The organism is Bacillus cereus group sp. Bce041 (assembly GCF_052646455.1).
This window is the reverse complement of the sequence record NZ_JBQXON010000002.1, coordinates 630,560-688,230: the sequence shown is the minus strand read 5'-3', so window position 1 is coordinate 688,230 and position 57,671 is coordinate 630,560. Positions and strand designations below refer to the sequence as shown.

Genomic DNA, 57,671 nt, shown 5'->3' with positions numbered 1-57,671 from the left:
TAAAACAGGGTATTCTAATCAGAAATATGATGAGTTAATCCTAAAAGCTAAAACAGATACAAAAGATTTACAAGCTCGCTGGGACAACCTTCTAGAAGTAGAGAAGATGTTAATTAAAGAGGATGCAGTTATCACTCCAATCTTCCAAAAAGGTTCAGCGTATGTAGTAAAAGGTGCCGTAAAAGATATTATCCCAATTAACTATGGTGGTAAATTAACTTACAAATGGGCATCTGTTGAACAAAAATAATCTTTTTTTCCATCGTTTACAAGGGTATATGCCTATGATGGGCATATGCTCTTATTTTAAAAAAATAAAAGTAAGAATATTTTAAACTATCTTATTGCTTTTGAGAAAAACGGGGAGGTGCTTGATATGGGACGTTATGTATTAAAACGTTTCGTGTACATGGCTTTGACATTATTTTTAATTACTACACTGACTTTCTTTTTGATGAAATTACTTCCGGGTTCTCCGCTTAAAAACCAGGAGAAGCTATCACCGGCACAAAAAGAAATCATTCTTGAAAAATACGGATTGAATGATCCGGTACCAGTTCAATACGCACGTTACTTAGGTAACCTAGCAAAAGGTGATTTAGGGGTATCATTCCAATATGATAACCGCCCAGTAACAGACATGATTGTGGATCGTATTGGACCATCAGCCCAATTAGGTTTACAAGCGATTATATTAGGAACATTTATCGGTTTAATTTTAGGTATTGTTGCCGCACTTCGTAATAATACGTGGGTAGATTATAGTGCAACAGTTATTTCGGTACTCGGAATGTCGGTACCATCATTCGTATTCGCCGCATTACTGCAATATTTCGTAGGGGTAAAACTTGGCTGGTTCCCAGTAGCATTCTGGAAAGGACCAGAGTTTACTGTAATGCCTACAATTGCATTATCGATGGGAGTTATCGCAACAATCGCACGTTTCTCTCGTGCAGAATTAATTGAAGTTATGCAAGCCGATTACATTTTAACAGCGAAAGCGAAAGGAATTAGCCAAGGCGTTATTATTGTCAAACATGCACTTCGTAACGCGTTAATTCCAGTTGTAACAATTTTAGGACCAATGGTTGCGGCATTAATTACAGGAACACTTGTTATCGAGCAAATTTATGCTGTACCAGGACTTGGGGAACAATTCGTTAAATCGATTACTTTAAATGACTATACAGTTATTATGGGAACTACGATTTTCTATAGTGCAATCTTCATTTTAGTTATTTTCATTGTCGATATTTTATACGGAATTATTGATCCTCGTATTCGTTTAGCGGGAGGGAAAAAATGATGAAAGATGTACAAAAATTATCTCCAGATTTATTTCAACAAGCCAATCAAAATAATGTTGATAATGAAGTCATTGCCCGTCCAAGTCTAACGTTTTGGCAAGATGTAAGAAGACGTTTATTCCAACATAAAGGTGCGATGCTTGGCCTTGTATTATTAGTTATCATTGCACTATTAGCGATTTTTGGACCGATGGTAAGTAAACACTCGTATAAAGAGCAAGATTTAGGTCGAGCGAAATTACCACCAAAAATTCCAGTTATTGAAAATGTTCATTGGTTACCATTTGACGGTACAGATCAATATGGTGTTGACCAATATGAAAAACGTGATATTAAAGAGTACTTCTGGTTTGGTACAGATGATCTTGGCCGTGACTTATGGACAAGAACATGGGAAGGTACACGCGTATCATTATATATCGCTCTTTTAGCAGCAGCAATTGACTTAGTAATTGGGGTTGCATACGGAGGTATTTCAGCATTCTACGGCGGTAGAGTAGATAACATTATGCAACGTATTATGGAGATTATTAACGGTATTCCATACTTAATCATCGTTATTTTAATGGTAATCATTATGGGATCTGGTATTTGGTCAATTACACTCGCGATGGCGATTACAGGTTGGATAGGGATGTCGCGTATTGTTCGTGGACAAATCTTAAAGTTAAAAAACCAAGAATATGTATTAGCATCTCGTACATTAGGTGCAACAAATACACAATTAATTGTGAAACATTTAATTCCAAACGTAATGGGACCTATTATCGTAATGACAATGTTTACAATTCCATCAGCGGTGTTTGGTGAAGCGTTCTTAAGTTTCATCGGTTTAGGAATTCAGCCGCCATTTGCGTCACTAGGTTCTCTTGTAAATGATGGTTATAAATCTATTCAAACGTATCCGCATATGATGTTCATCCCTGCGGTTGTCATCAGTATATTAATTTTAGCGTTTAACTTAATGGCAGACGGATTACGCGACGCGTTAGATCCAAAAATGCGTAAGTAAAAGAGGGGAGAGGCAAAGATGAAAACATTGTTAGAGGTAAAAGATTTACAAGTCTCCTTTGATACACATGCAGGTGAAGTACAAGCTGTACGCGGCGTTACTTTTGATTTGAAAAAAGGAGAAACATTGGCGATTGTAGGAGAATCTGGTTCAGGGAAATCAGTTACTTCTAAAGCGTTAATGGGATTAATTCCGAATCCTCCTGGACGCATTAAAAATGGTGAAATCGTATTTGAAGGTCGTGACTTAACGAAATTAACAGAAAAAGAAATGCAGCAAGTACGCGGTAAAGATATCGCGATGATTTTCCAAGATCCAATGACATCATTAAACCCAACGATGACAATTGGAAATCAAATTATGGAAGGTCTAATTAAACACCAAGGGATGAGTAAAGCAGATGCACGTAAAGTTGCTTTAGAATTAATTGACCTTGTAGGTATTCCAAATCCAGAAGCTCGTTTAAAACAATATCCTCACCAATTCTCAGGTGGTATGAGACAGCGTGTAGTTATTGCGATGGCGTTAGCTTGTAACCCGAAATTATTAATTGCCGATGAGCCGACAACAGCGCTAGACGTTACGATTCAGGCGCAAATTTTAGAACTTATGAAAGACATTCAGCAAAAAACAGAAGCAGCAATCATTTTCATTACGCATGACTTAGGTGTAGTAGCAAACGTTGCGGACCGAGTGGCAGTTATGTACGCTGGTAAAGTTGTTGAAATTGGAACTGTAGATGAAATTTTCTACAATCCGAAACATCCATATACTTGGGGTTTAATCGCATCTATGCCAAGTTTAGATGGTTCAGAAGAAGAGTTATATGCAATCCCTGGAACGCCTCCAGATTTATTGAAGCCGCCAAAGGGAGATGCTTTTGCACCACGTAACCCGCAGGCACTGAAAATTGATTTTGAAATGGACCCACCTTTATTTAAAGTAAGTGATACGCACTATGCGGCAACTTGGTTACTTCACGAGCAAGCTCCAGAAGTAAAACCGCCAGCAGTCGTTGAAAAACGCATTCTTCAAATGAAAGCAGGTGAACAACATGACTAAACAACGTGAGAAATTAATTGAAGTAAAAAATGTAAAGCAGCACTTCGACGTGAGTGGTGGTGTTGTCAAAGCGGTTAATGATATTTCATTTGATATTTACCGCGGAGAAACATTTGGTCTTGTAGGAGAATCAGGTTGTGGTAAATCGACAACTGGAAGAACGATTATTCGTTTATATGATGCAACTGCTGGTGAAGTATTGTTCGATGGTGAAAACGTACATGGTAAGAAATCACGCGCAGAACTGAAGAAATTCAACCGTAAAATGCAAATGATTTTCCAAGATCCATACGCATCATTAAATCCTCGTATGACAGTAGGGGATATTATCGCAGAAGGTATTGATATTCACGGATTAGCGAAAAGTAAAAAAGAGCGCATGGACCGTGTTCATGAACTATTAAACACAGTTGGTTTAAATAAAGAGCACGCAAACCGTTTCCCACACGAATTCTCAGGTGGACAACGTCAGCGTATCGGTATCGCTCGAGCGCTTGCTGTAGACCCAGAATTTATCATTGCCGATGAGCCGATCTCAGCACTTGACGTATCGATTCAGGCGCAAGTTGTAAACTTACTGAAAAAGTTACAAAAAGAAAAAGGTTTAACATACTTATTCATCGCCCATGATTTATCAATGGTAAAATACATTAGTGATCGTATTGGTGTAATGTACCGTGGCCAAATCGTTGAGTTAACAACAAGTGATGAATTATATGCGAATCCAATTCATCCATATACGAAATCACTATTATCAGCGATTCCACTTCCAGATCCAGATTATGAGCGCAATCGTAAACGTATCGTATATGATCCATCACAGCATAATTATGGTAGTGAGGCACCAACAATGCGTGAAATTCGCCCAGGACATTTCGTACTATGTTCGGAAGCGGAGTACAAGAAATATAAAGAGATTTATCAATAAGAAAAAGAGCCATTCTTCTGTTATGGAAGGATGGCTCTTTTTCTACTATATAAAAGAATTGTATACATTTGTCGGTCAGTCGATATATTTAAAGAATCGCCGATATAAATCTCATGTATCATTAGTGATATCCATATGCAAAATTACTGAACTTGAACAGAAACATTCTCCTCTTGTTCTTCAGGTTTAACAAGTGCATAACGCTCCCATGCTCTACTTTTCCAGCGGAAGAACATAATAATGGCACGTGTCCATTCGTCGATGGCGATTGCTAGCCAAATACCAACGAGCCCCATATCTAAATGAAAGGCGAAAAAGTAACCTAGTGGTAAACTCATTAACACCATAGAGAATGCACCGATTAAAACAGGATATTTTGCATCACCAGCTGCACGAAGCGAATTAATGATGACGATGTTCATCGTACGTCCCGTTTCAAGTAGTACACTTAGTAAAAGAACACTTGCGCCTAACCCGATAATGTACGGATTATCTGTAAACAGTCCCATTAATTGTGTACGGAATGTAATAACGAGAGCGACCATACATAAAGTTACACCAATCGCCCATTTTACACTTTTCCACAAGCGTTCGTATGCTTCATCTTTTTCGCCACCACCAACGAGGCGGCCAATAATAATGGCTGTTCCCATACCAATTGCAATAGCGAATAAATAAGTGAACATAGAAATGTTCGTAGCGTATTGTCTAGCCGCTAACGATTCCGTTCCTAAATATGTTGCATAGTATAAGAAGACAATTTGACAAGCTTGATACATAACTTGCTCAAAAGCAGATGGAATCCCGATTTTTAAAATTTTCCCGATATATTCTTTTGATAAGGTGAAATAATATTGTAATTTTACACGATATTCCATAACGCGGTATAGTAACCAGAAGAAAACAATAAGCGCTATAAGTCGGCTGACAGCAGAAGAAATGGCAGCCCCTTGTACACCGAGCTCAGGGAAACCAAATTTCCCGAAAATGAGTACATAGTTTCCAGCGATATGAATCATATTCATTCCGAGTGAAATAAACATCGCTTGCTTTGTGAAACCGTGTACACGGATAATTGCGGCTAATGAGTTAATAATAGCTTGTAGGAAGATGGCTCCACCGACGATAGATAAGTAGTTTTGCGCATACGTTAGTACATCGCCTTGTAAGTTCATTGCGAGCATCATATGTTTCGAAAATAAAAGAAAACCAGCGCTTATAACGAGCCCAACTATTAAATTTAATGTGACGGCTAATGCTGATATTTTAGATGCTTCCATAAAGCGTTTGGAACCGAGGTATTGAGAAACGACGATAGCTGCGCCGTTCCCGATGACTTCTAGTACCAAAATAGCGATATGGAGGTATTGATTCGCTGCACCAACCCCAGATACAGCATCGTCTGATAATGCACTTAACATGAAAGTATCAGCGATTCCCATTAACATAAAAAGAAAAACTTCTAGAAAAATAGGCCATGTTAATAAGAATAAACTTAATTTCTCAGTAGGCCCGTTTTTTGCCTGAATTGCTGCCATGTCCGTCCCCTCTTTACCGATATCTATTTTTAGCAAAATGTATCGTAACATACTTTCTTAACCTTTGCACTCATTTTAGCCTACATATTTTTATTATGAAGAGAGTGCTATTTTATGATAAAAACAAAAGGATAATTATACATAAAGTATTATGAGATATAAAATTTGTTTTTCTCTGATAATTTAGAAAAATATAAAAAATATTATTTTTAACACTTTAGTAAGAATAATCAGCAATATGAAACGTTTACAAAGATTTATTTTTTAACAGGAAATTTTAATGAAATAGAAATATAAATATACAAAAAATATATTTGTGTGTATAATATGAATTATTAGAACATATATATATTTCTTTCTGTTTGAAAATGAAAGGGCTAACATTTTTATGGAGGGTGGAAGTATGAAAAAAAAGATGCCAGTTTTTGTAGTATCAACAGTAGCAATGAGCATGATGTTAGGGGCATGTAGCTACCAAAAAGATGAACCGCAAGCGAACGCAAAAGGGGATAGCGGGAAAAGCGGTGCGAAGCAAGTTATTAACTTAATTGAAACGCAAGAAATTCCAACGATGGATCCAGCGTTATCAGCTGATGCAGTTTCTTCAAGAGTAATGGGTAATACGATGGAAGGCTTATACAGTTTAGGAAAAGATGATAAGCTAGTTCCTGGTGTAGCGAAGGAATTCCAAAAATCAGAAGATGGTAAAAAATATACATTTAAATTACGTGAAGACGCAAAATGGTCAAATGGTGATCCTGTGACGGCAAAAGATTTCGTATACGCATGGCAAAGAGCGATTAACCCAGATACAGCTGCGAAATCAGCGTACATTATGTATGATATAAAAAATGCAGAGAAAATTAATAAAAAAGAGATGAGTCCGGATCAATTAGGGGTAAAGGCGATTGATGATTATACATTAGAAGTGGAATTAGATAATTCAATTCCATACCTTGTAGATTTAATGGTATATCCAATCTTCTATCCTGTGAATGAAAAGTTTGTGAAAGAGCAAGGTACGAAGTTTGGTTTGGAAGCGAATACAACGCTTTATAACGGACCATTTACATTAAGTGATTGGCAACATGAACGTAGCTTTAAAATGACAAAGAGCGCGTCATATTGGGACAATAAAGAAGTGAAGATTGAAGAAGTAAACTTTAATATTGTAAAAGATACATCTACGCCAATTAACTTATATGAAACAAATGCAATTGATCGAGCGTCGTTATTAGCGGAGTTTATTGATAAATATAAAGGAAAACCAGATTTCCAAACAGTAGAAGATACATCTGTATTCTTCCTTCGTTTAAATCAAAAAGATCCAGCTTTAGCAAATAAAAATATTCGTAAAGCAATTTCACTTGCTTTTGACCGTAAGCCATTCGTGGATACATTATTAAATAACGGTTCTAAGCCAGCAACAGGATTAATTCCTGATAACTTCATTAAAGGACCAGATAAAAAAGATTTCCGTGCTGTAAACGGGGATATTGTAAAACCAAACGTGAAAGAAGCGAAGAAATATTGGGAAGCTGGTAAAAAAGAACTTGGTAAAAATGAAATCGAATTAGAATTATTAAATGAAGATGTAGAGTTATCAAAGAAAACTGGTGAATATTTAAAAGGTGAATTAGAAAAGAATTTACCAGGTTTAACAGTAAAAATTAAACAACAACCATTCGCACAAAAACTAAAATTAGAAGATGCGGGCGATTATGTCATGTCATTCTCTGGATGGAGTGCGGACTTCCCAGATCCAATTACATATCTTGATATGTTTGTAACAGATGGGTCACAAAATAAGATGAAGTACTCTAATCCAAAATACGATGAAATCATTATGAAGGCGAAAAAAGATGGAAGCGATGTAAATGCTCGTTGGAAGAACTTATTAGAAGCAGAAAAAATGTTACTTGATGATGCTGCGATCGTTCCAGTATATCAACGTGGTAGAGCATATTTACAAAGAGATTCAATTAAAAATATGTATAACCATAAATATGGCGGCGATTTAAGCTTTAAATGGGCGTCAGTAGAGAAATAAGAAAAAAAGCAGGTGATCGCCTGCTTTTTTTAATACGTTCGTTTCTTATAAATGCCTTTTCCGCCAACTTGGTTCCAGCCAGATTGTACATCCAAACTTTTGTTAACAAACTTCATTTTTTCTTTTCCACCAAAGAGCTTTTCGCCGATGCTATTTGTAATGACACCAATCAATGCTGTTATTCCGATGATGAGGGCAGCAACCGTAATAAAATCAATAAAAAAAGCAATCATTTGAAAACTCCCCCCTTTGCCTGTCTGTATGTTTATTGTATGAGATAAAAAATGAAAAAGAAAGAAATGTCAGAAAAATATTTAATTTACTTTAGAAATCGTGTAGACAGGAGGGAGGATATTTGTTAAAATAAGAACAAATGTTCCTTTTTATTCTCGTTTGTATAGTCTTACATTTCTTAATTGATTTATCAAGAAAAAGTAAGAAAACGTTCTCTTTTTCATAGGGAAGATTATAGATAAATAACTATATATTATATGAAAAATCTATGAGAAGTGAGTAGTAAAAGGATTAAAAGTTATTGTTAAAGTACAGCTGAAGTGAGCGTAATCATGTTACATAGCAGTGAAATACACGGAAGAGTTTTCTCAACTAGCAGGAAATTTACTGTATATTTCTTGCAAAATCTATTGTATAATGATTATAGAAGTTACTTATTAAAAGTAATTGTTGTTTATTATAAGTTGTTGCTTACATGAAATGCGATTTTTGTACTTTTCAATAAGACAAGTTATCGCGAAAAATTGCTGAAGTTAGAAATTAAAACTGTATTTAGTACAGAATTTGTACTCTTTAAGGAGAGTGAGCTTTGTATGGTAACATTATATAGTTCTCCAAGCTGTACGTCTTGTAGAAAGGCGAAATTATGGCTAGAGGAAAATCATATTCCCTATACAGAACGTAATATCTTCTCAGATCCATTAACGATTGAGGAAATTAAAGAGATTTTACGTATGACAGAAAGCGGAACGGATGAGATTATTTCTACTCGTTCGAAAGTTTTCCAAGAATTGAATGTAAACTTAGAGTCTTTACCACTTCAAGATTTATATAAGATGATTCGTGACTATCCAGGGATTTTACGTCGTCCAATTATGATTGACGAGAAACGCCTTCAAGTTGGTTACAACGAAGACGAAATTCGTCGTTTCTTACCACGTACAGTAAGAACGTTCCAATTACGTGAAGCACAACGTCTTGTAAATTAATTATAATAATATGAAAACCTTCTACCTATTATATAGTAGAAGGTTTTTTTTAATGTTTCACATTGCGTAATCGAACTTGTTGTACGATAAAGCCGATGCATAAAATAGTGAAAATGAACAAATAAGGAATGCTTGTAGTGAAACTTGGATTGTTATGAAAAAAGGTTGCAAGTCTGTCTTCATGTGTAACCATTTTTCCTGCAGTATAGGCAAGAATCGCTGCACCGCAATAAATGAGGAATGGAAATCGTTCCATAAGTATTAAAATAAGTTTGCTGCCCCAAATAATAATCGGGATAGAAATGAGTAAGCCGATTATGACGAGTAAAAATCTCCCGTGAGCTGCACCTGCAATGGCAATAACATTATCAAACCCCATAACGAGATCCGCGAAAACAATTGTCCGCACAGCTTGAAATAAAGTTGTTTTTCCTTGAATAGAAGAAAGATCGTTGCTATTATCGGTTAATAAATTGACTGCAATTAATGTAAGTAAAACCCCGCCAATCAATTGTAGAAATGGAATGTCGAGTAAATAGACAGCTAGTATAGTAAGGATGATTCTTAGTACAATCGCTAAAAGAGTACCGATCAAAATAGCTTTATTTCGTTTCGATTCAGGTAAATTTCGGCTAGCTAGTGCGATGACGATTGCATTGTCACCACCTAATACAACATCGATACCGACAATCATTAGTACGGATGTTAAAAACTCTAAGTCCATTCGTCTGCCTCCATTTATGATGTTTTAATAAGCGAACTATATGTATGTGATGAAGAAAGTTGTTGTTAAATAATCTCTTCTAATAGAAGTTTCACTTTATTACAGTGTACGGGGGAATGTGGAAATGTATGTCCAAATTTTTTGTAAGTAAGAAATCGCTATAATAATATATTTATGTAGTTTATCGAGTAAAGATAGGCATATAACTATTTTTGTAAAATAAATCGATTTTATTTCCATTCTGGAGAATCTTATCATAAAATGAGAGTACAAGAATCTATTGATTTGTCATATGAGTGGGGAATCCCTTCATAACAATTCTAAGCAGGAAGGGAGAGTTGTATTTTGGATATTGAAAGAATTAATGATCATACGATGAAATTTTTTATTACGTACATTGATATAGAGGATAGAGGATTTAATCGTGAAGAAATTTGGTATGATCGCGAACGAAGTGAAGAGCTCTTTTGGGAGATGATGGACGAAGCTCGTGATCATGACGATTTCTTTATTGATGGACCGTTATGGATTCAAGTGCAAGCAGTCGATAAAGGGATTGAAGTACTTGTCACGAAAGCAGAGCTTTCAAAGGACGGACAAAAGCTGGAACTACCGATAGGGGTAGACAAAATTATAGATATTCCTCTAGATGAAGGCATCGAATCATTATTCCAACAAGAATTAGTCGAAGAGGTAGAAGAACAAACAGGAACAAACTTTAATGAAGATGGTACGTTTGGCTTTTTAATTAAATTTAATGATTTTGAAGATGTCATTTCATTAAGTCATCGTCTTATCTTTGAAGATATAAAAGATGAGCTGTATTCATTTGAGGACCGCTATTATGTATATGTGGAATTCGATGAAGTGCTACATGATGAAGAAGAAATCGATCGTATTTTAAGTATTATTTTAGAATATGGAGAAGAATCAACTTTAACAATTCATCGTGTAAGTGAGTATGGAAAACAAATTGTGAAAGAGCATGCGCTTGAAACGATTCGCAATAATTTTCCTGCTAAAACGTAGGCCGATTTCTGTAGTATGAAATCGGCTTTTTATATGAAGAATAGGAAAGCTTTCTTAGTTAGGAGGTAAGAGATGAAAAATACGTTAAAGCTGATTTTCTTTATACTGCTATTGTTCGCATTATTTGTTTCGTTACGTATGTTTATTGATGTAGCATTTTATTCAGATGTGATTGGGATAAAAGATGTTTCGATTTTAGGTATTATTAGTATTTTATTTACAGTATCTGCGTTTTTAATTGGTTGCGTTATTTTCTTAGAAAATCGACATCCATCTAAAACACTTACATGGTTAATTGTTTTAGGAATTTTTCCGGTATTTGGTTTCTTTGCTTATTTATTATTTGGACAAAATTTTCGAAGAAAAAGAATGTTCCAAAAGAAGGCGTTACTTGATGAACAGGCGTTTTTACAATATAAAGGGCATGAAGATTACGAAGAACGAATTTTACGCAATCATAAGCATCAAGAACTGTTATTTCGTTTAGCGGATCGATTAGGAGCTTTAAATATTTCATTTCAAACTGAAACGAGGACATTAACAAATGGAGATGAAACGTTTCGGGCTATTTTAAATGGGTTAAAACGAGCGAAACATCACATTCATATGGAATATTACATTGTGCGTGATGATAAATTAGGAACAGAAATTAAAGATATTTTAATACAAAAATCGAAAGAAGGCGTTGTTGTTCGCTTTTTATATGATGCGGTTGGAAGTTTTAAGTTATCGAAATCGTATATTGAAGAATTAAACGATGCAGGTGTAGAAATGATTCCATTCTTTCCTGTGCGCTTTCCGATTTTAAACGATAAGATTAATTATCGAAATCATAGGAAAATTGTTGTGATTGATGGGAACGAAGGGTTTGTAGGCGGATTAAATATCGGTGATGAGTATTTAGGGAAAAATAAATATTTTGGCTTTTGGCGAGATACGCATTTGTATTTACGTGGTGAAGCGGTTCAAAGTTTACAACTTATTTTCCTTCAAGACTGGTTTTATATGACTGGAGAGGCTGTGCTAGCCCCTGAATATTTACAAGCAAAAGCAGTTGAGGGTGATCATTGGGGAGGAGTGCAGCTAGTTGCAGGTGGCCCCGATAATAAGTGGGAAACGATTAAGCATTTATATTTCGCAATGATCGCTTCTGCTCGGAAATCTATTTGGATTGCAACGCCGTATTTTATTCCGGATGATGATATTTTATCCGCATTAAAGGTTGCTGCACTTGCTGGTATTGATGTTCGTTTATTAATGCCCAGTAAACCGGATAAGCGTACTGTCTTTTACGCATCGAGATCGTACTTCCCAGAGCTTTTAGATGCAGGAGTAAAGATATATGAATACGAAAAAGGTTTTCTTCATAGTAAAATTGTCATCGTTGATTCTGATTTAGCTTCAATTGGGACAGCTAATATGGATATGAGAAGTTTTCATTTGAATTTTGAAGTAAATGCCTTTTTATATGATACAGATAGCATTCGAAAACTTGTTCAAGACTTTAAAGATGATTTAGAAGAATCAAGTGAAATTCATGGTGATCATTTTCATAAAAGACGTCTTCATAGACGAATTGTTGAATCAACGTACCGATTATTATCACCTTTATTATAAAAAGAGATGTCCGAAATTGGGACATCTCTTTTTTAAAAGGAATTTGTAACAAATTGTAGAATATAAGGAGCTGAAAGGGTGTGATTACGATATTTATCGCTAAAAGAGAAAACGGTGAAAAAATTCATTTACTCTATAATTGTAATGAAGAGCTTTTGCGCCGTATGCGTCAACAAGAACGATTCTTTTGTGTAGCTTGCGGAAAGGAAGTGCAAATGAAATTAGGGAAACAAAAAAGTTGGCATTTTGCTCATAAAAAAGTGGATTCATGTCTTGCCTTTTATGAAGCGGAATCAAAGTATCATATGCATGGTAAAGAATTGTTATATAGATGGTTCAAACGTCAAAACTTTCAGGTGGATATAGAGTACTACCTCCCAGAAATTAAGCAACGACCAGATGTTTTTGTAGAGAGGGCGGGTAGAAAAATTGCAATTGAATACCAATGTGCAAACCTCGCTATAGAGCAGCTGTACAAAAGAACATATTCGTATTGGCAAGCTGGTATACAGGTCATTTGGATCGTTGGTGGAAATCAATTGAAAAAGCAATCTGCATATTGGATGAAATTTTCCTCACTTATGGCTTTCTCCTTACAATCTTATCCTCAGCCACTTCTTATTTTCTTCTGTCCGAAACAAAAATCATTTATGAAATGTGCATTTGTCACTCCCTTTTCTACAAATGTTTTTTTCTCACATACTATATATTTACCAACTGATGCGACTACTTTTGAAATGCTTTTTTCTCCTGTTCCTTTCGGGAAAGAAAGATTGGGTGAAGAGTGGAAGAAGAGAAAGAAAAACTTTCGCCAAAATGCCTTACCGATTTGGAATTATAATTATAAGTCATTATTACGCCTCTTATATCAATTTAAATGTACCCCAGCGAGCTTTCCTTCTGAAATTGGTGTTCCACTCCCTTCTGCATTTGCTTTTCAAACAAACCCATTTATATGGCAAGCTTTTCTATATATGAAGTGTATAGGAGAGCTTGCAGTGGGAGAGTGTATTTCTCTTCAATACGTGTGTAGTTATGTAAAAAGGTATACGAAAAGGCGGATACTTCCGTACTTTTCGCAGCACATATGGAAAATGGCAGTTACTGAATATATGACATTTTTATGCTATATAGGTGTTTTACGTAAAGAGGGAACTTATACGTACCGAAAAATAAGGGATGCCGTGATGTTAAAAACAGAGGAGGAAATTATGAAACATGATGAGATTTGCTTAATACATGCGCTATCTTTATTTGAGGCAAATTTTAACATGAGAGGAGGAAAAGCGGATATAATAAAGAATGATTGTGAAGGAATTACATAAGAAAAAAACGAATTGTACTTAAGTAGAGATATTTAAAGGAGGGCTTAAAGAATGTCTGAACAAAACAAAGCGAAAGCATTACCAGATCGCAACGAGATTGAAGAAGCAAGTACGTGGCGATTAGAAGATATTTTCCAAACGGATGCAGAATGGGAAAAAGAATTCCAAGCTATTAAAGAGCTATTACCGAAGTTAACTGAATTTAAAGGGAAACTTGGTGACTCTGCGGACAATTTACTTGAGGCATTGCAATATGAAGATGAAATATCAATGCGATTAGGTAAGTTATATACATATGCTCATATGCGTTACGATCAAGATACAACAAACTCTGTATATCAAGCATTAAATGATCGTGCAACAAATTTATATTCACAAGTATCTAGTAGCACAGCGTATATTGTGCCTGAAATTTTATCGATTTCAGAAGATACACTGCAAACATTCTTGAAGGAAAATAGAGATTTAAGTGTATATGAACATGCATTAGAAGAAATTACACGTCAACGCCCGCACGTATTATCAGAAGCTGAGGAAGCTTTATTAGCGGAAGCATCTGAAGTAATGAGTTCATCAAGCAATACATTCGGTATGTTGAATAACGCGGATTTAAAATTCCCATCTATTAAAGGGGAAGACGGAGAAGAAATAGAAATTACACATGGCCGTTACATTCAGTTTTTAGAAAGTGATGATCCTCGTGTTCGCAAAGATGCATTTAAAGCTGTATATGAAACGTACGGAAAATTTAAAAACACATTCGCAAGTACGTTAAGCGGAGCAGTAAAACGTAATAATTTCAATGCGCGTGTTCGTAAATATGATTCTGCTCGCCAAGCTGCACTGAGCAATAATAATATTCCGGAAGCAGTATACGATCAACTCGTTGAAACAGTAAATGACAACTTACATTTATTACACCGTTACATCGATATTCGTAAGCGTGCACTAGGACTTGATGAGCTTCATATGTATGATTTATATACACCACTTGTACCAGAAGTGAAAATGAATGTGAAATACGAAGAAGCGCAAGACCTTTTATTAAAATCTTTAAACGTACTTGGTGATGAATATGTTGATATTTTGAAAGAGGCATATGAAAATCGCTGGGTAGATGTGTATGAGAATAAAGGAAAACGAAGCGGGGCATATTCATCTGGTGCATATGGAACAAATCCGTATATTTTAATGAACTGGCATGATAATGTAAATAATTTATTTACACTTGCTCATGAGTTTGGTCATTCGGTGCATAGTTACTATACAAGAAAAACACAACCGCACGTATATGGTGATTATTCCATCTTCGTAGCAGAAGTGGCATCTACTTGTAATGAAGCGCTTCTAAATGATTATTTATTAAAAACGACAGAAGATAAGAAAGAGCGTCTATATTTATTAAATCATTATTTAGAAGGGTTCCGTGGTACTGTATTCCGTCAAACGATGTTTGCAGAGTTTGAACATATTATTCATAAGAAAGTACAAGAAGGACATGCTGTTACGCCAGACATGTTAACGGAAATTTACTATGATTTAAATAAGAAATATTTCGGTGACGCTTTAGTAATCGACGAAGAGATTGGTTTAGAATGGTCTCGTATCCCACACTTCTACTACAACTATTACGTATATCAATACGCAACAGGATTTAGTGCAGCGACAGCTCTATCTAAACAGATTTTAGAAGAAGGACAACCAGCAGTAGAACGTTATATTAATGAGTTCTTAAAAGCAGGAAGCTCTGATTATCCAATTGAAGTGCTGAAAAAAGCAGGAGTAGATATGGCATCTCCTGAACCAGTAAAAGAGGCGCTACAAGTATTTGAAGAGAAATTAAATGAATTAGAAGCATTATTATTTGAAGAAAAGTAATGAAAAAAGACGAGGGATTGTATCCTCGTCTTTTTGTTGAATAGATTCAATGTCGATATTTGTCGAAAAGAAAGGTGAATTTCTTTGTTTTTCTAACTGAAAGGATAGTTTTACGACTGATTTTTAAAATTAAAACCCTTTGAATCGTTTTTTATAATTGAAATAAGAGAGAGTGATAACGATGATTCCGAATAAAAGAGGTAAGGCAATAATTTTAGGAAAAGCTTGTAGTAGAGAGAGGATGTACAAGAAAAAAGAAACGATGACAGTTAGAAAGAGAAGAGCAATATAAGATTTTTTCATAAATAAACCCCCTAAATGACCTTTTTTATAGCTTATTCAAAAATGAAAACGTTTAGAATGTGACAAAAGTGTGAAATTCGACAAAAGGGGTTGTCATCTGACGTCGAATCTTGTAATATAATAAGCGTGAACGAATTCACATACAAACATATACCCCTTTGTTTGAACGTGAAAATTTCTCCCATCCCCTTTAATATTTTTATAAGCCGTAAAGAAAAAGACCTGGTGTTTACACCAGGTCTTTTTCTTTTGCTATCCATTTCCAATAACGTTCGCATTTTACTTCTATCATTTGTACTTTTCGTTTCAGTTGTAATTTTTTTAGTTCGCGTTCAATTTCTTGTTGCGGACAATCATAAATAAATGCTACTTCTTTTGAAGATATAAATTGTGTTGCTTCTAGTAACACTTCTAAAGGTGGTAATGGTTCTGGCTCAATTTCACATTTTACAAGTTCTTTCAATAATTGTACGTATACATCGTAGGAATAATTTCCAGCGATTTTAATACCTTCTTCATCTGAGTTCGCATGAAAAAAGACGAGGGAAGGTATTTCTGTAATATGCATTTCATTCGTGAATTTCAAGTCACATTGGAAAGCTTTTTTTGCACTAGCAGAATGTAGATCTTTTTTAAATTCTTCTACATCAATATTGCTATCTTTCGCACATGCAAGTAATAGTTCGCAGTCAGGGTTTGATACATTTTCAAGGAAAATGTATTCTTGGAGTTTTCGCAAAAACTTCGAACCTGCTTTTCGGCCTTGCAACTCCGCTGCCTTAATTGCCATCGAAACTAAATATGGTGTTGACGATGCTTCTTGCATATGTACCTTTCCATCACATGAAAAACCTTGTAAACTGGTTGTCTTTTCCCACACAAATCGAATATTAGCAGGTTTATTCCATTTGTGTGAGGAAGCGTTCGTTCCATCCACTTTTCCTGTTACGATATGACGAATAGAGAAGTATTTCCCGTATTCAAGCCATAGTTTAATAATAAAAGGCTCAATTTCCCAGCAATCTTTACAAAGTGGATCAATAAATAAATATGCTTCTACAGACTTATGCTCGCATGCGGAAGGAGATGGCATATTTATATGCTTTGCTTCCTGCTTATCCATTACACTTCACCTGTTTCGTTTGGAGTATTAACCATATGCTGAGCGGTTAATGCTAAACGTTCAAAAACAAACTCTCTTATATGACCATGAACTCCAGTATCATCCATTGCTTGCTCCATACATGATAGCCAAGCCTCTGCTCGTTTTGGAGTAATCTCAAACGGAAGATGGCGTGCCCTTAACATAGGATGACCATGTTCTTCAGTGTACAAATTAGGACCACCTAAATATTGTGTTAAAAATTGCTTCTGCTTCCTAGCGGTTTCTGTTAAATCTTCCGGGAAGATGGGAGATAAGTCAGGCTGTTTACTGACATAGGAATAAAATGTATCTACTAATATTGCAATGCATTGTTCACCGCCAATTGCTTCAAATGGTGTCATCGGTTGCTTGCTCATCCTTTATAAACTCCTTTTTCCATGAAATGTATATCTATTGTAGCAATGGAATGTTCGAGAGGGCAAATAAACAGCTTTCTCAAAGATTCTTTGCTTATTCTACGGGTGTAAACTTTTTTAGTGAGATGTATCCACTAGTGAAACATATTCACTAGTGGAATTTTCACTTTAGCGTGCTTTTTTTTGTTTGGCAAGGAAAAAGCGTTTTACTTTGTTATTTGTATGGCGAACAGGTATGTTATGTTGCGTTAATAAATGAATAAATGCAGCTTTTCCTGTTTCTTCATCTTGCACTTCAAATTCAATTTCATAATCATCGTGATTGTAATAGAAACTATGATCAAAGACAAGCGTTCCGCCTTTAAATAATATTTCTGCTCTTTCTGTTGTTAAACTACCCATATATGTTAAAGCAGAAACAGGAATTTGTAATTTGTGTAATTGATCTACTACTGCTCCTTGAATGATTGTGTTTGTTTCCATCATCATTTTTGCTTCGTCTTCTGTTACGACTTGATGCGTTTCTAATAAACCGATTTCTGCAGGTTGTTTCAACGTTAACGTATAAGTTTCTCCTTTATGACGAATACGAAGTGCAGAGCCAGCTTCTTTTAACGAGAAGTCAGGTGTTTCAAAGTAGTGATTCACTTGTTTTGTAAATGCTTCAATAGAAAACGATTTACATAATGTATCGAATTCTTCTTTTGTAACGATATTTTTGAATTCAATTTCAATTTCTTGTGTCATTGTATAATCTCCTTTTGAAAAATAATTCTTTACACATTATCGCTTTTTCATAAATTTGGTTCAATGTTTTATTTGTTTGCGTCCATGTTATGATACAATAATACTGTTAAGTAAGACAGGAAGTTGAGATGGAGGAGTTAGAGCATGCAAAATAAAATCCAAGTTAAGAGCGTAGAAAAGAGAGAGAATGCTCTTATTTTTTGTGCGGAAAATAGTGAAATAGAGGTAAAGGAGTTAAGTGCGCGTAATCACGTACTTGTAGACTCAGACAATTTATCATTTTTATATATCTTAGAAAATGAATCATCTTTCATTTATGTAAGTATTCCGCACACATGCTGGGAAGCAATGCATGAAGCGATGAATAACGATGTGGTTATGTTCGTTCGCGTGAATGACATTGAAATGGAATTAGAAGGATTAAAAGAAGAAGTAGAATATTTAGTTGAAAATATTGAAGGTAATGCAAATTACGGAGAAGAATTAGTAACTGCTGTAGAAAAAGTATTTCTATAAGCAAATGGATTGATTTTGGTGGTGGTTGAAATGAATCGAAATTGGGAAGAATTTTTAGCACCTTACCACCAAGCGGTGGCAGAGCTAAAAGTGAAACTAAAAGGAATGCGTACTCAATTTGCAATGTTAACAGAGCATTCTCCAATTGAGTTTGTAACAGGAAGGGTAAAGTCGGTTGCAAGTATTATTGATAAAGCGGAGAAGAGAAATGTACCGCTAGACCGATTGAGAGAAGATATGCAGGATATTGCTGGGCTTAGAATGATGTGTCAATTTGTTGATGAGATTAAGCCTGTTGTAGAATATCTTCGAAAACGAAATGACTTTGAAATCGTGGAAGAACGTGATTATGTCACGCAAAAGAAAGATAGCGGTTATCGTTCTTATCATGTTGTCATTAGTTATCCTGTTCAAACGATTCAAGGTGAACAAAAAGTATTGGTAGAAATCCAAATACGCACGCTAGCAATGAACTTTTGGGCAACAATTGAGCATTCTTTAAATTATAAATATAGTGGACGTTTTCCTGAAGATATTAAAATACGATTGCAACGTGCAGCTGAAGCGGCGTTTTTATTAGATGAAGAAATGTCTTCTATTCGTCTTGAAATTCAAGAAGCGCAAAAGGCTTTTTCAAGAAAGCAAGAAACGAAAGATTCCGAATCATAAACTAAAGGGTGTTGGGCGATGAAATTTACAATTATGTCAAAGGGAGATCAATCATCAGATACACTGGCAAGCACGATGAAAGAGTACTTGCTAGATTTTGGATTTATAATGGATGAAAAGGAACCCGATATTGTAATTTCTGTTGGGGGAGATGGAACGCTTTTATATGCGTTTCATCGTTATTATAATCGATTGGATGAAACAGCATTTGTTGGTGTACATACAGGACATCTAGGTTTCTATGCAGATTGGTTACCAACAGAAGTAGAGAAATTAGTAATTGCGATTGCGAAAACACCATTCCAAGTGGTGGAATATCCGCTTTTAGAAGTTATTATTCGCTATGTGAATGGAAGTAAAGAGTCACAGTATTTAGCGATGAATGAGGCGACTGTAAAAAGTGCAGAAGGTACATTAGTAACAGAAGTAGAAATACGCGGAGAATATTTTGAAACATTCCGCGGAGATGGCCTTTGTATCTCTACTCCTTCAGGAAGTACCGCGTATAATAAAGCGCTTGGCGGAGCAATTATTCACCCATCTATTGAAGCGATTCAAATTGCAGAAATGGCGTCCATTAACAATCGTGTATTTCGTACTGTAGGATCGCCACTCGTATTGCCGAAGCATCATACATGTGTGTTAAAGCCAGCTGCAGGAATGAACTTACAAATTACAGTGGATCATTTAACGATGGTTCATCAAGATGTGAAATCAATCCAGTATCGCGTCGCAAACGAGAAAGTACGATTTGTTCGTTTCCGCCCATTCCCGTTCTGGAAACGAGTTCGTGACTCGTTTGTTGCAGATAAATAGAAAGGGTTATATATTTGAACAGATTTACATTGAAATGGGATATAGGGCCGGCTGAAGAGGGAACTTTAGTTAGGGAATTTTTGAAAACGAAAGGTATTTCTAAAGCCGCTTTAACGGATATAAAGTTTCATGGCGGAGCAATTGAAGTAAATGGTCAACATGCGAGTGTTCGTCATCAGTTGCGTGCTGGTGAAGAATTACGTGTCTTTTTTCCAGTGGAGGAAAGAAGTGAAGGGATGATGGCAGAAGATATTCCTTTATGCATTATATATGAAGATGACGCGGTTCTTATCATTAATAAAGAGGCGAATATGTCAACGATTCCGTCTAGAGAACATCCGGCAGGAAGTGTTGCCAATGCGCTGTTATCTCATTATGATAAGCAGCATCTTGCAAGTACAGTGCACATCGTAACACGTTTAGATCGTGATACTTCGGGGCTTATGCTTATTGCAAAAAATCGTTTCGTGCATCATCTTTTATCGAAGCAGCATCAACAAAAAGCTGTGAAACGAACGTATGAAGCAATTGTTCACGGAAAGATTGTAGAACGAGAAGGAATGATTGATGCACCAATTGGTCGAAAATCTGATAGCATTATTGAGCGAATGGTTTGTGAGGATGGACAAAGGGCAGTTACTCATTTTAAAGTAATTGATAGTACATATCATAAGACACATGTAGCGCTTGAGCTTGAGACAGGAAGAACGCATCAAATTCGTGTGCATATGGCTTATATAGGACATCCATTACTTGGTGATAGCTTATATGGAGGGAGAAGGGATGAAATGAAACGGCAAGCACTTCATAGTAAATCTTTGACGTTTTATCATCCTATTTTAGAGAAAGAGATGTCTTTCACTATAAAGCTTCCAAGCGATATGCAAGAAGTGTTGCGGCATACTTAAAAAGGGAACAAAATTCTTATATTATAAAGAATTTTGTTCCCTTTTTTCTTAGCGGAATAATATTAAAATTTGGTTTTCACCCGTACGCTTTATAACGAAAAATCCATTTTCGGCTTTTGTAGCAATGCCATTGTCATTTGGAAGACAAAATCCATGTGCTTCGCAAGTGCCGTCATCACGTACTAACATTTGTCCAATTAATCCGACAGGAAGCCACTCGGCGCGATCTTTTCTTGCTACATATTTGCGAGTTGGATCCCATTCTGTATTTAAAAGAGGTTGTATTTCTTCGGTTTCCGTCCATACATATTCGCGTTTTCCAAAGTTATCTGTTTTATAACGTTTTTCCCAACTTAAAGCCCCGCTATTTCCTATAAGGGCAGGGGTTGCGCTAGATATTCCTAAAATGAACGAGTCGTGTGAAGTAGCTATCCGAATTTTTTCTTCGCTACTAAATGTAACGAAATAACCGACATCAATAGGTTTATGATCTTCGGTTTCAAACATTTGTGCAAAATCCGTTCCACTTGCATTGTAAGACGCACCCTCAATGTACATTTCTCCATTATGGGCAAGCCATTTAGCCCCGATATTATGGTCGGTGTCGCTTACACCATTTGCAATAAACCAAGAATAAGCTTCTTCTGCAGTGCCGAAGCGCCCCATAATATGGCTACCTGCAAAATGAGCTGTTGATGTATGATGACCTTCCGCATGAGAAGAGGATCCGTTAGCGATAGTTGCGGTTCCTTCTGCGTGTGCTGCTTCGCCTAAAGCAATCGTCTGTTTACCCTCTGCATGAGAATAAGCTCCGCCTGCTGTCGTTTCACTTCCCTCACTATGCGAACTATGTCCAGTTGCTTTTGAGTTTGATCCCTCTGCATGAGAGAAAGAACCTTTTGCGTGTGTTAATAAGCCTTCCGCATGTGCTGCCATGCCCTCCGCATGAGAGTGAAGCCCTTCCGCATATGCATATCGGCCGCCCCTTTTAACTTTTGTATTTTCAGGTGTAGGTGTCTCAATTATGAGTGGTTTTTCAGTTTGTATATCATTCGATGAAGCCAATGCCTCTTTTATTTTTTTTACTTTGTTTATAATAGCAGCTGGAATTTCTGGTTTCACTTTTTTATTTATTGCTACAGAAATATTTTCTTCCGTCTTTTCTTCTGTTTGATTAGAATGTATTACCTGTTCATCTTGATTTGAGAGCTGTTTATTTTTTTGTTGCATCTTTATTTTTCTGCGATCGATTATGCGGCTCATCACAGCATTTTCTAAAGAGACATATGTTGGTTTTACTTTGCTTTTTTTTGATGACTCTTGTTCTTCCAGTTCTTCTATCGCTGCAGCCCGAATACTACACCAGTTGTTAATTCCGTACATGGGCAGATATAAAGGGGGAAATTTTCTTTTTTGTTTAGAAGATTTTTTCTTCATTCTGTCACCTCCTGCGACATTATATGTAGTGTAATTAAAAAAAGATGCACTTTATTGCATCTTTTTTTAATTACTTTACCTAGTTTTATATGAGATCTGCCTAAATAATACGGTAATCTTTCGCTAAGTAAGGTAGTTATGAAATTGGACGGAATTTCTCAGCGACAAAAGGTAAAGAAGAAGGAACAGAGATAGTCTCCATTTCAGGATAACGTAATCCGGTTAATTTGCCACCAAATACAGCACCAGTATCAATATTGACTGTCTGATTGACGAATCGAGGTTCTGCTACTGGTGTATGTCCATATACAATCCAAGCTTGCCCCTTGTACTCTTGCGCCCAATCGCGACGGACAGGTGAGCCATCGGCATGCTTTTCTCCTGTAATATCGCCATATAATACAAAGGTTTGTACTTTTTTATCTCGTCTTCCTATGTAATCTTGCCGAATCCCAGCGTGACATACGATTACTCTTTTTTCATCTAGTATGTGGTAGAGCGGTGATTGTTCATAAAGAGTGATAAACTTTTCTTTTATAATGTTTTGCTTATGAGAAGGGAGTGCCTCATATTCAGCAACAGTTGTTTCAAGTCCGTGAGCGACTGTTACATTACGCCCAAGGAAAAATCGATATAGTTTATTACAGTGATTTCCAGGAGCGTAATAAGCTTCTTTTTTATGTATGACAAGTTCCCATACAATTTCAATCATACGTAATGAATGAGGACCACGGTCTGTAATATCGCCAACGAATGCAAGTTTACGTTGGTCAGGGTGAACCGGTAGACCGCTACTCCAGTTATATCCTAGCTGCTCTGTTAAATTTTGAAACTCTTGGAAGCATCCATGAATATCTCCTATAATGTCATATTTCATATTTAAACCTCCATCGTATTTTTCATTAGTATATCTAAAAAAGGATAGAGATAAAAATATAGCGTTTTTGTGTTGTTCATTTAAACATAAAGATTTTCGTTCTTGAGCGAACATTTAAAATGAATCCAATCGCAATCATGTATGTAAGCAGTGAACTTCCTCCGTAACTCATAAGAGGTAATGTTATCCCTGTAATGGGAAGTAATCCGATTGTCATCCCGATATTTTGGAATACTTGGAAAGTAAACATTCCGATTGTACCAGCGCAAATGTAACTACCGAAAGGGTCATTACTTTCTAAAGCAATATGAATCATTCGAAAAATGAGTAAGAAAAAAAGAGAAATAATGACACTTGCGCCTAGAAAGCCAAATTGTTCAGCGACATTAGTGAAAATAAAATCTGTATGTGGTTCTGGAAAATATACTTGTCCATTTTCCCACCCTTTTCCTTGCATTTCTCCGGATCCAGTCGCTAAGAATGCTTGTCTTAATTGATAGCCTTGTGCATCATATTTGTAAGGTGCTAACCATCCGTAGAAGCGATTTAATTGATACTCTTTTAAAATGTGTGCTTTAAAGAAATCTGTGTGAGTAAAAAAAATATATATTAATGTAGATCCAGCAACGAAAGTACCTGAAACTAATCCAAAAATAAAACGCCATCGTATGCCAGAAACTAGTATCATTGCTGCAAGCATCGCTGAAATGACCATTGTGTTTCCTAAATCTGGTTCTTTTGCAATAAGTAGTAGTGGTGGCAAGCTTGTCGCAAATATTTTTCCAAGTAGTAAAAAATCGTCATGTATCGTTTGGGAAAAATATTTCTCATTATGATTTGCTATAATTCGTCCAATGACGATAATTAAAAACAATTTCATAATTTCAGAAGGCTGAAAATTTCCGATGCCTGGGAGCCTGTACCAAGCGGTAGCGCCTTTAATTGTAACGGCACCTGGTACTTGAAGTTCTAGTCCAATAAGTAGTACCATTGCAAAGCTGTACAAATACCAAGCAATTTTTTGATAACGATCGAAGTCGATAATCATAATAACACCAATGGCTATAAATCCAATGAAATACCATTGGATTTGCTTTAGTACAAAATTGACGTTTTGTAAAAATGGCGGTAAAGAGGCTTGCGCACTTGCAATAGCACAACAACTAACAATCCCAATGGCAAATAAAATAAATAGTAATACGTAGTCTATTTGATATTGAGAATTTGGATCTTTCAATGTAGGTATTCCTTTCTACTGCTCTTTATAGTAATGGATTTTATCCCGCATTAATGGGCAGTAAGACCCCCACCTCAAAATTCAGCGAAAGCGAAGAAGTTAGGTGGGGGATCAACTGCCCGTAAAAGCCCGATTGGTGAGAGCTGATTAAAGTTTCACTTTATAGTATGAGAAAGAATGTATGAACTATACGAATGATTCACATATAGTCCATACACTTTTAATTTTGCAGAGTAGTTTAATTGTTTAGCTCTTTAATAATTATATCCAAACAATGAGAGAGACGTACATGTGCGTCAGGAAAAATATCTAGTTGATGAAGATAGTATTTTAAGGAACTTTTACACCATTGGTAAGCACTAAGTAGAGCTGCTCTATAGTCCGTAGTATTTTGTAAAAAGCCATATTCTTTTGCTGTTATAACAAGGTGTGTGAAATCTTCACAACCTTGAAGGAGCTTATTGTGTATTTGTTGTCCAGCATGGTAGCGAAATTGACTTAAAGGCTCAGAAATGTATATTGCATTTCCTTTAGAAAGTAAAGAAATCCATGAGGCCATATCAACACTACAAGAATATTGTCGCTCTTTAAGGGTGCCAAAAGGTTCAGTGAGCAATTCCTTTCGGAACAAAGTAGTTGTAGGCTCACCGATAATGTTGTGTCCGCCCTTTAACATCCAATTACCTAAAAATATCCCGTTTAATGGGGTGTCTTCACTATATAACCTTTGTGTTGGATGGGAATCACCTATTAGATTTCCATGATCATCAATGCGTACTCGATAAGAAGTAACAAGAGCAAGATTTTTATTGGGATCTTGCTCAAAATAGGTCATCATTTTTTGTATTTTATGCTTATAAAACACGTCATCGTCCATTAAAAAATTTATATACTCACCATTTGATTTTTCTATGAGCATAAGGTCATTGTGAAATTGTCCTAGAGTAGGGGTATTTCGAATGTATGTTATATTTTTATAATTTGGTAAGTATTGTTCGCGTATTAAAGTTGCTGTTTCATCATTTGTACTATCATCTCCGATGATGATTTCAATATTTGAATAAGTTTGTGCCAATGCACTTTCTAGAGCAATTTTGAAATAATGAGGCCGATTATAAGTAGGAATAAGGATGGAAACGAGAGGTGGATTTTTTTCATTCATCATACATAACTTCCTTTCAGAAGCTTTTTTTTGTAAGAACAATATCTTGGTAACTTGTATATTCATGTCTGCCGCACCATAAACCGTAATGCGGCTTATTGATTATTTCTAGGCCGTACTTATTCAATAGATTGCAAATATCTGTCTCAGGATAAGCAACTGCGAAATTCGGAATATCTTTATTTACAACGTAGCAATTTTCGATTCGATGATAAAAACCTAATGTACTTTGTCCTGCATTTAAATAATAGGACGATTCAGGGTTTATAAGAAAGAATGTAATGAAACATCTCCCGTCTTTTTTTAATACACGTACAATTTCAGATACGTAATGTTCTAATTCTTTTGGGAGAAGATGTGTAAATACAGAAGTTAAAAAGATAAAATCGAATGTTCCGTCTTCATAGGGAAAACGATATTGAGAGGCATCTTCTTTTCCTTCCGGATTATAGAATTGATTGTATATGTCAACATGTTCAAAGTGAAAATTATTACGCATAGTTGAAATGTTATTTTGACACCAAGTAATTCCATATTTAAACAAATCAAATCCATAATACGCTCCATCATCATTTAAGTAATTCATTAATGGTACAGCCATTCGGCCGACACCGCAGCCTACATCTAATACTTTTTCATTTGATTTTAAAGCACCAATTTGAATAAAATGCTTTAGGAACTCTTTTCCAACCTTTTTGAAGTCGCCACCTACATATTGGACGAGTTCAGGAGGGGGGAGTAAAGTCATTTCTTTGTTAAGTTCACTCATGAGTATACCCCTTTCTTGTATGAGAAGATGCAGTAAATCTATTAATAAAATTTTCAATTTGTAGTGAGAGAATACAGGAAAACAATTGTTATATGTAAGGAGATTCCGAAAAAGAATACTTAATTGGATTAGAAGTGAGAGAAGAATGAGTGAAAATGGAATCTCCTATAGATTAAATCTTTTTTTATTCTTTTCTCCAATAAACGCCAAATACATCAATTTTAGTAATAGGGGCTTTTAAATTTCGTTGGTTTCTAAAGTCTGTCACAGCCTCAGCGCATGGCGGTAGCCCGTAGTCATCGATAATTATATAGCCACCTTTAGAAACTTTATCATATAAGTTCACGAGACCATCCATTGTGGATTCGTACATATCACCATCAAGCCGTGCAATTGCTATTTTTTCAATTGGTGCTGTTGGTAAAGTATCTTTAAACCAACCTTTTAAAAATTTCACTTGATCATTTAGTAAATCATATTTTTTGAAATTCTCTTGTACTTGTTCTAAAGAGACTCGTAAGTAATCGAATGTGTGTAAATAATCACCGTAATCTTTTGGATATTGTTCTAGATTCGGTGCTGGCAAACCTTCAAATGAATCTGCAACCCACACATTACGATCCGTAATGTTGTTTGCTTGTAAAAAACCATTCATAAAAATGCATGATCCTCCGCGCCATACACCTGTTTCAATAAAATCACCTTCTATATTTTCACGAACAACGGTTTCCATCGCCTCTTGTAATTGGTTCATACGTTCTCGACCAATCATGCTATGTGCTGCTCTTGGCCAATCCATTCCATCATGACGTTCACTTTTAGAAACATTTGGTTTTACAATTTTTAAGTTATGGTTTTCAGCATATTGCTTAATGAATAAAGGGAGGGGGACTGTAACTGGTTCGAATTCTAGTTCTTTTGAAATATGTAGAGATGCGGGTAAGTATGCCTCATATTCTAACCATATTTCAAATAAAATGGTCTTCTTTAGCAATTCGAGATAAAGCTGAACAGCAGATTTACTTTCCATATTTGTGCCTCCTGCAAAATGTCATACAACAATATGATTATGTAGATAGCGAATGTTTCATGATTGAATTTGAAATTGAAAAAGCAGTAAAACTGATATCAGTTTTACTGCTAAGTAAAAAATTAAGCGATTTTTTCAATAATAATAGATGCATTTGTACCAAGAGCTAATGATAGCCCAAGTCCTGTAACGATTACTTCAACTAATGATGGAGTTGTCGTAATTTGCGTAATTGCTTGAACAACGATAGGTGCTCCAACTGAGATTAAAGTAGCCCCAGTACCTGGTACAGATACCCCATTTACTTGGATTGTAAGCCCCCCTAATACACTTATTGCCGCAGTATATACGATAACAGTGATTTTATAGAATCCAGTTTCAGCAATAACGAAAGTATCAGCATCTAATTGAGAAATTGCTGTACCAAACTGAGATCCAACAGTATTAAATGGTACTGGAGCATTTAGTCCAAGGTCTAAAGAAATTCCAGCGGAGTTAAATGCATACAATCCTGCTGGAAGTCCTAGTCCGGATGGTCCAGTCGGTCCAGTCGGTCCAGTAGCCCCAGTCGGTCCAGTCGGTCCAGTAGCTCCAGTGTCACCAGTCGGCCCTGTAGGTCCAGTAGCCCCAGTGTCACCAGTCGGCCCCGTAGGTCCAGTAGCCCCAGTGTCACCAGTCGGCCCCGTAGGTCCAGTAGCCCCAGTGTCACCAGTCGGCCCCGTAGGTCCAGTAGTCCCAGTGCCACCAGTCGGTCCAGTCGGCCCTGTAGGTCCAGTCGGCCCCGTAGGTCCAGTTGGCCCTGTAGGTCCAGTCGGCCCCGTAGGTCCAGTCGGCCCGGTCGGCCCAGTCGGAAGGGTAAACGGTGGTATCGGTGGTAATGTAGGTCCTACAAGATTAGGGTCAAATGCACTAGCTGATAAAGATTCATCGGGATTTAATCCATTTGAATAATTATTATTTGACATAAATTCACCTCCATAAAGCGTTCATTATATAGTAGATGCAAAACCGAAAGAAAATGACACGGACATTTGAATTATTGAAAAGAAATCTTAAACTACTTGAACAATTTAAAAAAATGGAAAGTTTAGTATATGTATAACATATGATTGATTTGGAAGAGGGTGATTATGTTGAACAAGCAAGGAATTACAATTAGTTTATGTATGATTGTTCGAGATGAGGAGGAGACAATAGCCCGTTGTTTAGAAACAGTTGAAAAAATTGTGGATGAAATTATAGTAGTTGATACAGGTTCCGTCGATCGAACGAAAGAAATCGTAGAGAAATACACTTCTAACATATATGATTTCCAGTGGATTGATGATTTTGCAGCAGCAAGAAATTTTTCTTTTTCAAAAGCGACGCAAGAGTATATATTGTGGCTAGATGCAGATGATGTCTTATTAGAAGATGCTCAAGAAGCATTGAAACTTTTAAAAAGAGAATTAGATCCTAAAATTGATGCTGTTTCGATGCCTTATCATCTTGCAATGGATTCTAACGGGAAACCTTTATATTGTACAAAAAGAAATCGACTTGTAAAGCGTGAAAAACAATTTCAATGGTTTGGAAAGGTTCATGAGTATTTAGCTATTTCTGGTGAGGTTTTTAGTAGTAATGTTGCTATTACACATAAAAAAGAAAAAAAAGTAACAAATCGTAATTTGAAAATTTTTCAAAATACTGTAGCGGCAGGTGAAGAATTAAGTCCGAGAGATTTATTTTATTACGCAAATGAATCTACGGATAACCAAAAATATGATGATGCAGTTCTTCTATATGAAACATTTCTTAATCAAGACGAAGGATGGTATGAAGAGAAAATTTATGCATGTGGTAAGTTAGGAGATTGCTATGCAAAGCTCGGAATGTGGGAGAAGGCAATCGAATCTTGTGTGAAGTCGTTTCGGTATGACGTCCCTAGAGGAGAGAATTGTACAAGAATAGGATATATATATATGGAACAAGAAAAATATAATGAAGCGATATTTTGGTTTAAACTTGCTACGGAAGTACCAATGGCAACGGAAAGTCCTTTCCATAGTCCAGCTAGCTACACATGGCTACCCTATTTACAAATGTGTATTTGTTATAGCAGGTTAGGGGAGCAGGATAAAGCGTATTATTACAATGAATTAGCAGCTTCTTATGTTCCGAATAATGCTGCAATTGAATATAACCGTAAATATTTTCGGGGAGTTTTTGATAAACCATATAAAGTGTAATAGGTTTCGTTTTTTAGAAATGATTTATCGCTATTCTAACTCTAATAGATTGGTTATATATTAGAGTATCAGTAACGTAACCAATATAAATAAAAGATTTTATACTGCTATTTGCGGGCTAATAATCATTGGGGGATGAACAAAATCTGCACTTTATAGAATTCATATGAGATTTATATTTCTAATTCAATTTGCATAAGGAGTGTGTGAAATGAATCGCGAAAAAAGTTCTTTATATGAAGAAAAATCCGAGCATTATTATAATGCAGCGAATCCGAATTTATTAAAGCATATAAAAAAGGAATGGAAAGAAGTTCTTGATATTGGTTGTTCGAGCGGTGCATTGGGAGCAGCTATTAAAGAAAACGGTACACGTGTATCAGGAATAGAGGCATTTCCAGAGGCGGCAGAAAAAGCGAAGGAAAGACTAGATCATGTTATTTTAGGGGATATAGAAAAAATAGATCTTCCTTATGAGGAGGGGCAATTTGATTGCGTCCTATTTGGGGATGTATTAGAGCATTTATTTGATCCGTGGGCTGTGATTGAAAAGGTTAAGCCATATATAAAGCAAAATGGTGTGATTTTAGCAAGTATACCAAACGTTGCTCATATTTCAGTATTAGCTCCCTTGCTTGCTGGAAATTGGACGTATACAGAATATGGTTTATTAGATAAAACACATATTCGTTTCTTTACATTCAATGAAATGCTAAGAATGTTTTTAAAAGCAGGATATTCAATTAGTAAAGTAGATCGTGTATATGTTGATCATAAAATGTATGAGCCGCTTATTGAGGAGTTATATGGAATTTGTAAAAAATATCGTCTTGGAAGTGGCTTCATGGCTGAGACAGTTGTATTTCAGTATATTATTGAAGCTGAAAAATCACAATTATGAGTGCTGCAGACAAAACAATATTATTTGTTACATGTATAAATGATCGGAAATTGTATGCAAACTGCGTTCGACATATATTGCAATTGTTAGTACCGCCAGGGTATATTGTACAATTTATGCCGATTCGAAATGCGAAAAGTATGACGAGTGGATACAATCAAGCCATTTCGCATCCAGCGAAGTATAAAGTGTATTTACATCAAGATGTTTTTATTATAAATAGGGCTTTTTTATACGGATTACTTCAATTATTTGAGGAACATGAACACCTTGGTATGATTGGGATGGTTGGAGCGCAATATGTTCCTCCGACTGGTGTATGGAACGAAGGGCGTGGAATTGTAGGAAAGGTCATTGGTTATATGAATGATTTGTTTTATATGGCAAGTTTAGAACAACCGTATCATGAATCAAAAACATTTATTCCTGTAGAATGTATTGATGGTTTATTAATGGCCACACAATATGATGTTCCGTGGCGAGAAGACTTATTTGACGGATTTGATTTTTATGATGTATCTCAATCATTTGAATTTAGGAAAGCAGGATATACAGTTGGTGTACCTGTACAGCGCGATGCTTGGTGTATCCATTATCATTTTGATGTGAATATGACGAACTATGAAAAGTATCGGAAAATATTTGTGGAACAATATATGTCAGATGTAAATAAGGAAGAATAAAAGGGGGGACAAAAATGAAAGATCATACAATATTAGTCGTTGTTTGTGTAAATAATGAGGAGCTTTTCAAACAATGTGAGAGCCAAATAAGAAACATTTTTGTTCCCCCAGGTTATGTCGTGCAAATTTTTCCGATACGAGATGCACAAAGTATGGCAAGTGCATACAACCGAGCCCTTTCATATCCAGCGAAATACAAAGTGTATATACATCAAGATACATATCTTATTAATCGAGACATGTTTTCTACACTTATATCTCTTTTTAAAGAAAATGAAAAGCTTGGTTTAATAGGAGTCGCTGGGGCTCAGTTTTTACCGAATAACGGGATATGGTGGGAAGGAAAAAATTTAGTAGGGAAAGTGATTGAGTATAGAAGATGGAATTATCAATTATTAAATTTAGATCAGGTTTTTTATGGTAATCAACCATTTTTGTCAGTTCAGGCAATTGATGGCTTATTCATGGCAACGCAGTATGATATTCCGTGGCGAGAAGATTTGTTTCAAGGGTTTCACTTTTATGATGTGTCACAGTCTTTAGAGTTTCAAAGGGCTGGTTATTTAATCGGTATCCCAAATCAAGCAAATTTATGGTGTATTCATTACAACGGGGATGAGTTTGATGCGGATACATATGAGAAGTACCGGAAAGTGTTTGTAGAACATTACAAAGATATATTATCTCCATCATAAAGGAGAGATGCAAAGTGAAAGGAATTATTTTAGCAGGTGGTACTGGATCGAGATTATATCCAATAACGAAAGTAACGAATAAACATTTACTTCCTGTTGGTCGGTATCCGATGATTTATCATGCGGTATATAAGCTAAAACAATGCGATATTACAGATATTATGATTATTACGGGTAAAGAGCATATGGGGGATGTTGTTAGCTTTTTAGGGAGTGGTCATGAATTTGGAGTGTCCTTTACGTATCGTGTGCAAGATAAAGCGGGCGGGATCGCACAGGCGTTAGGGCTTTGTGAAGATTTCGTCGGGAATGATCGTATGGTAGTTATATTAGGGGATAATATTTTTTCAGATGATATTCTTCCGTATGTTGAAGAGTTTGCAAATCAAAAAGAAGGTGCGAAAGTGCTATTGCAATCTGTAGAAGATCCCGAAAGATTTGGCGTAGCACATATTCAAAACCGAAAAATAGTTGAAATTGAAGAAAAGCCGAAAGAGCCGAAAAGTTCTTATGCGGTTACGGGAATTTATTTGTATGATTCGAAAGTCTTTTCTTATATTAAAGAATTAAAACCTTCTGCACGGGGAGAACTTGAAATTACAGATATAAATAATTGGTATTTAAAACGAGGGGTACTTACTTATAATGAAATGAACGGCTGGTGGACTGATGCGGGAACTCATGCTTCGCTTCAAAAGGCGAATACGTTAGCGCGTGATATTAATTTTGGGAAACAGTTTAACGGAGAATAGGTGAGAATATGAAAGTTGTAGAAACAAATTTTACCGATGCAAAATTGTTAGAACCGAGGTTGTTTGGAGACGAGCGTGGCTTTTTTTCAGAGAGTTATAATAAGCAGGTGCTAGAAACATTAGGGATAACGTATTCATTTGTACAGGATAACGTATCTTATTCGGCTAAGGCAGGAACGATTCGGGGACTACACTTTCAAAAAAAACCGAAAGCACAAACGAAACTCATTCAAGTTATGCAAGGGGCAATTTATGATGTTATCGTTGATTTACGAAAAAAATCACCAACATTTAAACAATGGAAAGGATATATTTTAAGTGCAGATAACCATCGGCAATTACTAGTGCCAAAAGGGTTTGCGCATGGATTTTGCACGCTTGTTCCGCATACTATCGTTATGTATAAAGTAGATGAATATTATAGCGCAGAGCATGACTCAGGATTACTTTGGGAAGATAAAGATTTAGCAATTCCTTGGCCAGTAACCGATCCTATATTGTCCGATAAGGATCAGATATTACCATTATTAGAGGAATATGAAGATAGTTTTTAAGTAGGAGCGTTGTTTATGAATATATTAGTAACAGGTGGGGCTGGATTTATTGGAAGTAATTTCGTTCATTACATGCTACAAAGTTATGAAACGTATAAAATTATTAATTACGATGCATTAACATATAGCGGGAATTTAAATAACGTAAAATCTCTTCAGGATCACCCGAATTACTCTTTTGTAAAGGGAGAAATTCAAAATGGAGAGCTATTAGAACACGTTATAAAAGAGCGGGATGTACAAGTGATTGTAAATTTTGCAGCTGAATCACATGTGGACCGTAGTATTGAAAATCCGATTCCTTTTTATGATACAAATGTAATTGGGACGGTCACTTTATTAGAACTAGTTAAAAAATATTCGCATATAAAACTTGTGCAAGTATCAACGGATGAAGTGTATGGCTCTTTAGGAAAAACAGGGAAGTTCACAGAGAAAACGCCGTTAGCTCCAAATAGTCCATATTCTTCAAGTAAGGCGAGCGCGGACATGATAGCTCTATCTTACTATAAAACATATCAATTACCGGTTATAGTAACGCGTTGTTCTAACAATTATGGGCCGTACCAGTATCCCGAAAAATTAATTCCGTTAATGGTTACGAATGCACTGGAAGGAAAAAAACTACCGTTATATGGTGATGGTTTAAATGTAAGAGATTGGTTACATGTAACGGATCATTGCAGTGCGATTGACGTTGTTTTGCATAAGGGACGTGTAGGAGAAGTATATAATATAGGTGGAAATAATGAAAAAACAAATGTAGAAGTTGTGGAACAAATTATTACTCTTTTAGGAAAAACAAAAAAAGACATTGAATATGTTACAGATCGTTTAGGGCACGATCGTCGTTATGCGATTGATGCAGAGAAAATGAAGAATGAATTTGATTGGGAACCGAAATATACGTTTGAACAAGGATTACAAGAGACGGTGAAATGGTATGAAAAGAATAAGGAATGGTGGAAACCACTAAAAGACCAGTAAGGGGCATGTTAAATGAAAGAGAGGGTTATCATAACAGGAGCAAACGGTCAATTAGGAAAGCAACTATTTGAAGAGTTAGACTCTGAAGAATATGATATATATCCATTTGATAAAAAGTTATTAGATGTGACAAATATATCCCGAATACAACAAGTGGTACAAGAAATAAAACCACATATAATTATTCATTGTGCTGCCTATACGAAAGTAGATCATGCGGAGAAAGAACAGGATCTTGCATATAGAATAAATGCAATCGGAGCTCGAAATGTAGCGGTTGCTTCACAATTAGTAGGGGCGAAGCTAGTTTATATTAGTACTGATTATGTATTTCAAGGCGCCAGACCAGATGGATACGACGAATTTCATAGTCCAGCGCCGATAAATATATATGGGGCCTCTAAGTATGCGGGGGAGCAGTTCGTCAAAGAGTTACATAATAAATATTTTATCGTTCGCACATCGTGGCTATATGGTAAATATGGGAATAATTTCGTGAAAACGATGATGCGATTAGGAAAAGAAAGAGATGAAATATCTGTTGTAGCGGATCAAGTTGGCTCTCCTACGTATGTGGCGGATTTGAATATGGTTATTAATAAGCTCATTCATACTTCTTTATACGGTACATACCACGTATCAAACAGAGGTTCATGCTCTTGGTTTGAATTTGCACAAAAGATATTTTCGTACGCCAATATGAAAGTGAATGTATTACCTGTTTCAACGGAAGAATTCGGGGCTGCGGCTGCGAGGCCCAAATATTCTATTTTTCAACATAACATGCTAAGATTAAATGGTTTTTCACAAATGCCGTCTTGGGAAGAAGGATTAGAGCGGTTTTTTATAGAAACCAAAAGTCATTAACAAATTTCTGTTAATGACTTTTTTGTTTGCCTTTAAGCGGTTTTATGGTACTATAATTATAGTATCAGGTACTAATAACAAGTATAAGTATTTCTGGGAGGATATATCATGGAACTATTACAAGGGAAAACATTTGTTGTTATGGGCGTTGCGAACCAAAGAAGTATTGCATGGGGAATAGCTCGCTCTTTGCATAATGCAGGTGCAAAATTAATATTCACATATGCAGGAGAACGTTTAGAAAGAAACGTTCGTGAATTAGCGGACACATTAGAAGGACAAGAATCACTTGTATTACCTTGTGATGTAACGAATGATGAGGAACTTACAGCTTGCTTTGAAACAATTAAACAAGAAGTAGGTACTATTCACGGTGTAGCACATTGTATTGCTTTTGCAAATCGCGATGACTTAAAAGGTGAATTTGTAGATACTTCTCGCGATGGATTTTTACTTGCACAAAATATTAGTGCATTCTCTTTAACAGCTGTAGCAAGAGAAGCAAAAAAAGTAATGACAGAAGGCGGAAATATTTTAACGTTAACATACCTTGGCGGCGAGCGCGTTGTGAAAAATTATAACGTTATGGGTGTTGCGAAAGCTTCATTAGAAGCGAGCGTGAAATATTTAGCGAACGATTTAGGTCAACACGGTATTCGTGTTAACGCTATTTCTGCAGGACCAATTCGTACGTTATCTGCAAAAGGTGTAGGCGATTTCAACTCAATCTTAAGAGAAATTGAGGAGCGCGCACCACTTCGTCGTACAACAACGCAAGAAGAAGTTGGCGATACAGCAGTATTCCTATTCAGTGATTTAGCACGCGGTGTAACAGGAGAAAACATTCATGTTGATTCAGGGTATCATATCCTAGGATAAATATAATATTAATTTTTAAAGGACAATCTCTAAATGCTGAGATTGTCCTTTTTATTTGTTCTGAGAAAGAACGATTTTTAACGAAAGTTCTTACCACGTGATGAATATAACTATAATAGTACACGATTTATTTAGCTACGTATGGAAGTGGGAGGGACGAGTGTGAAGAATAAAAATAAAAGTTCAACAGTTGGAAAACCGTTGTTATATATCACGCAAGTAAGTTTAGAACTTGCTGCACCGAAAATAAAAAGGATTATCCTGACAAACTTTGAAAATGAAGATCAAAAAGAGAAAAGTAATAGACAAGAAAATATTGTAAGTAGTGCTGTGGAAGAGGTAATAGAACCAGAACAACAAGAAGAGCAGCAAGTGGAAGAAAAAATAGAAGAAAAAGAAGAACACGCAGAACAAGAAGAGCAAGAAGAGCAAGAACCAGAACCAGTAAGAACTGTCCCGTATAATAAATCATTTAAGGATATGAATAATGATGAAAAAATTCATTTTTTACTAAACCGCCCTCATTACATTCCGAAAGTAAGGTGCAGAATAAAAACAGCTACAGTCTCATATGTTGGATCGATCATATCGTATCGAAATGGCATTGTATCTATTATGCCGCAAAATAGTATGAGAGATATTAGGCTGTCTATAGATGATATCCAATCGATTAGTATGGCCGGTTTTTAAATATGTAAAGGTGGTAGAAAGCTTCTACCACCCCAATAGTTTTTTAGTTTACTTTACGATAGAAACGTCGCGTAAGCATTGAATCGCACAGAAACAGCTTAAATCAACAGTAATGCAAGTAGTTGTAGATATTAATCTTGCATTTGGTACAGCTAAAAACGTACAAATTGGATCGTCACCAGGTGGTACCGGAGAACTGTCACCTAAAACTACAGTTAATACACGTAGTACAGCACAGCTATCGTCATCTACACTTTCCACACGGAAAATTGGAGAACGGCAGCTAGTAAGGCTTGATGATGGTGCAAATGCTTCAAAAGGTTCTCCAGTTTTTGTGTATAAAATAAAAGGGCGTGTATTAGCTACTGATGCAGTATTGTGTGCACCTAAGAATGGGATTTCACAACCAGATCCACATGTTGTTGTAGAACAATCTTGTAATTCATTGATGAATTTTACAACGTCAACTACACAATGAGAAGAGCCATGGTGTTTATTTTCGTTACAACTCATTAATGTCACTCCTTATCTTCTTGTTTGTATTTACATTAATAAGATATTGGAGTCGAGGAGATTTGGTCACAATCTCAAGACCTTTTTTTTTAAATAGGCGAAAGAGGATAAGGGAAGGTGGAATCATGCTGTTTACAAGCTGGCTTTTATTTTTTATTTTTGCGTTAGCTGCTTTTAGGCTCACTCGTTTAATTGTTTATGATAAAATTACAGCCTTTTTGCGAAGACCATTTATTGATGAATTAGAGATTACGGAGCCGGATGGAAGTGTATCAACGTTTACAAAAGTGAAAGGTAAAGGATTAAGAAAGTGGATTGGCGAATTGTTAAGCTGTTATTGGTGTACAGGTGTATGGGTTAGTGCTTTTTTATTAGTCTTATATAATTGGATTCCTATCGTTGCAGAACCGTTACTTGCATTATTAGCCATTGCAGGAGCAGCAGCAATCATTGAAACGATTACAGGATATTTTATGGGAGAATAATATATTTTCATAATAAGAGAAAAAGCGGAGTTTAAAAGAATGAGGGAACGGAAATAAAGAGTTGTTCATATAGTAAATAGACAGAATTGACAGTAGAGGAGATGTTTGCTGTGAGCAATAATCCAAGGCAAAATTCATATGACCTGCAGCAGTGGTATCATATACAGCAACAACACCAAGCACAACAACAGGCATATCAAGAACAATTACAACAACAAGGATTTGTGAAGAAAAAGGGATGCAATTGTGGGAAAAAGAAGAACACAATAAAACAATATGAAGAATGAAACACTCATGCTACTGTGAGTGTTTTTTATTATATATAAAAAGCGGTATTTCTGTATTAGAAATACCGCTTTTTACTAGCTAATTTGTGCAACTGTTAATGCTGCAGCACGAATGTCTACAGTTCCAATTAACTGAACTGGCACAATTTGAATTAAGTCACCAGGATTTAAGTTAATAAGAATAACACCGCTGGATACGTCTACTTCACCAGTACCAATAACGTTAGAACGAACTGCTGTACCTGATCCAGGAATAATATTAGCTGGTGTATTTAATGATAAGAAGAAACGACCAGCTTCTGGTGCAACAGGTGAGTTATCAAGACTAATTGTTAATGTATAACTGATTTGATAAATACCAGCTCGTAGAATTCGAATGCCATCTCCGACACTTACTGTATCATTTATTACAGGAACAGTAATATTTGGGTTTGGACTTACGCTAGGTAATAATAGTGGTGTAAATAGTGAAGCAAACTGAGGTGCAGACGCGTTGAAAGCAAAACCAAAGGCAGGTAGTGTACTAGCTGGCTTCGCCTCGCAATCGATTTTAGTAAATTCGCAATCAGAAGAGAACATGTTTTTCACTCCTTTATCTGTTTCTACTTTCAGTTAATGAAAAGGACAGGTTCTATGTTCTAGACAAGTTCCCAATTTTAAGAAATTTACATAAGAATACTCGTTAAGCATGGATTGGGTGGCAGAATTATCTGCCACCCAATCCATGCTTAACTCATTATTTAGTTTTAAATAGAAACATCGCGTAAGCATTGAATAGCGCAGAAGCAACTTAAATCAACAGTAATGCAAGTGGAGGTTGATATTAGTCTTGCATTTGGTACAGCTAAAAACGTACAGATTGGGTCGTCACCAGGTGGTACAGCGGTACCATCACCTAAAACTACAGTTAATACACGCAATACAGCACAGTCATCATCATCTATACTTTCTACGCGGAAAATGGGAGATCTGCAGCTAGTAAGGCTTGAAGATGGTGCAAATGCTTCAAAAGGTTCTCCAGTTTTTGTGTATAAAATAAAAGGACGTGTATTCGCTACTGATGCATTGTTATGTGCACCTAAAAATGGAACTTCGCAACCAGATCCACATGTTGTCGTTGCACATTCTTGTAGTTCATGTATAAAACGAACAACATTCGATACACAGTTGAAATCACACTCATGTTGATGATCTTCATTACAATTGCAGCTCATTATGTTCACTCCTTCTCGTGAGTTCTGACATACACTATTACAATATGAGTGGAATATGGCTGATATTACGTTAATTCTCACGATAAAAACAAGGAATTTATATAGGAGGGATGTACATAACGTGATATAAAAAAAGACATCCTTATTTAGTGGATGTCTTTTCAGGTAAATCTTTTCGCACAGTATATAAAAAACGAGATATATCTAATTTCTTTCCTCTGAAAAATTGCGGAGAAGAAATGTAAAGTTCTTCTTTCGCACGTGTAATGGCGACATACAGTAATCGGCGTTCTTCTTCTAACGCTTCAGAAGTTTCCGTAATACGATCGTTTGCATCTTTTAAAGAAGAAGTGTGGGGCAGGATTCCATCACTCGCTCCAAGTAAAAAGACACATGGAAATTCAAGGCCTTTTGCGTTATGGATTGACATAAGTGAAACGGCATCTTTTTGCGGCATTGTTTTTAATGCTTCCATTTCTTTTTGACCTTGAATCGCCTCGTCGATAAATTGTAAATAAGCTGGAATATCGGTGAAACGAGTTGCAGACTCCATTAATTCTTCCAACATTTCTTCTTGTATGTCTTTATGCATCGTAAAGGAAGAACGATCATTACTTTGTAAGTATTCTAAATATTTTCCTTTACCATGAATGATTTCTTTTAATGCTTTTTTCGGTTCTAATTCTTTAATAAATTTAATAAAATCGATGCGCTCATTTACCTTTTTCACTTGAAAAGGTTTTAAGCTTGGATTTAATAGTAAGAAATGAAGAAGAGAAGGGAAGCGCCCCTCACCATATTTCCATTGTTCACGTTCAATAAATGAAATACAATCATCACGTCCGATATACATCGTCGGCAATATGTTTGAAAGTGATTCTAGTCGAAACGGCTCAATCACGAGTCTTAAATGATCTAATACAGGCTTGATTAAAGAATGTTCATAAAATGATTGGCTCGCCCCGTGTTTAATAAACGGGACTTTATGAATGGTAAGCTGATCAAGTAACGAACGACTTACAGAATGTGTGCGATACAGTAAACAAAAATCTTTATAGTTTCGGTCACCGCTATCTACTTTTTCTTGAATGAGCTGCAAAATTTGATTTGCTTCGTCAAGAGTCGTAGCAGGTCTTGCATAAAAAGGTTGTACACCTTCTTCACGAACGGAGTATAGCTCTTTATCAAAACGTTCTTGATTTAATTTTATAACTTCATTTCCAAGCCCGACGATAAAGGGATTGGATCGATAATTCGTATTTAGTGCAATGATTGTTGTGTTATCAAATTCTTTTGGAAAAGATAAAATAATTTGGTGACTTGCCCCTCGCCAGCCATAAATTGCTTGATCATCATCACCTGCGATGAACAAATTATTTCTTGGCGTGGCTAACAATTTTACAATTTCATATTGTGCATAGGATGTATCTTGAAACTCATCTACTTCAATGTAGTGAAAACGTTGTTGTAATTGAGTTAGTAAAGGAGCATTATTTTCTAACATATAATATGTTTCCAATAAGATGTCATCGAAATCAATATAATTGTATCGTTGTTTTACCTCTTCAAAACGTTCATATACTTCTTTAAATTCTTGTTCCACTGGTGTTTTCGCTTTTACATCTTTCGGACGATTTAATTTGTTTTTTTCAAGTGAAATCATCGCGAGCATCGTTTCCGCATCGTAATCGTCTTTTAAACGCAATTCTTTTAAGATTTTCTTTATCATAATTTGTTTATGTTTTTCATTTGCTAAAATTTGCTGATTATACCCTTGACTACGAAGCAATTTTAAGAAAACAGAGTGGAATGTACCAGCAACAACGTAGCTACTTGCTGCATGATTCATACCTGGTAACTTCGCAACACGACTTCGTATTTCTTCAGCTGCTTTTTGTGTAAATGTAAGTAATAAAATATTTCGTGGATGAACTTGTTTTACATTTACTAAATAACCAACGCGAGTTGTTAAAACAGATGTTTTCCCGCTTCCGGCACCAGCTAGTGTAAGAACAGGACCTTCTGTTGTGCGCACGGCTTCTAATTGTTTTTCGTTTAAAAAAACATTTTGTTGCTCGAGAGCGCGGAAATAAGCCGCATCTACATCTTCTTCCATAATTAAATGGGTAGATGTTTTCGGAATATGATATGTCGCACGCGGAATATCAGCGTGTGTTAACGATTTTTGTGAAAATTTTTCTTGTGTCATATGTTCACCTTCAAAACTATAGCATCAACATTTAACTTTAGCGGAAGAAAAAGAAAATAGCAATGTAAAAAAACAGGAGGGGTCACCTCCTGCTTTCAAATTACAATTCTTTTATCATTACGACGTGCGGGATATTTGCTTCCATAAATACATCAGAACTTGTTACATATCCAAGTTTTTTATAGAAATCTTCAGCATGTGTTTGAGCGTGAAGTTTCAATTTTGGTAGCGAATTTTCTTTTGCATACGCTTCAAGCGAATCCATAACAATTTTTCCGATGCCTTTTTTGCGATGGGAATTTAGCACGCAAATGCGTTCTATTTTTCCTATACCATCAAGGATGCGAAAACGTCCAGCACCAACTGGAACATCATTGTCATATATAACAACGTGTGTTGAAGTTTCTTCAAACTCATCGTACTCTTCTTCAGCAGAGACATGTTGTTCATTTACAAACACTTGTTTACGTACAGAGAATGCATCTCTTAGTTGTTCGTCCGTTTGTACAATCTGTGCGTGCAAATTAGTTGTTCCCCTTTCCAAGACGGAATGTTTCGTGTACAGTCCATGTTCCATTTTCTAATTGATATAGAAGATGGAAACGATCAATTGGTTGTTCGTAATAGAAATCTTTCATACGTAATCGGCCCAACACATCAGCATGCTCTGCATCTGATAAGCCTTGTCCGATTGTTAAATGAGGTACGAAAGCATATTCGCGTTCTTGCGTGAATAACCCGCTATGCATTTCTTCATTTAAGAAAGTAAGTTCAGGTGTTTTTTCTACTTTAAAGTAAAGGACGTTATTAACAGGTGCGAAAGAACCAACTTTCCCAACATGAAGGGTGAAAGGGTTCGTTTTACTTGCGATTGTATGTAACTCGTTTACAATCGACTCTAATTGTTCATCTTGCGCCTCAAAGGGTGTTTTCAATGTAATATGTGGCGGAACTAATGCGTAGTGCGGGTCATAACGTTTACGCAATCCGTTCGCTTTATCTTGAATCATTTTAGATGGAAAAATTACAATGCCTAATTTCATGTTCCAATTCCTCCCTTTGTAAGTCTAGTTAGATTTTGAGATAAATAAATCTCTTTATCTATTATATCAAATTATTCTGAATACTGCTCTCTATTATTTCATTGATAGAATATGAGAGAAGGCTTTCGGTAAATCAGTCTGCCAATATTTCCAAGTATGATTGCCTTCAAATTCCTCGTAATGCGTGATGAAGTTTCTATCTGTAAGAAGCGTATTTAACTCACGGTTCGGCCCTACGAAATCAGATACTTGTCCATCAGTACGCTTTACAGCCGTTTCTTCTGTACCGATGACGTGATACAGTTCTAACGCCTGTGGATCTTTGAATTCTTTTGCTAAGTTCATCACTGTCTCATCCACAAATGGTGATTGCATAACGACTTTACCGAATGTATGCGGATACATAAGTGCAGTCATAAAGGAAACTGTTCCGCCAAGAGAATCACCAATTAAAACACGACCTTTTCCCATTTGATACGTTGGATAATTTTCATCAATATATGGTGCAAGTTCATGAGCAAGGAAACGAATATATGCAGCATTTTTCACTTCATTTGGGAAATATTTTTCTTTACGATCATGTACATTTTTATATGGAATACCGACAATAATTGTACGGTCAATTTCTTCGGTTTCACGAAGGCGCTCAATTACACGGTGCGCTTTACCGAGCTGAAAATAATCTCTACCATCTTGTGCAATTACAACTGTATGTTTGTGCAGTGGTGTGTAATTTACTGGTAAATAAACGAGAAGTGTAACATCTTCTTGAAGTGATGCGCTATAAAATGAAATTTCTTCAATTCTCCCTATTGTTTGACTCATGTAGATCCCCCTAAATAAAAATTTACTGTAACGATTGTAAGAGCGACGCTTGTAGTGAAAAGGAAAGAAATATTCACTAATTGGTGCCTTAATTTCTATTTTACCATAATGGTACGAAGAATCTAAAAAATTAGTATTTAAGTTACGAAAGAAAACGGATATAATGAAGTGGGATTTTTGACAGGTGAGAGGGGAGACAGGATTTGAAACAAGAAAAATCAATCGCACTACCATTGGCTATTTCTATAATTGCCATTTCCTTTGCAGCAGTTTTTGTAAAGATGTCCTCAGCACCATCTTCAATATTAAGTATGTACCGCTTATGGATTATCGTACTTATTATGCTGCCTATCGTATGGAAAAAAAGAGAGGAATTTAATAGGATTCAAATGAAAGATTGGGGCTTTTTAATTGGATCTGGTTTCTTTTTAGCACTTCATTTTCTTTTATGGTTTGAATCTTTAAAGCATACAACAGTTGCTAGTTCAACAATTATTTTGGCACTTCAACCAATCGTATCTTTAGTTGGAGGTTTTTTTCTATTTAAAGAAAGAACAACATATTCAGCCATTGCAACGATGGGAATCGCTATTTTAGGAGTAATGTGCATTGGTTGGGGAGATTTAGGTTTAAGTAAGCAAGCAATTTATGGTGACATATTATCCTTTCTAAGTGTAATAGCGGTTGTCGGTTATTTATTTATCGGGCAAACGACAGTGAAGAAAGTATCGCACTGGATTTATAGCTTTACAGTCTTTGCGTTCGCAGGCCTTTTTATGGGGATTTATAATGTTATATTACAAGTACCCTTTACAGGTTATACGAAGTGGGATTGGACTGTTTTTCTTTTACTTGCGGTTGTGCCGACAGTGTCACATGTAATTAATAACTGGCTATTAAATTATGTAAATGCAACGACAATTTCAATGAGTATTTTAGGAGAACCTGTTGGAGCCTCTATACTTGCGTTCTTTTTACTTGGAGAAAAATTAAATGCAATGCAAATTATCGGTAGCATGCTCGTATTGTTTGGTGTATCTGTTTTCTTACTGCAGCAACAAAAGCGAACAGCAAAAAATGTCGTAAATGAGCCAGTGTATACACAGGAATTATAGTGTTAGGGGAGAAAAGAGAAGTTGTGATACTTCTCTTTTTGTTTTATAGAAATACGGGCGTAGAAGGGGGAAGAAAATTTAAGAGATATTAAAGAAGTATATGAATAGATTTACAACACTAAGTGAAGAAGAGCAGCAAATGATCCTCAGTGACTTACAAATTGAAGAATATAAAAAAGGAACAGTGCTCCTAAGACAAGGAAATGTTCCGTTAAAATGTTATTTTGTATTAAAAGGATGCGTTAGGCAACATAGTATAGATGAAGCAGGGAAAGAAGTTACATCAAATTTTTATACAGAAGAACAGGCAATTTCGAATTTCAACCATCATAAACAAGATAAATCTTCATCATATACGTTAACGTGTTTAGAAGATTGTACTGTAGTTGTTGGTGATCTACATAGTGAAAAGGACATGTATAATAAGTATTCACAATTAGAAGAAATGACGCGTAAAATGATCGAGTACAATTTCGGTGAAGTACAAGATGAACTTGCTGTATTTATCTCATCGACACCAGAAGAGCGATATAAAACATTGTTACGAAAACGCCCGTATTTAATTCATCGCGTTCCACAATATCAGCTAGCAAGCTATCTTGGCATGACACCAGAATCATTAAGTAGAATTAAGAAACGGCTTAATTAGAGTGTTTACCACCTTTCAATAGTAGCCATATCGCAAGTCCTAATTCACCTGCAATCATAGGTAATTGGAATAGTGATTGTATGATTGAAATCATTGTATCGTATTGTGTAAACATTGTATTCATGACGTGAATTAGCATATAACCGGTAGCAGCAATGAACAGCAGTATACTAATAAACTTTGGTATCTGTTTAGAGAGAAAAGCTACATAGCCTAAAACGAAAAGATGCAATCCAAAAATGATCAATCCTACAGACCAAATGTATTCGAATGCACTGAGAAACAACATTGTATATGTTTCTGGATTCGCAATTGTATTTTTTGAAAGCAATAATACCAATATTAGATTGAATATAGCAATCCCAAGTATAGCTGTATACATAAGACGAAGTAAAGCGGCTAGTAATGAGAGGCTAGTATGAATTGGTTTTAGAAAGAAATAAAGAGCCCACGCGGCGACAATATCAGTGATAAAAATGATAATCCACCCGAAAATTTCCGCTTTGAAAAGTGAATTTGAAGTTTGGATATTATGGAATGTTGTACTCGCATCTCCTTGTATAACGAGATTTCCATGAACAAAACCGTAAGAGAAAAATGCAATGAATGCCATAACAAGAAGAGATGTGCTAGCAAATAAGGCGTACTTTCGTTCAGTCATAATACGTCCTCCTTTTCTAATATTGTTTTCATTGTAATAGGGAAGAGGAGGAGATTCATTGACTTAAATCAAGAGAGGGAAAGTTTAGTGGAATTTCCATCAAAAAAAGATGTATGGTTATATCCAAGTTTTTTATTAATCTTGTAAAAAGTAAAAACTCAAATATTGAAATCAAGTAAAAGAGTGGCTATGAAGCCACTCTTTTACTTTGGATTTGTCATATAAGGTTGTACATGAATGACACATAGGTCACGAAATTTGCCTTCAGCAGTTGTGACAATTACGACTGCTTTACCTGCACTTTTTCCAGTAATCGTCACGGTGTCACCTTTTGGATATATGGTGATGATATCAGAATTCATATTTGACCAAATAAGCTCTTTATTCGTTGCTTGTATTGGTAAAATGGAAGCTGATAACACAATGTTTTGTCCTGTTTTTATTTTTAATTTATGTTTTTCCATATGAACACCGATGACTGAAATAACAGAAGGAGCAATTGAAATTTTAGGCGGGTTAGGTTGCATGTTTAAACAAGACGCAGAAGTATTTGTGATAGGTGAAAATTTTCGTGTTTGTTGTTGCTGGAAAGCTGCTAACATGTTGGAGTCCCCTTTCTGTATAAGTGCTGATACTCATACTATAAAGGAGTAGTGTTATGTTAAATTTAACGAAACATAAAGAATTTGTTAAATTTGATAAGAAGATTGTCGAACTGTAAAAAATCTCTGCTGTTATGATAACAGCAGAGATTTTTTTATAAATTATGACGATGTTGTTTTTCGAAATCCTCAAATTGCTCTTTAACTTCTTTTGAAGGTTGTGTTAGTAAACTAACAATTACGATGGCTAGTAAACTAATAGCGAAACCTGGAATCATTTCATATAAGAAATCTTTTAAGAATTTGAATTGAGTCCATATAATAACAGTAGCGGCACCAGAAATCATACCGGCAAGTGCGCCCCACTTCGTCATACGTTTCCAATATAAGCTTAATAAAATAGCAGGTCCGAATGAAGAACCAAATCCAGCCCAAGCGTATCCAACAAGAGCTAAAATCGTATCATTTTGTTTAAACGCTAATGCGCACCCAACTAATGCAATAACAAGTACAGCCATACGACCGACAAATACAAGTTCTTTATCAGATGCAGAACGTTTGAAGAATGTACGATATAAATCTTCAGTTACAGCACTAGAAGTAACGAGTAGCTGTGATGAAATTGTACTCATAATCGCTGCTAGAATGGCTGCTAATAAAAATCCAGTAATAAGTGGATGGAATAAAATTTTCCCAAGTTCAAGGAAAATTGTCTCTGGATTAGATAATGTCAACTCTTGTTGTGAGTAGTATGCAATACCGATAAGACCGGTAAACATAGCTCCGACAACAGAGAAAATCATCCAGCTCATACCAATTCTTCGTGCACTTTTAATCTCTTTTACAGAAGAGATTGCCATAAAGCGTACGATAATATGAGGTTGTCCAACATAACCAAGGCCCCATGCGAATAATGAAATAATTCCTAATACAGAAGTACCTTTAAAAATATCTAATAATGTTGGATCAATCGATTTAATTGTACTAAATGCAGGACCAAGTCCATTTACATTCATAATTGTAACGGTAGGAACAAGAATAAGAGCAACTACCATAATGATTCCTTGCACGAAGTCTGTCCAACTTACTGCTAAGAAACCACCAAATAATGTGTAAGCGACAACAACGCCAGCTACAATGAATAATCCAACATGATAGTTCATGCCAAATGAATTTTCAAATAATACAGCGCCTGAAACTAATCCTGAAGCTACATAGAAAGTAAAGAAAATCATAATAACAAGTCCAGATACTAAACGTAGCATATGAGATTTGTCGTGGAAACGGTGTTCCAAAAATTCTGGGATAGTAATAGAGTTATTTGCAATTTCTGAGTAGGTACGTAAGCGAGGAGCGACATAAAGCCAGTTTGCGTATGCGCCTAGTGTTAGGCCGATCGCAATCCAACTACTACTTAATCCAACGCTAAACATTGCACCGGGTAACCCCATTAAAAGCCAACCACTCATATCGGATGCTCCAGCACTTAATGCTGTTACTGCGGGGCCTAGTGTACGCCCGCCAAGCATATAATCTGTTAAGTTGGACGTTCGTTTATAGGCGAAATAGCCAATGACTAACATCCCGAGCATGTAAATTGAGATAGAAGTTAAAGTTAACATCTGTGTACTCATGTAGTTCCCCTTCCTTTTGTCATGTCTTTTGATGCGTTATGCATATTTATCCCGCATAAACGGGCAGTAAAACTCCCACCTTAAAATTGGCTGGGCAAGGAAATTAGGTGGGAGATCAACTGCCCGTAAATGCCCGATTGGTTCAACTAATAATCAGTGGGGAGAACAAAACCCTCACTGATTAAAGTTTCACTTTATAATCTATCATGATTATTCTGAAAAATCCATATAGAAATACGAATTTTCAGAAATGTAAGCGTTTTTTGATGTCATTTTACTTTTTTAATATATAATATTCATACAAAAAACCTTATTTTTAATAGAGTATTTATTATATTTACATAAAAAGAGGTTGTTTTGTCAATATAATATTGAAAGGAAAGAAAAATAAAATTTTTGGAAAAGTATTGACTTGTGAAAAAAGTTAGGTCTATAATGAGTGCAACTTAAAAAAATGCAAGCGTTGATGAAGAAGAGTACACATGATGAACATGTCAGAGAGCTGATGGTTGGTGCGAATCAGTATGGAATTGATGTGGAATGGGCTTCGGAGCTTCCAAACCGAAACGAAAGAAGTAGGCTTTGGCGACATGATCTCATCGATACAAGAGACACGTATTGTTTTTGATACGGTAAAGTGCGTTACATTTGTAACGAATTAAGGTGGCACCACGGGAGTACCCGTCCTTTCTATAGGATGAGTACTCCCTTTTTGTGTATAAAAAATTAAATAAGTGAAATCGTTTAAGTAAGAAGAGTACGTATATTGGAGACGTTACAGAGAGCCGGGAATAGGTGGGAGCCCGGTACGGTACCATATACGGAATGGGCTTACGAGAGGTATGCTGAACAATTATTTTCAGTAGGCAACCCGGGTTCCGCCGTTACAAGGATAAGGTATAAATTTTGTACCTGAACAAAGCGGGATGCTTTTGCATCCAACACGAGGTGGTACCACGGTATATTTATCGTCCTCTACATATTTTCGATATGTAGAGGATTTTTTTATTTTTCAGGGCGAGGTGAAGGACATGATGACGAAAGAAGAATTTATAAAACAAAAAAGAGAGAGAAAGACATTTTTAGTAATCACTGAAGAAGAAGGAGATAGCATTACGCCAATTTCTTTATATAGACGTATGAAAGGGAAGAAGAAATTCTTATTAGAAAGTTCACAGCTTCATCAAGATAAAGGGCGTTATTCTTACTTAGGATGTAATCCTTATGGAGAAGTGAAAAGCGTTGGTACGGAAGTGGAACGAACGATTTACGGCCGGTCAGAAAAGTTGCAAAGTAACGTACTTCAAGTGTTAGAAGAAGTGATCGCGTCAGCTCAAGTAGAGAGTCCATTTCCATTTTGCGGGGGAGCAGTTGGTTATATTGGATATGATGTCATTCGGCAGTATGAAAACATTGGAGCGGATTTACACGACCCATTAAATATTCCGGAAGTACACCTTTTACTATATCGTGAGTTTATCGTTTACGATCATTTACGCCAAAAGTTGTCGTTTGTATATGTATGCAGGCAAGATGATTCAGCAGATTATGAAGAAGTATACGAAAGGCTACGAGTATACAAAGAGGAAGTGCTACAAGGAGAAGAAGCTGAAGTAAATGCAATACAATCCCCATTATCATTCACTTCTTCTATAACGGAAAAAGAGTTTTGTGAGATGGTAGAAATGGCGAAAGAATATATAAGAGCGGGAGACATATTCCAAGTTGTACTGTCACAGCGTTTACAAAGTGAATGTATTGGTGATCCATTCGCGTTATATCGAAAACTTCGAATTGCAAATCCATCACCATATATGTTCTATATCGATTTTCAAGATTATGTTGTACTCGGTTCCTCGCCGGAAAGTTTACTATCAGTAAGGGAGGATAAAGTGATGACGAATCCAATTGCTGGTACAAGGCCGAGGGGGAAAACGAAGAGGGAAGATGAGGAAATCGCAAAAGAACTGTTAGGCAATGAGAAAGAGCGAGCAGAGCATATGATGCTTGTAGATCTTGGGCGAAACGATATTGGTAGAGTGAGTGAAATCGGCTCGGTTACGATAGATAAATATATGAAAGTAGAAAAATATTCTCACGTTATGCACATTGTATCCGAAGTTTACGGAACATTGCAAAAACAAATGGGCGGATTTGATGCGTTAGCGTATTGCTTACCAGCAGGGACGGTTTCTGGAGCTCCGAAAATTAGAGCGATGGAAATTATAAATGAACTAGAGAATGAAAAAAGAAATGTATACGCTGGTGCAGTTGGATACGTTAGTTTTTCAGGAAATCTTGATATGGCGCTCGCCATTCGAACGATGGTCGTAAAGGATGAAAAAGCATATGTTCAGGCAGGAGCAGGAGTCGTTTACGATTCAGATCCAGTAGCTGAATATGAAGAAACATTAAATAAAGCGAGAGCGCTTTTGGAGGTAATGAAATGATTGTACTTATCGATAATTACGATTCGTTCACATATAACTTGTATCAACTGTTAGGCGAACATGAAGAAGAAATTGTAGTTGTAAGAAATGATGAAATAACGATAGAACAGTTAGAAGAGGTGAATCCAAGAGGAATTGTACTTTCACCAGGACCAGGAAAACCAGAGGATGCTGGCATTTGTATCGACGTCATCCGTCATTTTTATAAGAACGTTCCCATATTAGGGATTTGTCTTGGCCACCAAGCGATCATAGCTGCATTTGGAGGAGACATTGTTAGAGCAGAATGTATTAAACATGGAAAAACATCGCGTGTGAAACATAACGGAACGTCAATCTTTTCATACGCTACACAGCCGCTAACGGCAATGCGCTATCATTCCCTTGTTGCAGAGCAAACGAGCTTGCCAGAGTGTTTTGACATATTAGCGACAGCGATGGACGATGGAGAGATAATGGCAGTCCGTCACAATTATTATCCGCTCTTCGGATTACAGTTTCATCCGGAATCAATCGCAACAGAAGAAGGCGGAAAGTTAATACGTGCCTTTTTAACAGAAATAAAAGAGGAGGAAAGAGTATGAATAACTATCTTCGTAAATTAGTGGAGGGTCAACATTTAACAGAAGAGGAAATGTATAAAGCAGGACTACTTTTATTAAGTGAAAACATATTAGAAAGTGAAATTGCAGCTTTCTTAGTCTTACTGAAAGCGAAAGGTGAAACTGCAGAAGAAATATACGGTCTCGTTCGAGCTCTTCGCGAAAAGGCATTGCCGTTTTCGAACCATATACAAGGAGCAATGGACAATTGCGGGACGGGTGGTGACGGTGCTCAAACGTTTAATATTAGCACAACATCAGCATTCGTACTGGCAGGAGCAGGTGTAAAGGTTGCAAAACATGGTAATCGTGCTGTTTCTAGTAAAACAGGAAGTGCAGACTTATTAGAAGAACTAGGTGTAAATATTAGTAGTACGCCAAACGAAATTGATTATTTACTAGAGCATGTGGGCATTGCATTTTTATTTGCACCAGTGATGCATCCAGCACTAAGGCGCATTATGAAAATAAGAAAAGAGTTAAACGTGCCGACGATCTTTAATTTAATTGGTCCTTTAACAAATCCAGTGAATTTAGAAACACAATTTGTCGGTATTTATAAACGAGATATGTTATTACCAGTTGCAGAAGTATTACAAAAGTTAGGCCGGAAACAAGCGCTTGTCGTAAATGGAAGTGGTTTTTTAGATGAAGCGTCATTACAAGGGGAAAATCACGTAGTCTTTTTAAAAGATAATGAAATAGTAGAAATGAGTATTGATCCAGAAAAGTATGGTTTTTCAAGAGTGAAAAATGAAGAAATTAGAGGGGGGAATTCAAAAGAAAATGCAAAGATTACGCTTGAAGTATTGAGCGGAGAAAAGAGTGTTTATCGTGATACAGTTTTATTAAATGCAGGTCTAGCTCTTTTCGCAAATGGAAAAACGGAAACGATTGAAGAAGGAATTAAACTCGCGGCACATAGCATTGACTCTGGAAAAGCATTAACCAAATTAAACTTATTAATTGCAGCAAGCAATGAAAAATTAGAAAGGGTGAACTAAAGTGGGGACGATTTTAGATGAAATTGTAGAACAGAAGCAAAGGGAAGTTGCGGAGTTGTATGAAATATATACACCAGTAAAAACAAAAAGAAAGACACATTCACTTGTAGAAGCGTTACAGCAGTTTACTGTCATTGCAGAAGTAAAGCGAGCATCACCATCAAAAGGAGATATCAATTTACACGTTGACGTACGAAAACAAGTGGGAACATATGAGAAATGTGGTGCAGGAGCAGTATCTGTTTTAACAGATGGTCAATTTTTTAAAGGGTCGTTTCACGATTTACAAACAGCAAGAGAAGAAAGTAACATTCCGCTTTTATGTAAAGATTTCATAATCGATAAGATTCAAATTGATAGAGCATATGAAGCGGGAGCAGATATTATTTTACTAATTGTAGCAGCGTTAACGAAAGAGAAGTTAAAAGAGTTGTATAGCTACGTGTTAGAAAAAGGATTGGAAGCGATTGTTGAAGTTCATGATGAACAGGAATTAGAAACTGCGATTGTATTAAATCCGCACGTTATTGGCATTAATAATCGTAATTTAAAAACGTTCGAAGTAGATTTAAGCCAAACGGAAAAGCTTGGAAAAAGATTGAATGAGGAGAAACTACTTTGGATTAGTGAAAGTGGCATTCATTCAAAAGAAGATATTATTCGTGTTAAAAGAGCTGGGGCCAAAGGTGTATTAGTTGGAGAGGCGCTTATGACATCATCTTCTATTAGTAGTTTTTTTGAAGATTGTAAGGTGAATATATGAAAGTGAAAATTTGCGGCATCACTGATGTGGAAACAGCGAAAAGTGCGTGCGAATACGGCGCAGATGCACTCGGATTTGTTTTTGCAGAAAGTAAACGGAAAATCACTCCAAAGAGAGCGAAAGAAATCATTCAGGAGCTTCCAGCCAACGTGTTAAAAATTGGTGTTTTCGTAAATGAATCAGTAGAAGTGATCCGGAAAATTGCAGATGAGTGTGGGTTAACACATGTACAACTACATGGGGATGAAGACAATCATCAAATTAGAAGATTGAATATTCCGTCTATAAAGTCGCTAGGAGTAACTTCAGAGAGTGATATGAAAAACGCTCAAAGGTATGAAACGGATTATATATTATTTGATAGCCCGAAAGAAAAGTTTCATGGAGGAAATGGAAAGACATTTTCATGGGAACTACTTGGGCATATGCCAAAAGAATTGCGAAAGAAAACGATATTAGCTGGTGGATTAAACGCTCTTAATATAGAAGAAGCAATTCGAACTGTTCGGCCTTATATGGTCGATGTGAGCAGCGGAGTAGAGACAGAAGGAAAGAAAGATGTAGAGAAAATAAAACAATTTATTATAAAAGCAAAGGAGTGTTCCAAATGAACTACGCATATCCAGATGAAAAAGGACATTACGGTATATACGGAGGACGATACGTTCCAGAAACGTTAATGCAATCTGTACTAGAACTAGAAGAAGCATATAAAGAAGCGATGCAAGATGAAGCATTTCAAAAGGAATTAAATCATTATTTAAAAACGTACGTCGGAAGAGAAACACCGCTTTATTTCGCTGAAAATATGACGAAGTATTGCGGAGGTGCAAAGATTTATTTAAAACGTGAAGATTTGAATCATACAGGAGCTCATAAAATTAACAATACAATCGGTCAGGCACTACTTGCAGTGCGAATGGGCAAGAAAAAAGTTGTCGCTGAAACAGGAGCTGGACAACACGGAGTTGCAACAGCTACTGTATGTGCTCTTCTCGGATTAGAATGCGTCATTTTTATGGGAGAAGAAGATGTAAGACGTCAAAAATTAAATGTGTTCCGAATGGAATTACTCGGAGCGAAAGTAGAAAGTGTATCGGCAGGTAGTGGTACATTAAAAGATGCGGTAAACGAGGCGCTTCGTTACTGGGTTTCACATGTGCATGATACGCACTACATTATGGGATCTGTTCTCGGACCACATCCATTCCCGCAAATTGTACGTGATTTCCAAAGTGTAATTGGAAATGAAACGAAAAAACAATATGAGGCGTTAGAAGGAAAGTTACCAGAAGCAGTCGTTGCTTGTATTGGCGGTGGCAGTAACGCGATGGGAATGTTTTATCCATTTGTACATGATGAAGAAGTTGCTCTTTACGGCGTAGAAGCAGCTGGAAAAGGCGTTCATACAGAAAAGCATGCAGCAACTTTAACGAAAGGAAGCGTTGGCGTTCTCCACGGATCAATGATGTATCTTCTGCAAAACGAAGAAGGACAAATTCAAGAAGCACACTCTATTTCAGCAGGACTTGATTATCCAGGTGTTGGTCCAGAACATAGCTTGCTAAAAGATATTGGCCGCGTTTCTTATCAGTCGATAACAGACGAAGAAGCATTAGAAACATTTCAATTATTAACGAAAAAAGAAGGCATTATCCCGGCGTTAGAAAGTTCACATGCTATCGCATACGCGTTAAAATTAGCGCCGCAAATGAAGACAGACGAAGGGCTTGTCATTTGTTTATCTGGCCGCGGGGATAAAGATGTAGAGAGTATAAAACGTTATATGGAAGAGGTGTAAAAAATGGGAGTAGAAAAAATTAAAGCAGCGTTTGAAAATGGTAAGAAAGCATTTATTCCGTATGTAATGGGCGGAGATGGTGGCTTTGAAAAATTAAAAGAAAGAATTCGTTTTTTAGATGAAGCAGGAGCGAGCATCGTTGAAGTCGGCATTCCGTTTTCGGATCCAGTCGCAGACGGTCCAACGATTCAAAGAGCAGGGAAACGAGCGCTAGATAGCGGTGTAACAGTAAAAGGTATTTTTCAAGCATTAATAGAGGTAAGGAAAGAAGTGCAAATTCCGTTTGTACTCATGACATATTTAAATCCAGTACTTGCATTCGGAAAAGAACGATTTGTAGAGAAGTGCTTAGAGGCCGGTGTGGATGGTATTATCGTTCCAGACTTACCGTATGAAGAACAAAATATTATTGCGCCGTTACTTCGAGAGGTAAACATTGCGCTCATCCCACTCGTTACCGTAACGAGTCCTATTGAAAGAATTGAAAAAATTACGAGTGAATCAGAAGGGTTCGTTTATGCTGTTACAGTAGCGGGCGTAACGGGAGTACGTCAAAACTTTAAAGAGGAGATTCATAGTTACTTAGAAAAAGTAAAATCACACGTCAACTTACCAGTAGTCGCTGGATTCGGCATCTCAACAAAAGAACATGTAGAAGAAATGGTTACAATATGCGACGGAGTTGTCGTTGGAAGTAAGGTCATTGAGCTTTTAGAAAATGAAAAGCGAGAAGAAATATGTGAATTAATATATGCAACAAAACAAAAAGAAGAGGCGTAGTCTCTTCTTTTTGTTTTGCGTAATAAATGTTAAAATATACAGAAAATACATATAATTCAGAGGGGGAGAAGGCATGCTAAGACGTAAATTACTATATCTATTTTTAACTGTACCATTATACGCTTGGCTCATTAGCATGACGAAAATAGAGTTAATGGCTCTATTTTTAGGGTATGTATTCATCTTTTCCAACTTAAATCGCATTCAAGAACAGTCTATTATAGAAATATGTCTATTTTCGATTAGTATAGAATTATTTAGTATCGTTTCGATTGTATTATTAAACGAATTATTTCTACGGATTCATTCATTTACATTAATGAAATTTTGGAATATTATATTGCAAGCAATATGTACTTACATTGTGTTTGTTGTGTTGAAAGAAATAGTCGGAAAGCAGACAGTTTTTCAGGATAATAGAAAATGGGAGTGAATGAAAAGGAGCCGTTTGGTTCCTTTTTTGAATCTGTTGTAAAAACAATTGAAAATTATAGCATCTGTTATATAATAGTTAAAAATTGTATTTTAAACGAAATGAGATGATAATATGGCCATATTGTTGGCACTTATCCCAATTATGATGATTTTCATTTGTTTATTTTTATTTAAACAAACGTCATTAAGGTCTTCGTTAATTTCTTATGCTGTGTCTGTTGGAATCGTTTTACTCTCGCCAACGTTTCAATTAGGGATAAGTGAAACTGTACACGCAACGATTAAAGGATGGTTAATTTGTTTTATTGTCGGGTACGTTTTATTTTTCGGTATTTTTTTATTTCACCTCATGAACAAAATGGGGTACATCGATCAAGTAGCACGTTTTCTAGAAGAAGTTACTCAGGATCGCTTATTACAAATGCTGCTTATGTGTTTTGGCATTTGCCCGCTTATTGAATCAGTAAGTGGATTCGGTATCGGCTTCATGGTTGCAGCACCTATTTTTCTTTCACTAGGATATAAACCATTTCAAGCTGTACTGCTCTCATTCATCGGCTTACTAGCTAGTTCATGGGGCGCAATGGCAACTGGTACGATTATCGGTTCGCAGCTAATAAATATGCCTCTTACAACACTTGGTACAAATACAGCGCTATTAAGTATTCCGATGTTTGCTTACTTTGTTATTCTTTCTTTACACGTTGTTGGCGGCTGGCAAGCGGTTATAGAAAAGTGGAAAGAAGGAGTAGGATTCTTTCTATTATTTTCTCTCGGAATCTATCTTTCTAATGCGTACGTAAGTGTTGAACTAGCCGGGATATTAAGTTCTATCGTTACGATTACATTTGGCTTTCTTATCATTAAATTAAAAGGAAAAAGTGGGCAAAATCTTATAACAGAACATGCGGCTGCAACGGAGAGAGAAATATCCATTATAAAAATTATTAGCCCTTATATATTTCTAACAGTTTGTATTTTACTTTCCCGCCTCGTTCCAGCATTACATGATTTGTTTAGATCATATGCGGTTCTTGATTTGAAATCATACTCTTACAAACTAGAGTTACTATATTCACCAGGATTTTGGCTCGGTATGACTTGCTTATTTACTATTATTTTCTTCCGCATCCCGTCTAATATTATGAAACAATCACTCTCACAAACGATAAAACAATGGATTCCATTTGCTATTACGACGACAATGTTTATCGCCATTTCAGAACTAATGGGTGCATCAGGCATGCATTCATTACTCGCAAAGACAGCTGGTGACACATTTGGAACGTTTTTCGTTTTCGTTGCTCCGTTTATTGGCGCTATTGGTGGATTTTTAACAGGTAGTAACGCAGGATCAAATGCAATGTTTATAAAACTACAAATGCAAACTGCACAAAACGTAGCACTCCCGTGGCAATATGTCACAACACTTCAAAACACCGCATCATCAGTAGCGACAATCGCTTGTCCATCACGGATTACACTAGGTGCTTACTTATGTAATATCCCTTACCGTGAAAATGAACTATTAAAGAAGACGACGTTAATGATCTTTGGTGCGGTTTTGCTTGTAGTGGTAGAGGTTATTGTTTGGTATATGTTGAGAAATTAAAAATCCTCCTAACATAGGAGGATTTTTTTTATGAGTGGATAATGATTTAAATATGAATAGCTTCTA

The 57,671-nt window shown here is 36.1% G+C and carries 62 protein-coding genes and 2 other annotated features (1 of these 64 cut by a window edge); of the genes, 38 read left to right on the top strand and 24 right to left on the bottom strand.

Going from position 1 to position 57,671, the window contains the following annotated elements:
* From ACUN13_RS09540 to ACUN13_RS09520, 5 genes are all read left to right on the top strand, one after another.
* Positions 1–250, top strand: partial view of a peptide ABC transporter substrate-binding protein gene (locus tag ACUN13_RS09540; protein WP_000727217.1) — the 3' portion only. 1,406 nt of this gene lie to the left of the window's left edge; the window shows 250 of its 1,656 coding nt (coding positions 1,407–1,656); its start codon lies beyond the left edge, outside the window; its stop codon occupies positions 248–250.
* Positions 251–376: 126 nt separating this feature from the next.
* On the top strand, positions 377–1,306 hold the full coding sequence (gene opp3b / locus ACUN13_RS09535; RefSeq protein ID WP_000534167.1) for an oligopeptide ABC transporter permease: 930 nt from the start codon (positions 377–379) through the stop codon (positions 1,304–1,306).
* Positions 1,303–2,319, top strand: a complete 1,017-nt coding sequence (opp3C, locus tag ACUN13_RS09530; RefSeq protein ID WP_000974106.1) for an oligopeptide ABC transporter permease — start codon at positions 1,303–1,305, stop codon at positions 2,317–2,319. The genes opp3b and opp3C overlap by 4 nt, the downstream gene beginning before the upstream one ends.
* Positions 2,320–2,337: 18 nt before the next feature.
* Complete coding sequence (locus ACUN13_RS09525; protein WP_000854346.1) at positions 2,338–3,381, top strand: ABC transporter ATP-binding protein; 1,044 nt, start codon at positions 2,338–2,340, stop codon at positions 3,379–3,381.
* Entirely contained in the window at positions 3,374–4,309 is a 936-nt protein-coding gene (locus ACUN13_RS09520) for an ABC transporter ATP-binding protein (RefSeq protein ID WP_000166348.1), read from the top strand. The genes ACUN13_RS09525 and ACUN13_RS09520 overlap by 8 nt, the downstream gene beginning before the upstream one ends.
* Before the next feature lie 143 nt (positions 4,310–4,452).
* Here ACUN13_RS09520 and ACUN13_RS09515 read toward each other — a convergent pair whose 3' ends face one another.
* On the bottom strand, positions 4,453–5,898 hold the full coding sequence (locus tag ACUN13_RS09515) for an MATE family efflux transporter (RefSeq protein WP_002164600.1): 1,446 nt from the start codon (positions 5,896–5,898) through the stop codon (positions 4,453–4,455).
* Positions 5,899–6,250: 352 nt separating this feature from the next.
* Between ACUN13_RS09515 and ACUN13_RS09510 the strand changes: the two genes are divergently transcribed.
* Entirely contained in the window at positions 6,251–7,897 is a 1,647-nt protein-coding gene (locus ACUN13_RS09510; protein WP_000728609.1) for a peptide ABC transporter substrate-binding protein, read from the top strand.
* Between the two features lie 29 nt (positions 7,898–7,926).
* Here ACUN13_RS09510 and ACUN13_RS09505 read toward each other — a convergent pair whose 3' ends face one another.
* Positions 7,927–8,130, bottom strand: a complete 204-nt coding sequence (locus ACUN13_RS09505; protein WP_000559971.1) for a hypothetical protein — start codon at positions 8,128–8,130, stop codon at positions 7,927–7,929.
* 594 nt (positions 8,131–8,724) lie between these two features.
* Here ACUN13_RS09505 and spx point away from each other — a divergent pair.
* The gene (gene spx, locus ACUN13_RS09500; RefSeq protein ID WP_000258267.1) at positions 8,725–9,120 is read left to right on the top strand and encodes a transcriptional regulator Spx; all 396 of its coding nucleotides are present in this window, start codon (positions 8,725–8,727) and stop codon (positions 9,118–9,120) included.
* A 49-nt stretch (positions 9,121–9,169) separates the two neighbouring features.
* Here spx and ACUN13_RS09495 read toward each other — a convergent pair whose 3' ends face one another.
* Entirely contained in the window at positions 9,170–9,844 is a 675-nt protein-coding gene (locus tag ACUN13_RS09495) for a TerC family protein (RefSeq protein ID WP_000362607.1), read from the bottom strand.
* A 345-nt stretch (positions 9,845–10,189) separates the two neighbouring features.
* On the opposite strand from ACUN13_RS09495, the gene mecA reads away from it, so the two are divergent.
* From mecA to pepF, 4 genes are all read left to right on the top strand, one after another.
* Positions 10,190–10,873, top strand: coding sequence for an adaptor protein MecA (gene mecA, locus ACUN13_RS09490; protein WP_000350713.1), 684 nt, complete (start codon positions 10,190–10,192; stop codon positions 10,871–10,873).
* A gap of 72 nt (positions 10,874–10,945) precedes the next feature.
* Positions 10,946–12,490 carry a cardiolipin synthase gene (locus ACUN13_RS09485; RefSeq protein ID WP_000799194.1) on the top strand — a complete coding sequence of 515 codons (1,545 nt, stop codon included), beginning with the start codon at positions 10,946–10,948 and terminating at the stop codon, positions 12,488–12,490.
* A gap of 80 nt (positions 12,491–12,570) precedes the next feature.
* Positions 12,571–13,815 carry a competence protein CoiA gene (locus ACUN13_RS09480; protein WP_071740680.1) on the top strand — a complete coding sequence of 415 codons (1,245 nt, stop codon included), beginning with the start codon at positions 12,571–12,573 and terminating at the stop codon, positions 13,813–13,815.
* A gap of 51 nt (positions 13,816–13,866) precedes the next feature.
* The gene (gene pepF, locus ACUN13_RS09475) at positions 13,867–15,693 is read left to right on the top strand and encodes an oligoendopeptidase F (RefSeq protein WP_000003348.1); all 1,827 of its coding nucleotides are present in this window, start codon (positions 13,867–13,869) and stop codon (positions 15,691–15,693) included.
* Positions 15,694–15,822: 129 nt separating this feature from the next.
* Here the strand turns inward: pepF and ACUN13_RS09470 are convergent, their stop codons facing one another.
* From ACUN13_RS09470 to ACUN13_RS09455, 4 genes are all read right to left on the bottom strand, one after another.
* Entirely contained in the window at positions 15,823–15,996 is a 174-nt protein-coding gene (locus ACUN13_RS09470; RefSeq protein ID WP_445423765.1) for a hypothetical protein, read from the bottom strand.
* A 229-nt stretch (positions 15,997–16,225) separates the two neighbouring features.
* Complete coding sequence (locus ACUN13_RS09465; RefSeq protein ID WP_000360645.1) at positions 16,226–17,119, bottom strand: ClpXP adapter SpxH family protein; 894 nt, start codon at positions 17,117–17,119, stop codon at positions 16,226–16,228.
* The gene (locus ACUN13_RS09460; protein ID WP_445423764.1) at positions 17,119–17,517 is read right to left on the bottom strand and encodes a globin domain-containing protein; all 399 of its coding nucleotides are present in this window, start codon (positions 17,515–17,517) and stop codon (positions 17,119–17,121) included. Before ACUN13_RS09460 ends, ACUN13_RS09465 begins: the two co-directional genes overlap by 1 nt.
* Before the next feature lie 168 nt (positions 17,518–17,685).
* Positions 17,686–18,264 carry a CYTH domain-containing protein gene (locus ACUN13_RS09455; protein WP_088345308.1) on the bottom strand — a complete coding sequence of 193 codons (579 nt, stop codon included), beginning with the start codon at positions 18,262–18,264 and terminating at the stop codon, positions 17,686–17,688.
* A gap of 144 nt (positions 18,265–18,408) precedes the next feature.
* Between ACUN13_RS09455 and ACUN13_RS09450 the strand changes: the two genes are divergently transcribed.
* The 4 genes from ACUN13_RS09450 to ACUN13_RS09435 are packed head-to-tail and all read left to right on the top strand — an operon-like array spanning position 18,409 to position 21,173.
* Positions 18,409–18,780, top strand: a complete 372-nt coding sequence (locus ACUN13_RS09450) for a UPF0738 family protein (RefSeq protein ID WP_001180003.1) — start codon at positions 18,409–18,411, stop codon at positions 18,778–18,780.
* 30 nt (positions 18,781–18,810) lie between these two features.
* Positions 18,811–19,449, top strand: coding sequence for a GTP pyrophosphokinase (locus ACUN13_RS09445; protein WP_001081482.1), 639 nt, complete (start codon positions 18,811–18,813; stop codon positions 19,447–19,449).
* A gap of 18 nt (positions 19,450–19,467) precedes the next feature.
* Positions 19,468–20,265 carry an NAD kinase gene (locus ACUN13_RS09440; protein WP_000673190.1) on the top strand — a complete coding sequence of 266 codons (798 nt, stop codon included), beginning with the start codon at positions 19,468–19,470 and terminating at the stop codon, positions 20,263–20,265.
* Between the two features lie 14 nt (positions 20,266–20,279).
* The gene (locus ACUN13_RS09435) at positions 20,280–21,173 is read left to right on the top strand and encodes an RluA family pseudouridine synthase (RefSeq protein WP_001079135.1); all 894 of its coding nucleotides are present in this window, start codon (positions 20,280–20,282) and stop codon (positions 21,171–21,173) included.
* Between the two features lie 48 nt (positions 21,174–21,221).
* On the opposite strand, the gene ACUN13_RS09430 is transcribed toward ACUN13_RS09435, so the two are convergent.
* The 7 genes from ACUN13_RS09430 to ACUN13_RS09400 all read right to left on the bottom strand — a co-directional run bounded on the left by ACUN13_RS09430 (position 21,222) and on the right by ACUN13_RS09400 (position 28,650).
* A complete protein-coding gene (locus ACUN13_RS09430) occupies positions 21,222–22,610 on the bottom strand; it encodes a peptidase G2 autoproteolytic cleavage domain-containing protein (protein ID WP_445423763.1) in 1,389 nt (462 codons plus the stop codon).
* A gap of 136 nt (positions 22,611–22,746) precedes the next feature.
* A complete protein-coding gene (prpE, locus tag ACUN13_RS09425; RefSeq protein ID WP_025690633.1) occupies positions 22,747–23,487 on the bottom strand; it encodes a bis(5'-nucleosyl)-tetraphosphatase PrpE in 741 nt (246 codons plus the stop codon).
* Positions 23,488–23,563: 76 nt separating this feature from the next.
* Positions 23,564–24,724 (bottom strand): FtsW/RodA/SpoVE family cell cycle protein, encoded by a 1,161-nt coding sequence (locus ACUN13_RS09420; RefSeq protein WP_000654702.1) that lies wholly within the window; start codon positions 24,722–24,724, stop codon positions 23,564–23,566.
* A gap of 238 nt (positions 24,725–24,962) precedes the next feature.
* Positions 24,963–25,889 carry a glycosyltransferase family 2 protein gene (locus tag ACUN13_RS09415; RefSeq protein ID WP_000980807.1) on the bottom strand — a complete coding sequence of 309 codons (927 nt, stop codon included), beginning with the start codon at positions 25,887–25,889 and terminating at the stop codon, positions 24,963–24,965.
* A gap of 13 nt (positions 25,890–25,902) precedes the next feature.
* Positions 25,903–26,655 carry a class I SAM-dependent methyltransferase gene (locus ACUN13_RS09410; protein WP_445423762.1) on the bottom strand — a complete coding sequence of 251 codons (753 nt, stop codon included), beginning with the start codon at positions 26,653–26,655 and terminating at the stop codon, positions 25,903–25,905.
* A gap of 184 nt (positions 26,656–26,839) precedes the next feature.
* A complete protein-coding gene (locus ACUN13_RS09405; RefSeq protein ID WP_000444381.1) occupies positions 26,840–27,685 on the bottom strand; it encodes a TylF/MycF family methyltransferase in 846 nt (281 codons plus the stop codon).
* Between the two features lie 122 nt (positions 27,686–27,807).
* On the bottom strand, positions 27,808–28,650 hold the full coding sequence (locus ACUN13_RS09400; RefSeq protein ID WP_445423761.1) for a BclA C-terminal domain-containing protein: 843 nt from the start codon (positions 28,648–28,650) through the stop codon (positions 27,808–27,810).
* Positions 28,651–28,815: 165 nt separating this feature from the next.
* Between ACUN13_RS09400 and ACUN13_RS09395 the strand changes: the two genes are divergently transcribed.
* The 10 genes from ACUN13_RS09395 (at position 28,816) to ACUN13_RS09350 (ending at position 36,921) form a co-directional block, all read left to right on the top strand.
* A complete protein-coding gene (locus ACUN13_RS09395; RefSeq protein WP_000932913.1) occupies positions 28,816–29,913 on the top strand; it encodes a glycosyltransferase in 1,098 nt (365 codons plus the stop codon).
* Positions 29,914–30,124: 211 nt separating this feature from the next.
* Positions 30,125–30,814 carry a class I SAM-dependent methyltransferase gene (locus tag ACUN13_RS09390; protein ID WP_001078432.1) on the top strand — a complete coding sequence of 230 codons (690 nt, stop codon included), beginning with the start codon at positions 30,125–30,127 and terminating at the stop codon, positions 30,812–30,814.
* Entirely contained in the window at positions 30,811–31,497 is a 687-nt protein-coding gene (locus ACUN13_RS09385; RefSeq protein ID WP_001271185.1) for a glycosyltransferase family protein, read from the top strand. Before ACUN13_RS09390 ends, ACUN13_RS09385 begins: the two co-directional genes overlap by 4 nt.
* 14 nt (positions 31,498–31,511) lie before the next feature.
* Positions 31,512–32,192, top strand: a complete 681-nt coding sequence (locus ACUN13_RS09380) for a glycosyltransferase family protein (protein WP_000651528.1) — start codon at positions 31,512–31,514, stop codon at positions 32,190–32,192.
* Between the two features lie 14 nt (positions 32,193–32,206).
* Positions 32,207–32,944 (top strand): sugar phosphate nucleotidyltransferase, encoded by a 738-nt coding sequence (locus tag ACUN13_RS09375; RefSeq protein ID WP_000676157.1) that lies wholly within the window; start codon positions 32,207–32,209, stop codon positions 32,942–32,944.
* Positions 32,945–32,952: 8 nt separating this feature from the next.
* A complete protein-coding gene (rfbC, locus tag ACUN13_RS09370) occupies positions 32,953–33,498 on the top strand; it encodes a dTDP-4-dehydrorhamnose 3,5-epimerase (RefSeq protein WP_000869415.1) in 546 nt (181 codons plus the stop codon).
* Between the two features lie 15 nt (positions 33,499–33,513).
* On the top strand, positions 33,514–34,485 hold the full coding sequence (rfbB, locus tag ACUN13_RS09365) for a dTDP-glucose 4,6-dehydratase (RefSeq protein WP_001024171.1): 972 nt from the start codon (positions 33,514–33,516) through the stop codon (positions 34,483–34,485).
* A gap of 12 nt (positions 34,486–34,497) precedes the next feature.
* Positions 34,498–35,352 carry a dTDP-4-dehydrorhamnose reductase gene (gene rfbD / locus ACUN13_RS09360; protein WP_000664653.1) on the top strand — a complete coding sequence of 285 codons (855 nt, stop codon included), beginning with the start codon at positions 34,498–34,500 and terminating at the stop codon, positions 35,350–35,352.
* A gap of 108 nt (positions 35,353–35,460) precedes the next feature.
* Positions 35,461–36,231 (top strand): enoyl-ACP reductase FabI, encoded by a 771-nt coding sequence (gene fabI, locus ACUN13_RS09355; protein ID WP_000421886.1) that lies wholly within the window; start codon positions 35,461–35,463, stop codon positions 36,229–36,231.
* 141 nt (positions 36,232–36,372) lie between these two features.
* On the top strand, positions 36,373–36,921 hold the full coding sequence (locus ACUN13_RS09350; protein ID WP_089607289.1) for a CotO family spore coat protein: 549 nt from the start codon (positions 36,373–36,375) through the stop codon (positions 36,919–36,921).
* Positions 36,922–36,969: 48 nt separating this feature from the next.
* Here ACUN13_RS09350 and exsY read toward each other — a convergent pair whose 3' ends face one another.
* Positions 36,970–37,434 carry an exosporium assembly protein ExsY gene (exsY, locus tag ACUN13_RS09345; RefSeq protein WP_001277744.1) on the bottom strand — a complete coding sequence of 155 codons (465 nt, stop codon included), beginning with the start codon at positions 37,432–37,434 and terminating at the stop codon, positions 36,970–36,972.
* A 125-nt stretch (positions 37,435–37,559) separates the two neighbouring features.
* On the opposite strand from exsY, the gene ACUN13_RS09340 reads away from it, so the two are divergent.
* Together ACUN13_RS09340 and ACUN13_RS09335 are read left to right on the top strand one after the other, a co-directional pair.
* Positions 37,560–37,919, top strand: a complete 360-nt coding sequence (locus ACUN13_RS09340) for a DUF1360 domain-containing protein (RefSeq protein WP_000899662.1) — start codon at positions 37,560–37,562, stop codon at positions 37,917–37,919.
* A gap of 101 nt (positions 37,920–38,020) precedes the next feature.
* A complete protein-coding gene (locus tag ACUN13_RS09335) occupies positions 38,021–38,206 on the top strand; it encodes a hypothetical protein (RefSeq protein WP_029948404.1) in 186 nt (61 codons plus the stop codon).
* Between the two features lie 75 nt (positions 38,207–38,281).
* Here the strand turns inward: ACUN13_RS09335 and exsF are convergent, their stop codons facing one another.
* The 6 genes from exsF to ACUN13_RS09305 form a co-directional block, all read right to left on the bottom strand.
* Positions 38,282–38,785, bottom strand: coding sequence for an exosporium protein ExsF (exsF, locus tag ACUN13_RS09330; protein WP_000492939.1), 504 nt, complete (start codon positions 38,783–38,785; stop codon positions 38,282–38,284).
* 167 nt (positions 38,786–38,952) lie between these two features.
* Positions 38,953–39,420, bottom strand: coding sequence for a spore coat protein CotY (gene cotY, locus ACUN13_RS09325; protein WP_001277719.1), 468 nt, complete (start codon positions 39,418–39,420; stop codon positions 38,953–38,955).
* A gap of 142 nt (positions 39,421–39,562) precedes the next feature.
* Positions 39,563–41,629: an ATP-dependent helicase gene (locus tag ACUN13_RS09320; RefSeq protein ID WP_025687712.1), complete on the bottom strand. Its 2,067-nt coding sequence runs from the start codon at positions 41,627–41,629 to the stop codon at positions 39,563–39,565.
* Between the two features lie 100 nt (positions 41,630–41,729).
* Entirely contained in the window at positions 41,730–42,152 is a 423-nt protein-coding gene (locus tag ACUN13_RS09315) for a GNAT family N-acetyltransferase (RefSeq protein ID WP_025687711.1), read from the bottom strand.
* A 1-nt stretch (position 42,153) separates the two neighbouring features.
* Positions 42,154–42,672: a YjcG family protein gene (locus ACUN13_RS09310; protein ID WP_000765863.1), complete on the bottom strand. Its 519-nt coding sequence runs from the start codon at positions 42,670–42,672 to the stop codon at positions 42,154–42,156.
* 93 nt (positions 42,673–42,765) lie between these two features.
* A complete protein-coding gene (locus ACUN13_RS09305) occupies positions 42,766–43,497 on the bottom strand; it encodes an alpha/beta hydrolase (protein ID WP_000084013.1) in 732 nt (243 codons plus the stop codon).
* 203 nt (positions 43,498–43,700) lie between these two features.
* Between ACUN13_RS09305 and ACUN13_RS09300 the strand changes: the two genes are divergently transcribed.
* Positions 43,701–44,612: a DMT family transporter gene (locus ACUN13_RS09300; protein ID WP_000806939.1), complete on the top strand. Its 912-nt coding sequence runs from the start codon at positions 43,701–43,703 to the stop codon at positions 44,610–44,612.
* A 100-nt stretch (positions 44,613–44,712) separates the two neighbouring features.
* The gene (locus ACUN13_RS09295) at positions 44,713–45,261 is read left to right on the top strand and encodes a Crp/Fnr family transcriptional regulator (protein ID WP_232732725.1); all 549 of its coding nucleotides are present in this window, start codon (positions 44,713–44,715) and stop codon (positions 45,259–45,261) included.
* On the opposite strand, the gene ACUN13_RS09290 is transcribed toward ACUN13_RS09295, so the two are convergent.
* The 3 genes from ACUN13_RS09290 to putP form a co-directional block, all read right to left on the bottom strand.
* A complete protein-coding gene (locus tag ACUN13_RS09290; RefSeq protein ID WP_025687710.1) occupies positions 45,254–45,922 on the bottom strand; it encodes a DUF4386 domain-containing protein in 669 nt (222 codons plus the stop codon). The two genes, ACUN13_RS09295 and ACUN13_RS09290, sit on opposite strands and share 8 nt — an antisense overlap.
* Positions 45,923–46,125: 203 nt before the next feature.
* Entirely contained in the window at positions 46,126–46,524 is a 399-nt protein-coding gene (locus ACUN13_RS09285) for an Ig-like domain-containing protein (RefSeq protein WP_000878734.1), read from the bottom strand.
* 155 nt (positions 46,525–46,679) lie between these two features.
* Complete coding sequence (putP, locus tag ACUN13_RS09280; protein ID WP_025687709.1) at positions 46,680–48,158, bottom strand: sodium/proline symporter PutP; 1,479 nt, start codon at positions 48,156–48,158, stop codon at positions 46,680–46,682.
* 454 nt (positions 48,159–48,612) lie between these two features.
* Positions 48,613–48,850: a binding site (T-box leader), on the top strand.
* A 42-nt stretch (positions 48,851–48,892) separates the two neighbouring features.
* Positions 48,893–49,137: a binding site (T-box leader), on the top strand.
* Between the two features lie 52 nt (positions 49,138–49,189).
* Between putP and trpE the strand changes: the two genes are divergently transcribed.
* From trpE to ACUN13_RS09235, 9 genes are all read left to right on the top strand, one after another.
* Positions 49,190–50,608 (top strand): anthranilate synthase component I, encoded by a 1,419-nt coding sequence (trpE, locus tag ACUN13_RS09275; RefSeq protein ID WP_025690139.1) that lies wholly within the window; start codon positions 49,190–49,192, stop codon positions 50,606–50,608.
* On the top strand, positions 50,605–51,192 hold the full coding sequence (locus ACUN13_RS09270) for an aminodeoxychorismate/anthranilate synthase component II (RefSeq protein WP_000636322.1): 588 nt from the start codon (positions 50,605–50,607) through the stop codon (positions 51,190–51,192). Before trpE ends, ACUN13_RS09270 begins: the two co-directional genes overlap by 4 nt.
* Entirely contained in the window at positions 51,189–52,214 is a 1,026-nt protein-coding gene (trpD, locus tag ACUN13_RS09265) for an anthranilate phosphoribosyltransferase (RefSeq protein WP_025690138.1), read from the top strand. Before ACUN13_RS09270 ends, trpD begins: the two co-directional genes overlap by 4 nt.
* A 1-nt stretch (position 52,215) precedes the next feature.
* Entirely contained in the window at positions 52,216–52,977 is a 762-nt protein-coding gene (gene trpC, locus ACUN13_RS09260) for an indole-3-glycerol phosphate synthase TrpC (protein WP_000536678.1), read from the top strand.
* Positions 52,974–53,588, top strand: a complete 615-nt coding sequence (locus ACUN13_RS09255; RefSeq protein ID WP_000865147.1) for a phosphoribosylanthranilate isomerase — start codon at positions 52,974–52,976, stop codon at positions 53,586–53,588. The genes trpC and ACUN13_RS09255 overlap by 4 nt, the downstream gene beginning before the upstream one ends.
* Positions 53,585–54,778: a tryptophan synthase subunit beta gene (gene trpB, locus ACUN13_RS09250; protein ID WP_445423760.1), complete on the top strand. Its 1,194-nt coding sequence runs from the start codon at positions 53,585–53,587 to the stop codon at positions 54,776–54,778. The genes ACUN13_RS09255 and trpB overlap by 4 nt, the downstream gene beginning before the upstream one ends.
* A 3-nt stretch (positions 54,779–54,781) precedes the next feature.
* Positions 54,782–55,558, top strand: coding sequence for a tryptophan synthase subunit alpha (gene trpA, locus ACUN13_RS09245; RefSeq protein ID WP_025690135.1), 777 nt, complete (start codon positions 54,782–54,784; stop codon positions 55,556–55,558).
* Positions 55,559–55,631: 73 nt separating this feature from the next.
* Positions 55,632–55,991, top strand: coding sequence for a DUF4029 domain-containing protein (locus ACUN13_RS09240; RefSeq protein ID WP_025690132.1), 360 nt, complete (start codon positions 55,632–55,634; stop codon positions 55,989–55,991).
* Between the two features lie 114 nt (positions 55,992–56,105).
* Entirely contained in the window at positions 56,106–57,605 is a 1,500-nt protein-coding gene (locus tag ACUN13_RS09235; RefSeq protein WP_025690130.1) for an L-lactate permease, read from the top strand.
* Positions 57,606–57,671: the final 66 nt, after the last annotated feature.

Coding starts and splice junctions, on each gene's coding strand:
- opp3b (WP_000534167.1), top strand. CDS start 377: ATGGGACGTTATGTATTAAAACGTTTCGTGTACATGGCTTTGACATTA.
- opp3C (WP_000974106.1), top strand. CDS start 1,303: ATGATGAAAGATGTACAAAAATTATCTCCAGATTTATTTCAACAAGCC.
- ACUN13_RS09525 (WP_000854346.1), top strand. CDS start 2,338: ATGAAAACATTGTTAGAGGTAAAAGATTTACAAGTCTCCTTTGATACA.
- ACUN13_RS09520 (WP_000166348.1), top strand. CDS start 3,374: ATGACTAAACAACGTGAGAAATTAATTGAAGTAAAAAATGTAAAGCAG.
- ACUN13_RS09515 (WP_002164600.1), bottom strand. CDS start 5,898: ATGTTACGATACATTTTGCTAAAAATAGATATCGGTAAAGAGGGGACG.
- ACUN13_RS09510 (WP_000728609.1), top strand. CDS start 6,251: ATGAAAAAAAAGATGCCAGTTTTTGTAGTATCAACAGTAGCAATGAGC.
- ACUN13_RS09505 (WP_000559971.1), bottom strand. CDS start 8,130: ATGATTGCTTTTTTTATTGATTTTATTACGGTTGCTGCCCTCATCATC.
- spx (WP_000258267.1), top strand. CDS start 8,725: ATGGTAACATTATATAGTTCTCCAAGCTGTACGTCTTGTAGAAAGGCG.
- ACUN13_RS09495 (WP_000362607.1), bottom strand. CDS start 9,844: ATGGACTTAGAGTTTTTAACATCCGTACTAATGATTGTCGGTATCGAT.
- ACUN13_RS09485 (WP_000799194.1), top strand. CDS start 10,946: ATGAAAAATACGTTAAAGCTGATTTTCTTTATACTGCTATTGTTCGCA.
- pepF (WP_000003348.1), top strand. CDS start 13,867: ATGTCTGAACAAAACAAAGCGAAAGCATTACCAGATCGCAACGAGATT.
- ACUN13_RS09470 (WP_445423765.1), bottom strand. CDS start 15,996: ATGAAAAAATCTTATATTGCTCTTCTCTTTCTAACTGTCATCGTTTCT.
- ACUN13_RS09465 (WP_000360645.1), bottom strand. CDS start 17,119: ATGGATAAGCAGGAAGCAAAGCATATAAATATGCCATCTCCTTCCGCA.
- ACUN13_RS09460 (WP_445423764.1), bottom strand. CDS start 17,517: ATGAGCAAGCAACCGATGACACCATTTGAAGCAATTGGCGGTGAACAA.
- ACUN13_RS09455 (WP_088345308.1), bottom strand. CDS start 18,264: ATGACACAAGAAATTGAAATTGAATTCAAAAATATCGTTACAAAAGAA.
- ACUN13_RS09450 (WP_001180003.1), top strand. CDS start 18,409: ATGCAAAATAAAATCCAAGTTAAGAGCGTAGAAAAGAGAGAGAATGCT.
- ACUN13_RS09445 (WP_001081482.1), top strand. CDS start 18,811: ATGAATCGAAATTGGGAAGAATTTTTAGCACCTTACCACCAAGCGGTG.
- ACUN13_RS09440 (WP_000673190.1), top strand. CDS start 19,468: ATGAAATTTACAATTATGTCAAAGGGAGATCAATCATCAGATACACTG.
- ACUN13_RS09430 (WP_445423763.1), bottom strand. CDS start 22,610: ATGAAGAAAAAATCTTCTAAACAAAAAAGAAAATTTCCCCCTTTATAT.
- prpE (WP_025690633.1), bottom strand. CDS start 23,487: ATGAAATATGACATTATAGGAGATATTCATGGATGCTTCCAAGAGTTT.
- ACUN13_RS09415 (WP_000980807.1), bottom strand. CDS start 25,889: ATGATGAATGAAAAAAATCCACCTCTCGTTTCCATCCTTATTCCTACT.
- ACUN13_RS09410 (WP_445423762.1), bottom strand. CDS start 26,655: ATGAGTGAACTTAACAAAGAAATGACTTTACTCCCCCCTCCTGAACTC.
- ACUN13_RS09405 (WP_000444381.1), bottom strand. CDS start 27,685: ATGGAAAGTAAATCTGCTGTTCAGCTTTATCTCGAATTGCTAAAGAAG.
- ACUN13_RS09400 (WP_445423761.1), bottom strand. CDS start 28,650: ATGTCAAATAATAATTATTCAAATGGATTAAATCCCGATGAATCTTTA.
- ACUN13_RS09395 (WP_000932913.1), top strand. CDS start 28,816: ATGTTGAACAAGCAAGGAATTACAATTAGTTTATGTATGATTGTTCGA.
- ACUN13_RS09390 (WP_001078432.1), top strand. CDS start 30,125: ATGAATCGCGAAAAAAGTTCTTTATATGAAGAAAAATCCGAGCATTAT.
- ACUN13_RS09385 (WP_001271185.1), top strand. CDS start 30,811: ATGAGTGCTGCAGACAAAACAATATTATTTGTTACATGTATAAATGAT.
- ACUN13_RS09380 (WP_000651528.1), top strand. CDS start 31,512: ATGAAAGATCATACAATATTAGTCGTTGTTTGTGTAAATAATGAGGAG.
- rfbC (WP_000869415.1), top strand. CDS start 32,953: ATGAAAGTTGTAGAAACAAATTTTACCGATGCAAAATTGTTAGAACCG.
- rfbB (WP_001024171.1), top strand. CDS start 33,514: ATGAATATATTAGTAACAGGTGGGGCTGGATTTATTGGAAGTAATTTC.
- rfbD (WP_000664653.1), top strand. CDS start 34,498: ATGAAAGAGAGGGTTATCATAACAGGAGCAAACGGTCAATTAGGAAAG.
- fabI (WP_000421886.1), top strand. CDS start 35,461: ATGGAACTATTACAAGGGAAAACATTTGTTGTTATGGGCGTTGCGAAC.
- ACUN13_RS09350 (WP_089607289.1), top strand. CDS start 36,373: ATGGAAGTGGGAGGGACGAGTGTGAAGAATAAAAATAAAAGTTCAACA.
- exsY (WP_001277744.1), bottom strand. CDS start 37,434: ATGAGTTGTAACGAAAATAAACACCATGGCTCTTCTCATTGTGTAGTT.
- ACUN13_RS09340 (WP_000899662.1), top strand. CDS start 37,560: ATGCTGTTTACAAGCTGGCTTTTATTTTTTATTTTTGCGTTAGCTGCT.
- ACUN13_RS09335 (WP_029948404.1), top strand. CDS start 38,021: ATGTTTGCTGTGAGCAATAATCCAAGGCAAAATTCATATGACCTGCAG.
- exsF (WP_000492939.1), bottom strand. CDS start 38,785: ATGTTCTCTTCTGATTGCGAATTTACTAAAATCGATTGCGAGGCGAAG.
- cotY (WP_001277719.1), bottom strand. CDS start 39,420: ATGAGCTGCAATTGTAATGAAGATCATCAACATGAGTGTGATTTCAAC.
- ACUN13_RS09320 (WP_025687712.1), bottom strand. CDS start 41,629: ATGACACAAGAAAAATTTTCACAAAAATCGTTAACACACGCTGATATT.
- ACUN13_RS09310 (WP_000765863.1), bottom strand. CDS start 42,672: ATGAAATTAGGCATTGTAATTTTTCCATCTAAAATGATTCAAGATAAA.
- ACUN13_RS09305 (WP_000084013.1), bottom strand. CDS start 43,497: ATGAGTCAAACAATAGGGAGAATTGAAGAAATTTCATTTTATAGCGCA.
- ACUN13_RS09295 (WP_232732725.1), top strand. CDS start 44,713: ATGAATAGATTTACAACACTAAGTGAAGAAGAGCAGCAAATGATCCTC.
- ACUN13_RS09290 (WP_025687710.1), bottom strand. CDS start 45,922: ATGACTGAACGAAAGTACGCCTTATTTGCTAGCACATCTCTTCTTGTT.
- ACUN13_RS09285 (WP_000878734.1), bottom strand. CDS start 46,524: ATGTTAGCAGCTTTCCAGCAACAACAAACACGAAAATTTTCACCTATC.
- putP (WP_025687709.1), bottom strand. CDS start 48,158: ATGAGTACACAGATGTTAACTTTAACTTCTATCTCAATTTACATGCTC.
- trpE (WP_025690139.1), top strand. CDS start 49,190: ATGATGACGAAAGAAGAATTTATAAAACAAAAAAGAGAGAGAAAGACA.
- ACUN13_RS09270 (WP_000636322.1), top strand. CDS start 50,605: ATGATTGTACTTATCGATAATTACGATTCGTTCACATATAACTTGTAT.
- trpD (WP_025690138.1), top strand. CDS start 51,189: ATGAATAACTATCTTCGTAAATTAGTGGAGGGTCAACATTTAACAGAA.
- ACUN13_RS09255 (WP_000865147.1), top strand. CDS start 52,974: ATGAAAGTGAAAATTTGCGGCATCACTGATGTGGAAACAGCGAAAAGT.
- trpB (WP_445423760.1), top strand. CDS start 53,585: ATGAACTACGCATATCCAGATGAAAAAGGACATTACGGTATATACGGA.
- trpA (WP_025690135.1), top strand. CDS start 54,782: ATGGGAGTAGAAAAAATTAAAGCAGCGTTTGAAAATGGTAAGAAAGCA.
- ACUN13_RS09240 (WP_025690132.1), top strand. CDS start 55,632: ATGCTAAGACGTAAATTACTATATCTATTTTTAACTGTACCATTATAC.
- ACUN13_RS09235 (WP_025690130.1), top strand. CDS start 56,106: ATGGCCATATTGTTGGCACTTATCCCAATTATGATGATTTTCATTTGT.